Source organism: Vibrio sp. 779(2023) (genome assembly GCF_033344285.1).
GTDB lineage: Bacteria > Pseudomonadota > Gammaproteobacteria > Enterobacterales > Vibrionaceae > Vibrio > Vibrio alginolyticus.
Genome location: NZ_JAWPOM010000001.1, coordinates 541,091 through 598,761 on the forward strand (window position 1 = coordinate 541,091; position 57,671 = coordinate 598,761).

Genomic DNA, 57,671 nt, shown 5'->3' on the forward strand with positions numbered 1-57,671 from the left:
AACGAGCCGGTATCTTACTTTGAGCTAGGTACGATTCAAGGTAACGGTACTTACGTGGTTCAAAACATGACGGTTTCCCAAACTTGTCATGATGAAGCGGTGTTCACATCTATTGGCGTGGACGGCACGGAAATCACTGAAACGGTAGAACTGAATATCCGTGAAGGTGACAGTGAAATCGAACTGACCGCTGATCTACCAAATGTGACCATCGATACCGAAGGTTCTACGCAGTTTGCCTCTGTGGTAATCACAGAAGAGCAGCTTCTTGCACAAGCGAGTGATATCGATAGTGACGTTCTTGATATTCAAAACCTAGAGCTGGTGGGGGATAACGCGGAGCACGCTACGTTAACCGACAACGGCGATGGTACATGGACAGTCACACCAGATGAGAACTTCTACGGTGAGATTGAGCTTGGCTACCAAGTTACAGATGGTGAACTCACTGACGACAACATCATCAACATCAACTTCGAAGCAGTAAACGATGCGCCAATCGTTTCTGGTCCGATTGTGTTGTCGACAGATGAGGATGTGGGCATTACGTTTAGCGCGGATGATTTGCTTGCCAATGCAAGTGACGTGGAAGGCGATGCGCTGTCTATCTCTGATATCTCTTACAGCGGTGATAACGGTGAGCTTGTCGACAATGGCGACGGCACTTACACCTTTATGCCGAATGAAAACTTCAATGGTGAAGTCGACATCGATTACAAAGTCTTCGATGGCACCGATGAAGTCGATACCCACTTAGATCTGACCGTTATTCCAGTCAACGATGTGCCAGTTCCTGGTGCGCCGCTGCATACTCAAATGCTAGAAAACGGCACCATCATCATCGAAGCAAAAGACCTGTTATCAGGTGCGACCGATGTGGATGGCGACATTCTGCATATCGAGAATCTGCTGCTTGTTGACCAGTCACAAGGTACGTTGACAGACAACGGCGACAACACCTTTACCTTCGAGCCAACTTCGAACTTCTACGGTGAAGTGAACCTGACCTTCGACATCAGCGATGGTCAAGCAAGTGCCCCAAGCACTGCGAAGATCGATGTTGAGATCGTCAACGAAGGTCCAGAGGTCAGCGGTCCGGTTGATGCGGTCGTCGATGAAGATGGCTCAATTACCATCACTCAAGAAGACTTGTTAGCGAACGCGACGGACGTGGATGGTGACAACCTTGAAGCGGTGAACCTGTCGACCAACGATCCTAATGCAACCATCGTTGAGAACGCTGATGGTAGCTTCACGATTACGCCGAGTGAAAACTTCTTTGGTGAAATCGAATTTACTTATGACGTAACTGACGCGATCGAAACCGTCGCCGCGGATCTAAACCTCACCGTTAACCCAGTGAACGACCTGCCAGATGTGCCTGATTTGTCCTTCACCACAGAAGATGGCGAAGCGATCACGATTACTGAAGCAGAGCTGCTGGCTCAAGCGACGGACATCGAAGGCGATGACTTATCTGTTGTGAACGTGACGAGCTTAAGCGATATGGTTCAAGTGACAGACAATGGCGATGGCACCTACACGTTAACGCCAGAGCAGGGCTTCTTTGGTAATGTTGACCTCACGTTTGATGTGAGTGATGGCACCGATGTGGTGGCGGCAAACATCGACTTGAAAGTTGAGTTCGTCAACGACGCACCAGAAGCAGCGCCAATCGTGGCAGACGTGGACGAGGATGGCTCTATTCTCGTGACACAAGAAATGCTGCTTGAAAATGCCAGCGATCAAGATGGTGATGACCTATACGCAACGGCACTAGAAACCAATGATCCGAATGCCTCTATCGTGGATAACGGCGACGGCACCTTTACCGTTACGCCTTCACAGAACTTCAACGGAGACATCGAGTTTACTTATGAAGTGAGCGACGGTGAATTGAGTGTTGCCAATGAAATGACATTGACGGTGAACCCAGTCAATGACATTCCAATTGTTGCGCCTGGCATGTACCACATTGAAGAGGATGGCAGCATCCTGTTCACGCAAGAAGATCTTCTAAGTGGCGCGATTGATATTGATGGTGATGACCTCACCGTTACCAGCATTAACTACTCGGGTGATGAAGGTACTGTAACGGACAACGGTGACGGTACATTTAGCTTCGTACCAGAAGAGCACTTCAGTGGTGACTTGCAGTTCAGCTTTACGGTTTCTGACGGTACTGATGAAGTTGAGCAAGACATTAATGTCCATATCGAAGCCGTGGCAGATGCGCCAGACCTAGTCATCACTGATGGCGACGGTCGAAACGTGGATGACCAAGCGATCTTGGTTGAGCCAGGCGGTATTGTTGAAGTGAACATCGCCGCAGCATTGGTTGACCAAGACTTGTCAGAAACGCTGACTGTGACCGTTGATGGCGTTCCAGAAGGTTCGGTGATCAGCTTCGACAACGAAGGGGTACTTAACGATCAAGACAACGGTATCACCAGTTTTAACGATACTGAAATCACGGTTACCTTTGAAGGTGAAACCGCGGGTTACCAAAACGCAGCTGGCTATTACAAAGTTGATGAAGACGGCAATATCACGGGCGTTGAAGTGGTGTACGAAAACGCCTCTCAAGTTGGCGGAGGCGGTGACCTCGTTCCGGGACAAGATCAGTTCAGCTTCCAAATCTCGGAAGGGGAAAGCTTCAACCTATTCTTGATTCCTAACGGTCATAACTTCAATGACTTTGCGTCCATGCAAGATGGCCAGTATGAGTTCCGTGCGGCAGATGGCTCTCCTGCGAACATGGATACGGTCGACCCACAACTCGTGTTTGTGGGTGCTGATGGTTCTGAAACCGTGATTCAAAGCCAATTTGGTGATGCAGTCTTCCATGGCGGCACAAGCTCAGAGCTCAACCAAGATGGCATTGAACATACTCGAACTACTGTGAACGAAGACGGTGAACTGGTTTACGGCTTTGAAGATCTCTACGGTGGCGGCGATGCCGATTATAGTGACTTCAACTTCACCATTGATGTAGGTGAAGTGAACAGCCAGATCTACAGCGGTGAAGTAACAGTCGGTCCAGATGGTTCTGTAACGCTTCCAACCACAGCAATTGAACAAGAGCTACAGATTCAATTGCCAGAAGACTTTAACCAACAGCTAGAAATCAATGTAACGGCAACGGCGACAGAGCTATCAAATAATGATTCTGAAACCGTTTCTCAAACCATCTACGTCAATGCAACGGGTGCTCACATTGAACATACGCCTGAAGCATTGCCTGTTTCAGCGATGGTTGAAGAAGATGGTTCAATCCTAATTACGCAAGAAGATTTGCTTGCTAATGCGCGTGACTTGGATGGAGACCAACTGACAGCACTGAACTTGGCAACGGATGATGAAAACATCACCATCACAGACAATGGCGATGGTACTTACACCTTAACGCCAGATGCGGACTTTAATGGTGATATCACCTTTACGTTCGATGTGTCGGACGGCGATGATGTTGTCTCTACCAACCTTGAGTTATTGGTGTCACCAGTTAACGATGCGCCTGAACCACAAGATCAAGCGTTCACTGTTGGTGAAGATGGTGTGCTGACCTTTACTGATGCGGATCTGCTAACAGGCGCTACCGATATTGAAGGGGATGACTTATCTGTTGAGGGCGTCACTTACACAGGCGCAGACGGTGTTCTTACTGACAATGGCGATGGCACATACAGCTTCGCACCAAACGAGAACTTCAATGGCGACGTGAATTTCACTTTCGATGTTTCCGATGGCACGGATACCGTGACGGCAAATATCGATGTAACAGTGACGCCAGAGAACGATCCTCCGGTTGCAGGCAGCACGGCTTACACCGTTCATGAAGACAATTCGATTACCATCAGTGACGAACAGCTATTAGCGAACTCATCGGATATTGAAGGCGATGTGTTGATTGATAGCGTGAGCTACAGCGGTAACGATGGTGTGTTAGAAATCAACGGTGATGGTACTTACACCTTCTCACCAAACGAGAACTTCAGCGGCGAGGTGAGCCTAGATGTTGTCGTTGTCGATGAAGAGGGTGCAACGGACTCTACCACTGCTGGTATTACTGTGATTGAGGTAAATGACCCACCAATCGCAGGTCCTACCGCATACACTATCGATGAAGACCAAGTTCTGACCTTTAGTGAGTCGCAAGTGCTACTGAATGCTTCGGATGTTGAAGGGGATGTCGAGCTAGTAGGCATCAGCTACGACGGTCCAGATGGCATCTTCTCAGTAAATGGCGATGGTACTTGTAGCTTTGCACCGAATGAAAACTTCAACGGTCAAGTGCAGTTGGATGTGACCATTCGCGATGAAGATGGCGCAGAGGTCGATACTTACATCACAGTCGATGTCTTACCAATCAATGATGCACCAGTATCGGGTAACTTGGCGTACAGCGTTGACGAAGACAACTCAATCACACTGAGCCAAGAGCAGCTTCTTGCTCAAGCATCGGATGTAGAAGGTGACGCATTAACCGCATCTAATCTAGTGGTTGATGGCGATGCAACGGTTACGGCAAACGACGATGGTAGCTTCACTATCACGCCAGATGCGAACTTCAATGGCGACATTGATATCACGTTCGATATCAACGATGGCAGCGACACTATTGTTGCAACGGCGGACCTTACTGTTAACCCAGTTAATGACTTGCCGCAGCCGGAAGATCAAGCGTTCACCATTAGTGAAGATGGCGTGTTGACCTTCACTGATCAAGACCTGCTGGATGGCGCAACGGACATCGATGGCGATGACCTATCGGTAGAGGGCGTCACTTACACTGGCGCGGACGGTGTCCTAACTGACAATGGCGATGGCACTTACAGCTTCGCGCCAAACGAGAACTTCAATGGCGACGTGAACTTTACCTTCGATGTTTCTGACGGCACGGATACCGTGACCGCGAATATCGATGTGACAGTCACACCAGAGAACGACCCACCGGTGGCAGGCAGCACGTCTTACACAGTGCATGAAGACAACTCGATCACCATCAGTGACGAGCAGTTATTGGCAAATTCATCAGACGTCGAAGGAGATGTCGCGGTTGATAGCGTCAGCTACAGCGGCACAGATGGTGTGTTCCAAGACAATGGTGACGGTACTTACACCTTCTCGCCAAACGAGAACTTCAATGGCGAAGTGAGCCTAGACGTTGTCGTGGTCGATGAAGACGGTGCGACGGATTCAACTACCGCAGGTATTACAATACTTGAGGTGAACGATCCACCAATTGCAGGCGCGACCAGCTATTCAGTGAACGAAGATGAAGTCATCACCATTAGCTCTGAGCAGTTATTGGCGAACGCTTCTGACATTGAAGGTGAAGTTGCGATTGATAGCGTCAGCTACAGCGGCTCCGACGGTATCTTTACCGATAACGGTGACGGTACATTCAGCTTCGCACCAAACGCCAACTTTGATGGCGATGTGAGCCTAGATGTTGTGGTTGTTGATGAAGACGGTGCAACTGCGGCAACTAACGCAAACATCGATGTATTGCCAATCAACGATGCGCCAGTATCGGGCAGCTTGGCTTACAGTGTCGATGAAGACAATTCAATTACGCTTAGCCAAGAGCAGCTTCTTGCTCAAGCATCGGACGTAGAAGGGGACGCGCTAACTGCGACTAACCTAATGGTTGACGGTGATGCAACGGTTACGGCAAACGATGATGGCAGCTTTACCATTACGCCTGATGCGAACTTCAATGGTGACATTGATATCACGTTCGACATCAACGACGGCAGCGACACTATTGTTGCAACAGCTGACCTGACGGTTAATCCAGTTAACGACCTACCACAGCCAGAAGATCAAGCGTTCACCATTGGTGAAGATGGCGTCTTGCTGTTCACTGATGAAGATCTGCTTGATGGCGCAACGGATATCGATGGCGATGACCTATCGGTAGAAAGTGTGTCTTACACTGGCGCAGATGGTGTCCTAACCGACAACGGTGACGGCACTTACAGCTTCGCGCCAAACGAGAACTTCAATGGCGACGTGAACTTTACCTTCGATGTTTCTGACGGCACGGATACCGTGACCGCAAATATCGACGTAAGCGTGACGCCAGAGAACGATCCACCGGTGGCAGGCAGCACGTCTTACACGGTGCATGAAGATAATTCGATCACCATCAGTAACGAACAACTATTGGCTAACTCATCTGACGTCGAAGGCGAAGTAGCAATCGACAGCGTCAGCTACAGCGGCGCAGATGGCGTGTTCCAAGACAATGGTGATGGTACTTACACATTCTCGCCAAACGAGAACTTCAATGGTGAAGTGAGCCTAGATGTTGTCGTGGTCGATGAAGACGGTGCGACGGATTCAACTACCGCAGGTATCACGGTACTTGAGGTGAACGATCCACCAATTGCCGGCGCGACCAGCTACTCAGTGAACGAAGACGAAGTCATCACCATTAGCTCTGAGCAGCTATTGGCGAATGCTTCTGATGTTGAAGGCGAAGTCGCGATTGATAGCGTCAGCTACAGCGGCTCTGACGGTATCTTTACTGACAACGGCGATGGCACATTCAGCTTCGCGCCAAACGAAAACTTCAACGGTGATGTCAGCCTTGATGTGGTTGTGACTGATGAAGATGGTGCAACGGTAGCAATCAATGCAAGCATCGATGTATTGCCAATCAATGATGCACCGGTATCAGGTGATTTGGCTTACAGCGTGGATGAAGATGGTTCTATCACTCTCAGTCAAGAGCAGCTTCTTGCACAAGCGGGCGATGTGGATGGTGATGATCTAACCGCATCCAACCTGACTGTTGACGGTAATGCGACCGTTGTTGCGAATGACGATGGTAGCTTCACTATCACACCAGATGCAGACTTCAATGGCGACATTGATCTGAGCTTCGACATTACCGACGGTGATGCAACCATTCAAGCGACTGCCGATCTGACTGTAAACCCAGTGAACGACCTACCAACGGTTGGTCAGCCACAGTTCGTCACGCAAGAAGACACCAGTTTCACCTTCACCGAAGAGCAACTGCTGCAAAATGCAGGTGATATCGATGGTGATAACCTAACGGTTGAAAATGTTGCTTCTGACAGCGGTACCTTGGTTGATAACGGTGACGGTACGTACACCTTTGCACCGAATGAAAACTTCGATGGCAACGTGAACGTAACGTTTGATGTCAACGATGGCACTGCAACGGTTCCTGCTGAAGCGAACATTGACGTTCAATCTGTGGTTGATATGCCAGAGCTTTCGATTGCTTCGGACTTGGTGATTGCGTCTGATAACTTCGAGTCTGGCTCGAACGGTTGGAACGCGAACACTGAGAGCTCACAAGGCTTCGAAACGGGCGATATGCTGGGTCGTATTGGTGGCACTGGCGGTGATGAAGCGGTAAGCAAAACTTACGATATTCCAAGTGATGTCAACGAAGTGAATATCTCGTTTAGTTTCTACGAAATCGATTCTTGGGATGGCGAGTCGTTCCAAATCTTTGTGGGTGGCGAACAGCTAACCACCTTGGAGAACTCCGCGTTCCGTACTCAAGATGGTACGACAACGCTTTACGATTCTGACGGTAACGAAGTGGGTGAAGTGATCCACGGAGCCTCTCAACGTGAAGGCTTCAGTGGTTGGAACGACCAAGCACACCAAGTGAACTTAACCGTTCCGGTGGAAGACGGTCAGCTTCAGTTAGGCTTTGGTTCTACGCTAAACCAAAGTATTCCTGACGAGTCATTCGGCATCGACAACATCGAAATCACGGTAGCGGACGCGGATTACCAAATCATTGGTACCGAAGATACACCAGTGCCGCTTGATATCGATGCAGCATTGACCGATACCGATGGCTCAGAAAACCTCTCTATCTTGATTGAAGATGTGCCAGAAGGCAGCTCACTATCAGCAGGTGTTGATAATGGCGACGGCACTTGGTCACTACAACCAGGCGAGCTAGAAGGGCTAGAGTTTATTCCTTCTGCAGACTTCAATGGCGATGTGACGTTAACTGTGAACGCTACGTCTACGGATGTGGATACAGGTACAACGGCGACAGCGACGCAAGATGTGACGATTCATATCTCGCCAACCAATGACGCACCAGAAGTGACGGGTGATATCACGGCGGTAACTGCCGAAGACAACAGCATTACGCTGACTCAAGAGCAGTTACTTGAGCATGCCGTTGATATTGATGGTGACGACCTAAGCGCAATCAACCTGAGCACCAATGATGAAAATGCAACGGTTGAAATGAACGAGGATGGCAGCTTCACCATTACTCCAAGCGAGAACTTCTACGGTGACATCGAGTTCACCTACGATGTGACTGACGGGGAAGAAGTGGTCGCGGCTGGTCTCGACTTAACAGTAACACCAGTCAATGACGCTCCAGAGCCACAAGATCAAGCGTTCACAGTGGGTGAGGACGGTATTCTTACCTTTACAGATGCAGACCTATTAACAGGCGCGACGGACGTAGAAGGTGACAACCTAACAGTTGAAGGCGTGACTTACACTGGTGCGGACGGTGTCCTAACCGATAACGGTGACGGTACCTACAGCTTTGCTCCAAACGAGAACTTCAATGGTGATGTGAACTTTACATTCGATGTTTCTGATGGCATGGACACCGTGACCGCGAATATCGATGTGAGTGTTACGCCAGAGAACGATCCACCGGTTGCAGGCAGCACGTCTTACACGGTGCATGAAGACAACTCAATCACCATCAGTGACGAGCAACTACTGGCTAATTCGTCTGATATCGAGGGTGATGTTGCGATCAGCAGCGTGAGCTACAGCGGTAACGACGGTGTGCTAGAAATTAATGGCGATGGTACTTACACCTTCTCACCAAACGAAAACTTTACAGGCGATGTTAGCCTAGATGTTGTCGTGGTTGACGAGGACGGCGCGGTTGATACAACAACAGCGGGAATTACCGTTCTTGAAGTGAACGACCCACCAATCGCAGGCACAACCAGTTACACCATTGATGAAGATGAAGTTATCACCATCAGTGCAGAACAGTTGTTGGCAAACTCTTCCGATATTGAAGGTGAGGTAGCACTAGATAGCGTAAGCTACAGTGGCAGCGAAGGTATCTTTACCGACAATGGTGATGGTACGTTCAGCTTTGCACCAAATCAAAACTTCAATGGTGAAGTGAATCTTGATGTTGTAGTCGTGGACGAAGATGGTGCGACCGCTTCGACGACGGCAAACATTGATGTTCTGCCAATCAATGATGCTCCAGTATCGGGTGGCTTGGCTTACAGCGTCGATGAAGACAACTCAATCACGCTAAGCCAAGAACAATTGTTGGTACAAGCAACGGATGTAGAAGGTGATGCACTAACTGCATCTAACCTAGTGGTTGACGGTGATGCGACGGTTACGGCTAATGACGATGGCAGCTTTACCATTACGCCTGACGCGAACTTCAATGGCGACATTGATATCACGTTCGATATCAACGATGGCACCGATACTATCGTTGCAACGGCTGACCTAACGGTTAACCCAGTCAATGACTTGCCGCAGCCGGAAGATCAAGCGTTCACCATTGGTGAAGATGGTGTGTTGACCTTCACTGACCAAGATCTGCTTGATGGCGCAACGGATATCGATGGTGATGACCTATCGGTAGAAGGTGTCACTTACACTGGCGCTGATGGTGTCCTAACCGATAACGGTGATGGGACCTACAGCTTTGCTCCAAACGAGAACTTCAATGGTGATGTGAACTTCACTTTCGATGTGTCAGACGGTACGGATACGACCTCTGCCAACATTGATGTGAGTGTGACGCCGGAGAACGATCCACCTGTGGCGGGCAGCACGTCTTACACCGTACATGAAGACAACTCGATCACCATCAGTGACGAGCAACTACTGGCTAATTCGTCGGATATTGAAGGCGACGTAGACATCAGTAGTGTGACTTACAGTGGCAACGATGGCGTCTTCCAAGACAATGGTGATGGTACGTACACCTTCTCTCCAAACGAGAACTTCAATGGCGAGGTTAGCCTAGACGTTGTAGTTGTCGATGAAGAGGGTGCGACAGACTCAACCACTGCGGGTATTACCGTTCTTGAGGTGAACGATCCACCAATCGCAGGTGCGACAAGTTACTCTGTCAATGAAGACGAAGTCATTATCTTCACGGAAGAGCAACTGCTAGCGCAATCAAGCGATGTGGAAGGTGACGTGAGCCTAGAAAGCGTCTCTTACAGTGGTAGCGACGGCATTCTAACGGCGAATGACGATGGCACTTACAGCTTCGCACCAAATGAAAACTTCAACGGTGGCGTAAGTCTCGATGTGGTAGTCGCTGATGAAGACGGTGCAACTGCGACAACCAATGCGAACATTGATGTATTGCCAGTCAACGATGCTCCGGTATCTGGCGATTTGGCTTACAGCGTCGATGAAGACGGTTCAATCACATTGAGTCAAGAGCAGTTACTGGCTCAAGCGGGTGACGTCGACAGCGATAATCTAGAAGCGGTGAACTTAACCGCGGTAGCCAATGCAACCGTTGTTGAGAACCAAGATGGTAGCTTCACGATTACGCCTGATGCGAACTTCAATGGCGATATCGACCTAAGCTTCGACTTGATTGATAACGATGGTGCGAGCGTGGAAGTGGGCGTCGACCTAACGGTGAACCCAATTAACGATGCGCCGCAATCAACGCCAGTGAATATTGCTGGCACCGAAGATACCACCATTCTTATCACGCAGGACATGTTGCTTGCTAACGCGACAGACATCGACAACACCTACGACGAACTGTCTGCTGTCGACTTAGTGATTGATGAGCAATACGGTGACTTGCTAGACAACGGTGATGGCACTTGGGCATTCACTCCGGCAGAGAACTTCAATGGCGATGTGCCAATGTCGTTCGGCGTCAGCGATGGTGATTTAGTTACGCCGGTTGAAGGCAATCTAAACATCGAAGCGGTTAACGATGCACCAGAAGCGCCAACCATCCAGATGCAAGGCGAAGAAGATGTGGTCATGGTGATTGACCCAGCTTACATCGCTGATCAAGTTACGGATCTTGATGGTGACGAAATCAGCGTAGAAAGCATCACGGTTCGTGCGCCTGCAAACGCGACATTAACCCAGCAACCAGATGGTATGTACCACTTGGTAACTACTCAAGACTTCAATGGTTTGGTGGAACTGGGCTACACCGCGACGGATGGTGAAGAAGTGGTTGAAGGCTCGTTGAATGTGGATGTCATTCCAGTCAACGATGCTCCATTCAATGTGGGTAATGCCTTTATGGCAACTGACGAGGATGGCGCATTCACCTTCGACGCTGGCGACCTGATGAACTTGTTCGGCGATATCGACACTGAAAACCTAGTCGTATCACGCATTATCACCGCAGAAGGTGAAGATGGTGGTGAGGTAACAGACAACGGTGACGGTACATGGACATTCACACCAACTGGCGATTTTGCAGGGGTTTCTGACTTGCAAGTCGTGGTAAGTGACGGTGAGTTTGAAACAGTACTTGATGTGCCAGTGTTTGTTCGCCCTGTTGCGGATGGCGCGGTCATCACAACCGACCATGATGGTCCATTAGTCTTCGGTGAAGACGAAACAGGTCACCTAGGCTTGAATGTCGGTCTAATCGACGATTCAGAAACGCTAAGTAACCTAGTGATGACTGGTTTCCCTGTTGGCTTCGAAGTTACGGATGGTGTGAATACCATTACCATTACGGAGCCGGGTCAATACATCGACTTGAACGAGTGGGATATTTCAGACCTGCAAATGACGCCTCCGGCTGACTTTAATGGCGAGTTCTTCGTAACCGTGACCGCAACAACGGTGGATTATGGTGACGAGCCAGAAGAGTTCGAAGATGGCATCGATTCAGGTGACTTCGAAACCCTAGCGGGTGAACCTGTTATCCTAACCGCAGATGACCTAATCGGATTGGCAGAGAACGTAGACGCTGACGCGGGTGATGAAGTGAAATTCGTGCACCTAGCTGATCGCAGCCAAGGTGAAATTGTCGATAACGGTGATGGCACATGGACATTCAATCCAGCACCAGGCTTTACGGGTGAAGCGGATATCGCTTACGTGATTGATAAAGACGGTGTGCTTCATGATGAGCAAACGGGTGTGGTCGTGAAAGAAGACGCACCACAAGATAATGTTTCTCCAGAAATCGACAGCATTTCTACCACAGAAATGGCTGCGGATGGCACCTTGTCGTTCACCAATGATGACATGCTATCTACCTTGAGCGATGCAGAAGGCGATAGCTTGAGCATTGAGTCAGTGAGCCTAATGGAAGGTCAAGGTGTGATAGAGGCCGATAACCAAGGTAACTACCAATTCACACCAGCAGAAGGGTACACCGGAGATGTTCAAGTTGGCTTTATTGCAACTGACGGTGAAAACCGCATTGAGAGCTTCTTTAATGTCGACATCCAAGGTGAAGGTGAAACCACAACCAGCGAAGGCTACGCACTGGCTGATGATGGTTCACTAACACTAACGGAAGCACAGTTGATTGATGAGCTTGGCATTAGCCCTTCTGCAGAAGTGTTGGATGTCGCCGATGCAAACGATGCTGGTTTCTTTGCGAAATCAGGTGATGAAGAGTGGACATACTGGCCGAACGATGACTTCGATGGCAATTTGGCTATGGATGTTCAGGTCAACGACAACGGTGAAGTATCGACTCAGAATCTGAGCATCCAAGTTGCGGACGATTCAGCGCAAAGCGACGAGCCACAAATCCAAACTGCTCAAGCATCATCAGAGCAGCAAGTCGGTGAAGCGCAACAGCCTGAAGAGCAAGCAGCAAACGGTGCAGACAGTGAAGAGGAGAGCGCAGCTGATGTGACTGCAGCACCAGGCGATACCATTTCTATCTCGGTTCCAGATGAGGTCAGTGGTAACGAATCGGTGGATTATGCAGAAATGTCCGGTCTACCTGATGGTGCATCAGTAAGTAACGCGCTGGATAATGGCGATGGCAGCTTCACATTAAGTGGCAACCTGAACCAACCAGTATCGGTTGACTTACCAGAAGGTTACGAAGGTACGAGCGAAATCCAATTCCAAGGTTACGACGAATTGGGCAGCGCAGTAGAAGGTGCGAGTGGCACAGTTGAAGTTGAAGTCGATGATCAATACACCATGCAAGGTTCTGCTCAAGATCAGCAACCAGATATGGCGGGTATGGAATCTGGTGGCAGCGACTGGACAAGTGCGGGAGGTCAAGATCAAGGTGTTGACTTCACGGATGACTCTGGCAGCTTCGACTCGGATACTCAAACGGGTACTGACCAAGGCAACGATTTCGATCAAAGCTCAATGTAACCAGTCCTAGACGAGGGCAGTGTCATTGCTGCCCAAACCAAAGCCATGCAGAGCCTACTTTGCATGGCTTTTTTGTTGGGCTTCTTTCTATGAGCTTTAGAAAAAACTTGGAAATTGAAAAAAGTATTCTTAGCTAGTTTATACCCAAGTAACCTCGAGATGTTAGGTTCAGCGAGAATGGCTTGGTTTGTAGACGCGGCGGCGATTTAAAGGTCTAGTGGGTCTAAATCAAGAATCGACAACAAAGTATACAAACCAAGACAGCTCGCCCTTCGGGAGCGTGTCATTGACTCGGTTTCTGTGTCAAACAACTTGGAAAGAGCTGACTATTACGCTGCGTTGTTTTCCTTGACCCCGAATCAATGACAACGCTCTGAATCCTGCATCTTGAAGTCACTTGGGTATAAGAGTCATTTACAAGGAGGAGCGACATGTACCGTTATGTCAGTTCACCAAAAGCGTCAAAGTACATAGTACCGCCACCACAGCATCGCGAGTTGTCGAGTATCGATGTACCGGAGTCAGAACTTGAGATGCGTGAAATTCTGAACAATTGGTTTGCCGATGGATTGGCGCCCATCATTGAAAATGAGGACAATGACATCTCTGCTAATGAGCAACAGCGCTTTGAGCAGCTCAGTCGCACGGTGGGCGTGTTACTGCGTAATAAAGATTACTACTTCGCCACTAAGCGGATTCTTTCGTTGTGGGAGCAAGACTGCTTAGAAACGACTTACGTTAATTATCTGATTTTACGTAGTGAGCGCATACCATACTTCGAATAAGCCCTATTTATAGGCTTAAAATAGTGGTTTACATGGTTTTCTTAGTAACTTTTGACACCTGTATTTAACATTTTTGTAAACATCGTTATATTTAAGGCTCATCGTTGTCAGGAGTTTATGGATGAACCTTACGATATCAGGGAAGTTGCAGCTCAGTTTTGTGCTGCTAGCCGTACTTTTTATGGCATCAGCGGTATTCACGTATCGCAACGTCACTACCGTAGAGCAATACGCCTCTTCGTTACTTAAATCCGATTTACCGACCGTCGACACCAGTCGCGGTATCCAACAGTCCGTTCAAGCGTCGCTGTCCTCGATTCGAGCCTACATGTTGCTAGGTGGCGATGAAGAGGCGAGCGCACGTCTGAGTGAGGACGTGCGTAATATCATGGCATCTACAGACGAGTCGCTTCCAACGTTGCAGGCGTTGATCTCTGAACAGGATTTTCAAGCGATCCAAAGCCAGTGGGACGCGGTAAAAGTTTCTCTAAACAAGCTGATTGAACTTAGCCACAGTGATGAGAACTTACCCGCACACAACCTCTTTATTAACGAAGCGGCACCCATTGCAGAAGTGGCACTTGACCAGCTTCAAAGCTTAATCAACGAAGAGTCAGGAAACCCATTCGGTGGAGACAGAAAACGTCTGTTCAAAGTTTATGCCGACAGCTATACCTCGCTCGCCAATGCACTGTCTGCACTGCGAGATTTCCTGTTATACGGGCAGCAAGATCACCTAGACAAATACCACGACTTGATTAAATACCACAATCAATCTGTGGCGGAAATCGATAGCAAACTCGACAGACTTACTGATAACGACCAATCTTTGTGGTCACTGTTTAAAGAAATGCAGCAACTGTACTTTCCTTTAGCAGAGCAGGTAATTGCATTGCGTCAATCGCCAGAGTGGAACGAATCAAACTTGTTAATGGCGAATGAACTGTTGCCAGCAGCGGATGCACTAGACCAAAGCTTAGAAACGATCGTATTGGCTCAGCAAAGTCGTGCAGATCAAAGTGGACAGGGCATTAATCAGTCGATCAAAAACGTACTCACCACCATGCTGATTGCCGCGGCATTGGTTTTGTTTGCCGCAGTAGCGATTTCAAAATACATGGGCAACACCATTGGTCGCCGAGTGAAAAACTTATCGGAGCGTGCAAAGACGATCGCTTCAGGGGACGTTTCTCAGCCTCCGTTAACTGTTGTTGGGAAAGATGAATTGGCAGACCTTACCGATTCGATTAACCGCATGAACCAATCGTTAGCGAGCATCGTGGCAGGGGTGAGTGAGAAAGCGCACCAAGTGGATACCAGTATGGGGGCTTTGTTGGAATCGGCGCAAGTCACTTCATCGAATGTAGAACAGCAACAGACCAGCATTGTTGAAATGGGAAGCCAATTGGATGAAATCGCTTTAGCCGCGCGTAACACCCTAGATCAAGCCAACCAATCAGTGCAGAAGCTTTCTGATTCAAAAGGCGAGATTGAACAAGGTCGTGATGCTTTAGAGCAAAACAAAGTCACTATGGAAAGTTTGCACGGCAGCATTGAAACCGCGAGTACGCAGGTGACGCAGTTAAGCAAAGAGAGCGAAGCCATTGGCCGAGTTACAGAGGTGATTGAAGGCTTAGCAGAACAAACTAACTTACTGGCATTGAATGCCGCGATAGAAGCAGCGCGTGCGGGTGACCAAGGACGAGGCTTTGCGGTTGTGGCGGATGAAGTACGTATGTTAGCGACTCGCACTACTCAATCGACGACAGAAATCAACGGTATCATCAATGCGATTCAACGCTCGACCAATTCGGTGGTTGAGGAGATTGAACACAGTCAATCACTTGCGGAGCAGGGCGCTGAGCACATTGAAAAAGCGGTAACTCGTTTGCTTGTTACTACGGAGCAAATAGGTTCCTTGAATGAACAAATGGCAGAGCTTGCGGCAGCGGCAGAGCAGCAATCTCATGCGACCAATTCGATCACTGGATTGATGTCCGGCATTACTCAATCAGTGGATGAGGTTTCGAATAACAGCCAACGTGCATCAGAAACATCATTGCAAGTAAAAGAGCAAGTTACTGAGCTGAATCAACAGATGGCAACTTTCAAAACGGCATAGATAAGGTTTACGTCTGTTCATCTACTTTTGAACGTTAACCAAATAGTAAAAAAGCCCCAATTCTTTTTACACAAAAAGGATTGGGGCTTTTTGTTGGATGATACGCCGATATTCGTCTACTTGCTCATTGGATTTGGCTATTTAAATCATAGTTAAAACCAAATTCTCTTCACCGAGCCGGAGTCGTAATATGACTCCATCGGCAGCAAATACTGCAAAAGAATTTTTAAACTTTATACCAATCCCAGTAAGAGAATCGTTCGTTACTACGATTGGTATCATCCTTCTAGGAGCAAGATTATGAACAAACAAGTAAGCCTAATTGGTCTAGACAGCGAACAATCAGCACAACTAGCTCAACAACTAAATCAACTGCTAGCGCATTACCAAGTGTTGTACATGAACTCTCGCGGTTACCACTGGAATATTAAAGGTGCGCAATTCTTCGAACTGCACGTAAAATTTGAAGAGATTTACACTGATCTACAAACAAAAATCGATGAGCTTGCAGAGCGTATTCTAACTTTGGGTCATACGCCAGCGCACGCATTCAGCAACTACTTGGAAGCAAGTGAAATTAAAGAACATCAAAACGCGACTTCTGGTGAGGAGTGTGTACAAGGTCTGGTTCAAGGCTTTAGCGTTCTACTTCTAAAACAGCGTGAGATTCTACAAAACGCGGGTGAAGCAGATGACGAAGGTACAGCGGCATTGATGGGTGACTACATCCGTGAGCAAGAAAAATTAATGTGGATGCTTAACGCTTACCTACAAGGTTAAGCAGCGCATCACCCAAGCAATCCTTGGGAACGCATGAAACAATCGGGAATAAGTCATAAGGGGCACGTTGGTGCCCCTTTTTTTGTTTGCGTATTTTATATGTGTGCTTTATTTGCGTGGTAAGGATTGGAAATGGCTCAATAAATCGCTGAGTTCATTAAGCGCCAACGAGGCTGAATCATTGAAAGTTTCTTGATTACCGTGATGAACAAGGCAAGAGGGCATCTGTGCGTTATACGCTGCCTGTAAGTCGTAAAGGTAATCGCCGACATAAAGCACTTCATCAGGCATCAAACGCCACTCTTTCGCCAATACCTGAAGAGACAAAGGGTCTGGCTTGGGCGGGAAGCATTCACGAGTGATGACTCGTTCCACTGAGATTTGGTTGTGTTCTAGTTTGCGCTGCGTGGCGATTTGACAGTTGCGCGTCACGATAGCGGTTTTGATTTCATTTTGATGCAAGTGGGCGAGTAATTCATGGCAGCCAATCATTGGAGCAGACTGCTCAGCATCAGAAATCTCGTAATCAAATATCACGTTATGAGCGTGCTCTCTATGGTGAGGATGCTCAAGTGCGTCGACAAAATCCAATAGATCTTCACTCTGCGGACAACCTAGCTGTTGTCGCAATTCGCCGAAGTTCATATCAGAACTCACCAAGGTGTTGTCTAAATCAAACACCACGGCTTTAATTTTATCGAGCTGTAAAGGGAATGGAATCATAATGACCTCGTACAACTTAACCGAACTATCGTTTTAAAAAACAAAAGGTTATTGTTAAGTTTAGATTCTTCTGCTTAGATTGTACGAAAATAAATCACTAGTACGTCACAAATTAAATAGTCTTAACGATTTTAGTGTTTGATTACCTTTCCTCAAGACGAAAGATTTTGCCGCTGTCGGTAGAAAAGTAGATATAGCCATCGGGGCTGATGGTTATATCTCTTACTCGCTCTCCAAGACTCTCCATCAATCTTTTTGATTCGGTGAGCTTGCCATTATCAATAGAAACCACGTTGATGTGCGCCAGTTTCAATGCGCCTGCGAGGATTTTCCCGTCCAATTCTGGGTATTTATCACCACGGTACAAAATCATATTACTGGGCGCGATAGAAGGGACGTATACCAGCTTGGGATCTTCCATTCCCGGTAACGACTTAGCTTCCCCAACGTCCAACGGTCCCCAATATTCTTTACCATGAGAGACTTTTGCCCAGCCGTAGTTCGCGCCTTTCTTGATTAGATTAATTTCATCGCCACCGCGTGGTCCATGTTCAATCGACCACAGCTGTTTTGTTGCTTCGTCGTAAAACATACCTTGTGGGTTGCGGTGCCCGTAACTCCATATCTCAGGACGAGCTTGGGAAGGTTTGAATGGGTTGTCTTGCGGAACCGAACCATCAAGGTTAAGGCGCACAATACTGCCAGCATGGGTTTGAGTGTCTTGGCCATTATCGCGTTCGCCACGGTCACCGATTGAGAAGTAAACTTTATCGTCTACAAATGAAATTCGACTGCCGTAGTGGCGACCCGTGTCGGTGATGGCATCAGCAACAAAGAGATCGTTCCAACCCACAAGTTGATTGTTTTGCAATTGCGCCGTCGCTAACGCCACCGTATTGCCTTTACTCGTGCGCTTGCTGTAGGTAAAGAAGAGTTGCGGGTTTTGCTTATCGGCATTCGGTGCGAGTGCAACATCCAATAAACCAGCTTGTCCACTGGTGTTCACATTGGGGACGTTAAACAGCTTTTGAGGTTTGCCTGTGGTGATATCCAGCAACGAAACCGTACCGTTCTTTTGATTGACGATAACGCGTTGATTATCTAAGAACTCGATCCCCCAAGGGATCTGAAATCCACTCGCCACTTCGTTGGCGCGGTATTCGGCAGTGTTGGCAGAACAGGATAAACAAGCGAGTAGGGTAGCAGCAATCGTTCTCATGGTTCCTTCCAATATGAATCGTGTTAATACTTAAAAGCTAACACTAAAAGACTATGTTTGGCAGAGATTCACTTGTATATGAATGTAAAAAATCCCCGATACGAGATCGGGGATTGAATTAAGGCTAGAGAATTGTTTAGTTAGCGAGATTACATCGCTTCTTCGAAGATCTTAGAAATTTCTTCGTGAGTTGCTTGTTTAGGGTTAGTGAAACCACAAGCGTCTTTCAGTGCGTTGTCTGCTAGTGTTGGGATGTCTTCTAGTTTCGCACCAAGCTCTTTAATACCTGCTGGGATACCCACATCTTTCGCTAGAGTAACGATAGCGTCGATTGCTGCCGCTGCACCTTCTTCAGCAGACATGCCTTCTACGTTTACGCCCATTGCTTTTGCTACGTCACGTAGACGCTCAGGACATACTTGCGCGTTGTAACGCTGTACGTGAGGTAGAAGAATCGCGTTACAAACACCGTGTGGAAGGTCGTAGAAACCACCTAGCTGGTGTGCCATTGCGTGTACGTAACCTAGAGAAGCGTTGTTGAACGCCATACCCGCCATGAACTGTGCGTATGCCATTTGTTCACGAGCTTCTAGATCTTCACCGTTTTTCACTGCTGTGCGTAGGTAAGCTTGGATAAGCTCAATCGCTTTGATTGCTACTGCATCAGTGATTGGTGTTGCCGCGATAGATACGTAAGCTTCAATCGCGTGAGTTAGGGCATCCATACCTGTTGCCGCAGTTAGCGAAGCAGGTTTAGCGAGCATTAGCTCTGGATCGTTTACCGAGATAAGCGGTGTTGTGTGCTTATCAACGATAGCCATCTTAATGTGACGCTCTTCGTCAGTGATGATGCAGAAACGCGTCATTTCAGATGCAGTACCCGCCGTCGTGTTGATCGCGATAAGTGGCATCATTGGTTTTGCAGATTGGTCTACGCCTTCGTAATCTGCGATTTTGCCGCCGTTAGAAGCAACAAGCGCGATACCTTTCGCACAGTCGTGTGGTGAACCGCCGCCTAGAGAGATAACGAAGTCACATTCGTTATCAGTAAGAAGTGCTAAGCCGTCGTTAACGTTGCTGATAGTTGGATTTGGTTGAGTGCCATCAAACACAACGGTTGCTACATCGCGCTCAGTGAGAAGGTCTTGAACTTGTTTGACTACACCGATTTGGTTAAGGATCTTATCCGTAACGATCAAACCTTTTTTAAAGCCTTGAGATTGGATGTTGTCTGCTGCGTCTTTCAAACAACCAGCGCCCATTAGGTTTACCGTAGGGATAAAAAATGCACTTGTCATATTGGATAGCTCCGTCGTTATTTTTAATAATCTTTCTTAATTTGCCATTTACTGTCGCACATTCGTTTCCAGATTGAAGTTGATCTAAAGCAAGTTTACCCACTTAGAGGTACTTGCAAGAGAAAAACTGTGACAGTGATCTTGTTGCACTGCGTATAAGTGCAACACTGATATAAAGTAGAACAAATATAAAACTATGGACGCAAACGATTGGCAGAAATTGACTTCTGACGCGGATATATCTCTAAATTCGACTAAAGTATAAAAAATCCCCATTAATAACTTAATTATCAATGGGGATAGGGAAGTGTTTTATAAGCTAACTACTAATAATTAAGCTATTTTAATCAGTTTTGATGCTAACTTTTCGATACCTGAAGCCGCTTGAGAGATATTCTCTGCCAACATGTAAGCAGGGGTTGAAAGTACGAGGTGTTTTTCATCAAAAACGATGTCTTCGACAGGGCACGTGGTGTGTTCACCGCCCATTTGATTAAATGCTATTGAGACTGCCTCATCGTTGCCTACCGTTCCTTTCACGCCTTGCTCATAAATCATCGGAATAATGACAGGAGAAATACACAGATAGCCAGCTGGTTTTTTCGCATTAGCAAACGCGCGACAAGCTTGAGCTACGTGTGTGTTAATGGAGCACTCCGCACCCGAAACAGCGAAGTCGGTTAAGTTTTTCGCGGCACCAAACCCACCTGGAAGCAGTAGGGCATCGTATTCATCGACGTTAAGTTTGGCGACATCGTCAATATTTCCGCGTGCAATACGAGCTGATTCGATCAATACGTTACGTGTTTCATCCATTTCGTCACCAGTTAGGTGATTGATGACGTGGAGTTGGTCAATGTTAGGTGCAAAGCAGTGCCAAGTTGCACCTGCCTTCTCGATGGCGTAGAGCGCCAACACTGCTTCGTGGATCTCAGAACCGTCGTAAACGCCTGAACCACTTAAAATGACTGCGACTTTTTTCATGTTTGGATTCCTTTACTCTGAACGTTCCTTAGATTGCTCTTCGCTATCTAGACCATGCGTTTCCGAATGTGTTTTAACGTTTTCACTCTCGTTGTCATCTTCATCATAGTAGCGCACAACAAAGGGTGTAAGCATAACACTAGAGGGCAGAAAATGTTTCATATCGACTCCAACGGCTTAATAGAATGATTTTTATACTGATTTTTATAAAACAGTACGTTGAACCTGATCATTTTTGAGTTAAGCTGACGTTTCCTTTGGCATTCGTGAGTGGTAGGTCACATGAAATCAGTGCAATTTCGTTTCACACTTTATGGTTGTATCGCGATTCTCTCTTGGAGTTGTCTGCTTGGCATCGCGAGGTTGGTTACGGAGAGTTTAGGTCCTGTAGGCGGGGCAGCCATGTTGTACTCTCTTAGCTCTGTTTTCCTTCTTATCGTGGTCGGTATTCCAAAGTTGTCTTACTTTTCTCCCAAGTATCTTGCGCTTGGTGGTGCGATGTTCGTCTGTTATGAAATATTTCTCGCTCTATCTTTGGGATATTCCAACTCGCGCGCGCAGGCAATTGAGGTGTCGATTGTCAATTACCTTTGGCCCGCACTGACGGTTTTATTTGCGGTCCTTGGCAGCAATAAAAAAACAAACTGGTTGCTTTATCCCGCAGTTACGCTGGCGTTTGTTGGGGTTGCTTGGACTGTGAGCGGTGAGAATGGCTTATCCATAACTCAGATCATGTCCAATGTTAGTAGTAACCCTCTGGTGTATTTTATGGCTTTCGCTGGCGCGGTTATATGGGCTTTTTATTGCAACTTAACCCAAAGGCAGCAATCTAAACATAATGCGATTACCCTGTTTTTTATTGCAACAGCTGTTTCGCTTTGGGTCAAATACGCGTTTACGGATGAGCCACCAATGACATTCAGTTGGGAAGCGATGGGGTACTTAGTGGCCTCTGCGGCTTTAATGGCTGGTGGTTATGGTTTATGGAATATCGCGATCGTTGGCGGCAATATGGTTTTTCTCGCCACCTTGTCTTACTTCACACCCATTTTTTCCGCTTTATTTTCTTCCATTATTCTTGGCGTAACTCTGAGCCATAGCTTTTGGCAGGGCGTTGTGATGGTAACGGTGGGCTCGCTGATGTGTTGGTTAGTCACCAAAGAGAAGCGCGAAGCGGCTGGGTAAGTTACCAACGAGATCAGAGAATTTAAGTGAGCAACGAACAGATCTCCCTTGCGAGCTGTATTCGAATACGAAGAAACTAAATCGAAAAAATTAAAAAAGCTCCCGAGATTGGGAGCTTTTTATTGAGTTTTAACGGCTCTTTGGTGGCACTCTAATAAGCGACGTTCAAGTGTAGTTGAAGCTTGAATCTGTGCTTCGACAGTCGCTTGATAAGCTGCTTACGAGTGTGCTCTAGTGTATCAAGCTCCAATGTGTCGTCATCAATATGTACGTCCACATTTACTCGTAGCTCTTGGCCCACCTTCGTTACGCCAGCCAGTTTCAATTGATGCTCAGTTACTTTTTCAATCTCAAGAACATCTTTGCCAACGCTCTGACACAGCTCTTTGCTTGGTGCCATCATTAGTAGTTCACGTAAGGCACCTACTAGCATATCGAACGGTACTTTGAGGAAGTAAAAGCCCATTAAAACCATCATCATGGGGTCGGCATATACCGCATACTCAGAGAATGGCGTTAGTGAAACAGCCGAAGCCGAGATAAATCCTACGGTCACCGCCACACTCAACAAAGTATCCATTTGCCACTGTTTTTTCTCCGCTTCAATCAAGCCTGATGAGAAGCGGCGGCTGCGTTTCGCCATAAACCACCAAGCGTAACCACAACCGATAACATTCACGATGCCGAATAAGGTCGCAATAGAAGCATCGACCTCGCGACCTCCAGACATCAATGCTGATATCGCAGAGTAGAGAGAGAAGCTTACAACCACTAAAATGACGGCTGCTTTTATCGCAATAACGATTGGTTCTAAGACCGCTTTTCCAAATGGGAATACAGATTTTGAAGGCTTGTTAATATAGTAAGAAGCGGCCAGTGACAATAAAGTTAACAGTAAGCTGACCAAAGAGTAAACACCGTCAAACACGATGACAATTGATCCTACAAGCAAGCCAAGTACCATACCACCAGCAGCGAACCCAGATGCCAAAAGGGCTGAAATGGTTAGAATACGGTTTTCGTTTTTGCTTGTCCTGTCACACATAAAAGATGCCTTTGAATTTTAATACCTTACTATTCTTCGCTCATAAGGTAATTTAGGCAACCACAAAGTGACCAGTAACTAATCTAAAAAATTGCGTTTTTATTTATATTCCTATAAAACAATGGCTTACTGTGATTTTTTGGTGTCAGTAAAATTGACGCTCACTGATAAAATGTTTAGAAGTCAAATAAATACTCGCTCAATTTATCTGCTAACCACGTCATTGCTGGATGCTCAGTATGGCCGTTAGGTGAAAACATACAGTAGTCTTCTTGCGTCAATCCGTATGTGTGTTTGATAACGGCGAGCTTCTGCTGACGAAGGTAATGGCGGATTAATGGTTCTGGAAGCACGCCCCAAGCGTCTTCTTCTAAGATGGTGTTCAGCATGTAGTCAAAACTCGAAAAACCAATATATCGAGTCGAGAAAGGTTGCAGTTCAGGGTTGTCTTTCTCATTTAGGTACACCATTAGTGCTTGCATCTGACTACGTAGATCTTCGTCTGAGACACGGCGCATCTTACTTAGGCGGTGTTCTACACTGCATACTGACATCATACGTATCTTGCCTAATGGGTTATATACGATACGAGGATCGTCTACTCGCTCATAATCAACGCCGAAAGCAAAATCTACTTGGTGGGTACTGACCAAGTTGGCTAAGTCGCCACTGGATGCCAAGATTAAGTTGAAGGTTGTTGAAGGAAAGCGGTTATTCAATGTATGAGATAATTCTTGCCAGAGATCATCAGGTAAGGAGTCGTCACGTGCTACCCAAACTTCCGCGTTAAACCCTTCCGAGATTTGAGCGCAGGTCTTTCTGACCCGTTGTGCGATGATAAGTAGGTGTTCGCAATCTTTGTAAATGGCTTTCCCAGCTTCAGAGAGGGTGAGCTGGTTGCCAGTTCGGTTAAACAATTCAACGTCGAGATCTTTCTCTAATGCCTTAATCGACATACTGAGTTTGGTGCGATTGCAGTCGAGTTGCCTTGCCGCTTCAGAAACAGAACCACACTCAGCGATGGTGCAGAAGGCTTCTACTTGAGTTAAGTTCATGATTTGACACAACCAATAAATGAATTCAAATAATTTGGGTATTATGCAGATGCGCTCCCAAAGCCATGAAAGATTATCGAAAAAAACGCGAATCCGCCAGATAAGTCTATGGTCTTTTAACGGTTTTGCGGTAATCTATGTGGGTTACAAAAAGTGAACATGGAGGCCACGATGGCACAAGATTGGGACGGCTTAGCAAAAAACTGGGAATCAAATCCAGCAACAGAGCAATTTGCGCAGTCGGTGTTTGAGCAGTTACAACAGCTAACTCAGCTTGATGGCATTAAAGTACTAGATTTTGGATGCGGAACAGGGCAGTTAAGTCAACGATTGTCACCGATGGTTAAAGACATCGTAGCATTAGACGCATCGGAAGCCATGATTGAGGAACTCGATAAAAAAGAGCTCGTCAACGTAGAACCTGTGGTAGATGCACTATCTCGCGGCTTGGTTGCTCAGCACCCTGCGTTTCGTGGACAGTTCGACTTGGTGGTTGCATCATCAGTTTTAGCGTTCGTGGAAGACTTAGACGCGTCATTAACGATCTCGCATTCTCTACTTAACCACGGCGGCTATTTTGTTCATTTTGATTGGATTGCAGAATGTGAACAAGACGGTTTTACCCTTGCGAAGTCTGAGCGTGCACTGAAAGAAGCGGGTTTTACTGAAGTTGAATCGCAACACGTTTTTGACATTACATCTGATGGTAAAACAATGTCGGTATTAATGGGGCTTGGTCGTCGCTAATACCGCTGAATAAAGAACAAAAAATGACAAAAGCGAGCTAACAAGCTCGCTTTTTTCTTATCTGCTGAGGGTACATGTAACTTCACTTGCTCTAAACAAGTCGTCGTGGTGCAGGCAAGGACATGCTCGAACAACTAAGTCTTCGGAGGTTATTTTGAGACGACTATCCTGCGTATCTCCTCCAGCACTTCAGGGTTGGCTATTGCGCCTAAATTTTCGACGCTTCGGTTGTTAACGATTTGCTTAACGGCTAACTCGACCAGCTTTCCTGAGCGTGTCTTAGGTATATCGCTTATTGCGTAAATTGCACTAGGTACATGCCTTGGAGAACATGCAGACTTTAGCTGTGCTTTGATGGAAGCGATCATCTCGTCATTGAGCTCTTCCCCTTTGACTAATTGGACAAACAGCCATATTTGTTCGTTGCGATCGACTTCTTTTCCTACTGCGATCGAATCTAGAATACCGTCTATACAGTTCACTTGCTGATAGATTTCGGCCGTGCCGATTCTTACGCCACCAGGATTCAACGTGGTATCACTTCGACCATAAAATACGTATCCCCCAACGCGGGTCTGTTCAACATCATCGCCGTGGTGCCAAATATTGTCGAATTTATCCCAATAAGCACGATGATATCTCTCACCGGTGTCGTTCCAAAAGCCAGCAGGGAAGTTGGGTAATGAATTGGCGCAAACCAACTCACCGCGCGCTCCCATTACGCTATTACCTTGTGGGTTAAAGACTCGGACATCGACCCCTAACCCTGCTGATTGGCACTCTCCCCGATAAACGGGAGAAATAGGGTTGCCCAATACAAAGCAGCCACAAATGTCTGTTCCGCCAGAAATCGAGGCGAGGTGTACATCTTCTTTAATGCGCTGATAGACATAATCAAACTGTTCTGGATACAGAACAGAGCCCGTTGAGCAAATGGTTTTCAGACTTGGAAATGCATCACTTTTCTGCGGAGAAAAAGGTGCTTTTTCCAGCGCCTCTAGGTATTTTGCTGAGGTTCCAAACAGCGTCACTTCGGCTCGTTCTGCGAGGTCCCAGAGCACATTATGAGTGGGGTAAACAGGGCTACCATCAAAAATCACCAAACATGCACCGCTCGCGAGTGAAGAAACGTGCCAGTTCCACATCATCCAACCGCAGGTCGTGTAATAAAACACTCGGTCGTTCGGTTGGATATCGCAATGCAGTTGATGCTCTTTCAAGTGATTAAGCACCGTTCCGCCGACGGAATGAACGATGCATTTCGGTTTGCCTGTTGTGCCTGAAGAATAGAGCACAAATAGCGGATCGTTAAAATTCACACGAGTAAAAGTCAGCGCTTCGGGGGTGTATTGATTCAGGACATTTTGCCAATCTTGGGTGCAGACATCGCATTCAAAAATGTGTGGTTTAAGGTAGCTAATTTGGCAAACTTGTTTAAGACCATCAAGATGATCCGCAATATGCTGGTTTTTCTTAGACATATCGAAAGTTTTGCCATTGAATGTATAGCCATCACAAGTAAACAGGATTTTGGGTTTCACTTGACCAAAGCGCTCCAAAACGCTTTCGACGCCAAAATCAGGTGAGGTGGAAGTCCAGGTCGCCCCTAAACTGGTGGTTGCTAGCATAGCTATTACCGTTTGAGGTAGGTGAGGTAAATAACCAGCGACGACATCACCTTGCTTAATTCCACATTCTTTCAACCATTGCTGCACACTCGAAACTTCTTCGCACAATTGTTTCCAGGTGTAGGTCTGTTTTTCTTCACGTTCATTTTCAAACCAAATCGCGAGATCATCGGGTTGGTGACACGCGTAGGTTAGCAAATTTTCGGCGTAGTTAATTTGCGCGTTTGGGAACCATTTTATATCCCTATTTTCAACAGGTTGCTGCCAGCGACTTTCTGCTCGCTCTTTTATGGTCTCTCCCTGAGTGCCAATGACGTCGCAGAATAGCCAAACTTCCTGCCAAAATTTTTCTACATGATCGAGTGACCATTGATGCAGATCAGCGAAGCTTTCAAGGGTATTTCCTTGTCGATTAATGTGTTCAATAAACTGTGTAATGTTGGCTTCTTCGATACGACTTTCGCTCGGTTGCCATACTTTGCTGCTCTCGCGCATAGGTCCCTCTATAACAAAGTGATAACAGGTTTTAGTTTGAGAGGAATACACGATAAAGTCAAACAAGCCAGATATTATATCGTGTCATAAAAATCATGCAGTTACGATGAGTTGTAAACAATATGTTACATCGGGATGATGCTGAGAAAATCGCGCAGGGATTGGAAGCTCTTAAGACTACAGATAGGCTTAATGTAAAGGATTTGTTAATGGAGATGAGCCATGACCCAGTATCGTTCTAAACCCGTAAACCAGGAAGGCAGGGTTGAATGGAGCCGTGAAGAAGACGCCATTTGGCGAGATTTGGTAACACGACAAATGGGTGTGATCCAAAACAGAGCTTGTGAGGCTTATTTACACGGTTTGACGCTGCTTGATTTACCTCAAGACCGCGTTCCTCAGTTACCAGAAATTAATCGTGTCTTGATGGAGACAACAGGTTGGCAAGTGGAGCCCGTTCCCGCGCTTATTGATTTCGACCGATTTTTTAATCTACTCGGTAATAAGCGCTTTCCAGTCGCCACATTCTTGCGTACAAGAGATGAGTTCGATTACTTACAGGAGCCAGATTTCTTCCACGAAATATTTGGTCATTGCGCGATGTTAACCAACCCAGACTTTGCTGCATTTACCGAGCATTATGGTCAACTAGGGCAAGCCGCTACCCCAAAACAAAGAGCCTATCTCGCTCGCCTCTACTGGTTTACCGTAGAGTTTGGCTTGGTGAAAGAAGGGGACAAAACCAAAATTTACGGTGGTGGTATTCTTTCATCTCCTGGCGAAACCCTCTACGCATTAGAGAGTGATGTAGCAATTCGCGACCCATTTGAATTACAAACAGTGCTGAGAACGCCTTATCGTATCGACATCATGCAACCGAAGTACTACGTGATTGATGACTTTTCTCAGCTTTTTAAAATCAGTCAGTTAAATTTATTGAAACAAGCCGATCTAGCGATTGAAGCTGGACTGCTTCCTCCACTTTTTGAACCAAAGGAACCTGCTCATGTTGAATGAACAAAAATGCGAAGCTTGTAGTATCGATGCCATTGCACTAAGCAAAGAAGAACAACAATCTCTGCTGCTGCAATTGTCTGATTGGCAGATCATTGAAAGAGAAGACATACCTCAACTAGAAAAGGTGTATAAATTTAAGAACTTCAAACAAGCATGGGCTTTCAGTAACAAAATCGCGGAACTGGCAGAAGATGAGTTCCACCATCCCTCTATTTTGTTGGAATGGGGTAAGGTTACCGTAACGTGGTGGAGTCACTCTATCAAAGGTCTGCATAAAAACGATTTTATCTGCGCATCAAAGTGTGACTCGCTAGCATCGGCAGAGTAGGACATTACCTCATACAAAAAACGCCCGGCTTATGTCGGGCGTTTTGGTTCTAAATGACTTTTACATTACTTTATAGATTGATTCGGAAGACGGATGTCGTGCCCGATACCTCATTGCCAACGACGATAAAATGACCACCGTTACGGGTAAAGTAATTAATGGACTCTGGACCTAAATCGCCTGCTTTTGGATTGTATGTGTCATTCATGCATTCGCCATCTTCGACTTCTGTACATACTGGCTGATTGTAATCACGGCGGCTTACGTAATGCATAAACTGCGCTTGTTTCGGGTCTGTGATGTCATAAATCATGGTACCGCCTTGACGCTCCAAGCCGATAAACGCGTAATGACGACCGTTAATTTGTGCTACTTCAATCGCCTCTGGCTCAATACCTTTATCATCACTTCGGTCATCGCCACTATTATTGTTATCGTTGGTGCTGTTGAAGTTCTTGCCTTCATTCAGCAGCGCGATAGTCGCGAAATCGTCACCACTATCGAAGACCAACTTGCCGTTTTCATCCCAAATCGAAAATGAACGCGCGCCAAATGATTGAACATTCTCTTGTGCAGAAAGCGTTTGTTCCGGCTTAATCACTTTTAAACGCGCGAGTTGTTTGTTGTCTTTTAGTGCCTCTGCCAATGGGTGTTCTGCTGCCACTTTCAGCTTCTTACCGCGCACTTCATCAATATGGCTTAAACAGGTTCCTTGCTCAGATGTATATTCATCTGTACCGAGGTAATCGTCTTCATCCCACATAAAGCCAGCTTTGTCGCACAGTTCTTGAGTGGTTTTGAATCCGTACTCACGCCCGTCGCCTTCATTTGCCGATACGATGTAAGTACTCCCATTCACTGAGTAGCTGTCGATAGTGTCAGGCATAAATAAGCCAACCAGTTGTGGGTAGCTTTTCAAGTTCCCAATGATTTTGTCTTTGTTGGATGCATCGAGTTTAGCGCCCGACCAAGACTTCTCACCCAAGCCAACAATTCGCTCTACTGATTTGCTCTCTGGATTGACGATTGCCATGGCGTTATTTTCTTGTAGCGCGACATAGATTTTGCCGTTATCTGCAAAAGTGAGGTATTCCGGCTCTAGATCTTGTGCGATGGTGGCGTTTGCCCCCGAAATACGCACATTCTTTGGAAGCTCTGCTTTTCGTGAATCATCAAATTCGTTAAAGCCAATTTGTGACACTTCTGCTTGAGTAACACCAAGGCTCAGATCGATCAAAGTGATACTACCTTCAGGGTCAATGCTGTAATCGCTGTTTGGTTCTCCTTCATTAGCGGTTGCGATGTATCGGCCATCTTTCGAGAAGCCAACCATGTCAGGCAATGCGCCTGTTGGAAACGTCATGACTAATGACAAATCGTCGGAGCGGTACAAGCCAACAATACCATTCGCTTGTTTATTACTGTTTTCAATCGCAACAGCTACCAAACCATTGAATACAGCGACACTGTTTGCTGCGCCAATTTCAATGCCCGCTGCTTCGCCAGCGCTGTTGAGATCAATGAATGCGCTTTGCGTTGGTACGCCGTTGTCATCCATAGAAAGTACATCGATACGTTTTGCTTGAGCATTCACCACATAGAGCTTATCTGTACAGGCGTCATAACTCACGATTTCAGCTGCCGATGTATCGAATGGAGCATCAGCAACGGATGTTCCGATAAACGTTAACCCTTGAATTGACGTTTCCCCAGTAACGGGTGCAGTGGTAGGTTTGCATTGTGTAGCGAATGAAGCCACGGTATCTTCGGGTTGTGATGAACACGCGATGGCAAGTGATGACAATGCGAGTACACCGATTGCCTTTAAAGGGGTGATCATGATATCTCCTTATCAATCCGATAGGTTGTCAATCAGCATGGGTTTTATGCTGCTGTCCATTTCCGCACTGGAATGATGGAACGCTGAATGACGTGTGATTTGGTAAGGCTCTGAATATATGTATGATTGATGACTCTTATATTGGCTTTTTATGAAACTAATGTGTCATCAAAATGATGAAGTAGGGATAGAGGAATAATGGAATTAAAATCGTTTTTAGATTTATTGGCAGCGTCACCAGAGCAGGTCGAATTTGAAGCAACGATGGCGGTGATCGAAGATAACTATACGTTTGAGCCAACCGCTTTTGTAAATGGTGAGACACAAAACAATGCAGGCGAGAACAACGGTTCGTGTAAGATCTTCGCTTTCGGTTTGCTAAACAACCTAGACAAAGAAGCGACGCTAGCCTGCTTTGGCCGTTTTTATCGTGAAGATGTATTGCAGCATCCAGAGAACAGCGATCACCAGAATATTCGTAATTTTATGGTGACAGGGTGGGAAGGCATTAAGTTTGAAGCGTCCGCTTTAACCGCTAAATAAACACCAGTCAGAAAACGATGATCAGTAAGCCAGTCGTATTACGCGACTGGCTTTTTTTCTAGACATTTTCGGCACAAACACAGCTGGTTGGCGCTTGGCTTGGGTAAATCACGGGTTTCAATAGTAAAGCACCAGCATGTCTCTTTGCCTGCGGCGATATCACAATGGGCTTGAGTCCCGCACTCAGGACAACTGTGCGTTGAATCTTCTCCTGCGATTTGTTCGATAATCGCATCTCGTTGGAGATCGGTTTTGTCTTTCCATTGGATGATTTCATCCATCGTTCGGTGACAACCAGAGCATATTCCGGCGTTATTTTTACATGCAGCTCGACAAGGTGACTTCATTGCTTTCTCGTTCTCATTTTTTATGCCGCGTACTCTAGCATAAAGCGAGTCAAGGCCGCCAAAAATAAACGTGACTGCGATTTGCTGGTGAGGAGGGAGAACCAGTGTTACCCTTGGACGAGTTACCTTAACTCTCTGTCACTTATGTTAGAAAAAGAAAACCTCATTAAACTCGCTAGAATGCAAATGCCATTTGGGAAATATGCAGGGCGAGTGTTAATCGACCTGCCTGAAGAATACTTACTGTGGTTTGATAAAAAGGGCTGGCCAAGCGGCGAGCTAGGGGATTTGCTCAAGCTATGTTTAGCGCTCAAAATTGAAGGCTTAGATAGTGTCGTGAAGCCTTTGAAGCGCATGTAATTAGCTACAGAAACGCCCACTCTTGATGAAAAGACTTATTATGAATTTTGATATCGATGCACTGAAACACCACCAATTGGTCGAAGATGGTAAATTAGAGGGATGTTACATTCATCAGCCAGCTCAAGTTAGCCAACACAATGACAAAGCTGTTTTGGCAGAGCGCCAAGCATTGGAAAAGCTGGGATATAAGGTAATACAGGTTAAAGCTAAAGGCGGGACAACAACGTTTGCCGAGGCGATGCAAAAGCTTGCGAAGGAAACTGGTCACCTGCCTAAGGAGTAAGTGAGTGTAACCTGCCACAGCCTTACAAGTTCTCCCACCAGACTATTTTTTCATTCAAAAGAGCCAGACCGTTAGGCTGACTCTTTTTTGCCCCAAAACAAACTGGAATAAATACTCTACAAAATTTGGTTCGTACGTTTTACCCTACGAAAAGTTATCCGATTGAATGTAACTCAACACTATTGAGCCTTCATTGTGCTTGTTTGATTAGTCAAACTGCCTATTTGATTGGTTAAATCATCATGCAATCTTGTTGGGGATGATAAATCACTGAAAATATTGTTATTATCCTTTTTATTTATCAGTAAAACCGACTCCCATGAGATATGAATCCTCTCCTGTAGCCCCAGAAGAAAGACAAGAAACCACTAGAGAACGAGCAGCACGTCAACGCCGAGAACGTCAGGAAGAGCTGAGATCTACCGCGAGCGATGAGAAACGATGGACTGAAAATAGAGAGCGCGTTCTTGCTGAACGCAAAGCGGACCAACAAGCTTACGACCTAACAGAAAAAGAATGGAACGATGATTTACAAAAGCAAGCTAAAGAATATCAGTGGGACACCTCTCAACAAGAGAACGTGAGTATTGCGGTACTGACTGTTGAAGAAGGTAACGAGTATTTAGACTTGCTCATCAAAGACTCGCATGGACAACTTTCGAACGGCAAGGACTACACTGGCGTAGGCATGGGGCTTAAAGGCGCTTATGAGGTCGCTAAAGAGCTTGGCGCTTGGGGGCCAACCGCTAAAGCTGTCAATATCAATGGTGTAATGAATATTGTGGTTGAGAACTACAAGCCTAAATATTTAGACCTAGGTATCCGTTGGCAAGAAGCAACACCACAAATGCTTAAAATTGGTCATGCTCTAAATACTGTTCAAGGCAATGTCAGTTTCTTGAAAGGCAACATCTATGTTGAACTTGTGTTTAGTGGTGCGGTTAATGCGGTTGACTACATTCTACATGATGAAAAAACGCTAGGTGAAGTGGTCGGCCAATTTACAGCGGATATATCTAAGGGCATTGCCGCAGGAGTTATCGCTCAAGGAATAACTATTCTGGGAGTCGCAACATTAAGTACGGTACTTGTTGTGCCAACCGCTCTAACACTTGGTATTTTCGCTGTTACTGCGTTTATTGTAGGAAAGGAAATATCTAAACTAGATGACCAATTTAAATTCACGGAACCGATGAAGAATCAAGTAGAGAAAACTATTAATGATTTCTAATGAAAAATTTAACCGAAGACTAAAGATAAAGCGTTGGCTTAAAGTGATGGCTAGTTGGCCTCTTATGGTTTTTATGGTGTGGTTGAGCTACAGCTCAATTAATGAGTTAATTAGCATTAACAACTCAATCGGTATCATTCCTAAAGTAAAACTAGCAGGTTTAGTGAACAATGTTGCTTCTTTTGTAGGCCTTCTAATATTTGGTTTTATAGCGATCATTCCCATAGCTATGCTACACAGGTCAACAGAACTATTACTAAAAGTACCATTTTCGACAAAAACAGGGCTATATTCTATAGCGATAATAGTATTAAGTTCTATTGCCTCTGCCATATGGTTAGATAACAACACGAGAGAAAAAATAAAGCAATATGACTATATTGAATGTACTTCTGAACAAGAACTTACATTAAAATCCTCAAGTCGGACGTATGTTTTAGACCCTAGTTCGTGCGATTAAATCACCTTTCAAGCTCTTGGCACAAGCACCCTGCTAGCGTATGTACATGTCATGCGCTAGCTCTCAATACTTGAAGTTATCCATTAGTTGCTAATATTCTATTTGTCGTAACGCATTTTTGTCCAATTATAAGCTATAGGGTTTTCTCAAGCTGTATTTTGCTTTACAGGAGTCAGAATGCCTGACTCCTTTTCACTTTGCTTGTCGTGAGCTTTACCATCTTGGTCGTAGAGTATTGGTTACCGAAACCATTAACTCATGTTAGTGAAAGGAAATTCCTGAACCCTATAGTGCTTCTTTCACCAATCCTCTGTTTGGGCCATTATTTCTAACATCCAGACGTGAAATAGCATAAGATACACGGCCTTTACTAGCACTGAGCCACTCATCGTAATGACAGATAAAACACAGCAAGCGACATTTGCCGATCTTGGCCTGATTCCAACATTAGTCGAGCGACTAGAAGCGTTGGAATACAGCCAACCGACGCCCATTCAATCCCGTTCTATTCCTGATATCCTTGAAGGGAAAGATATTATTGGTGGTGCCAATACGGGGTCTGGTAAAACCGCTGCTTTTTCGCTGCCAATCTTGCAAAAAATTGTTCAGCAAGACGAATCAAACAATCGCCGTGGCAACTTCGTTTCCCACCTGATTTTAGTACCAACTCGTGAGTTGGCATCACAGGTGGCATATAACGTCAAATCTTACTCATACCATCTCAGAGATAAGATCAAAACGGTTGCCGTATTTGGTGGTGTATCGGTGAACCCACAAATGCTGGCGCTTCGTGGTGGCTGTGACATCATTGTTGCAACGCCGGGTCGATTACTTGATCTGGTATCCAGTAACGCGATTAAGTTGGACCAAGTAAAAACGCTTGTTCTTGACGAAGCCGACCGAATGTTGAGCCTCGGATTTACCGAAGAACTGAATAAGATTCTTGCGTTACTACCAGAGAAGAAACAGACGCTGTTATTTTCTGCTACTTTCCCTGATAAAGTCACGACGCTGGCCCAGCAGTTGCTCCGCGACCCTGTTGAAGTTCAGTTGCAGAGCGCAGAAGCCAGCACTTTGGTGCAGCGCGTGTTTATTGTAAATAAAGGTGAGAAGACGGCGGTACTCGCGCATTTAATCAAACAGCATCAGTGGCGACAGACTTTGATTTTTGTGAATGCTAAGAATGCCTGTAACCATTTAGCTCAAAAGCTGTCAAAACGCGGTATTACCGCTGAAGTTTTCCATGGTGATAAAGGGCAGGGCGCTCGTACTCGTGTCCTTGACGGTTTTAAGTCTGGCGAGATTCAAGTTCTTATTGCCACCGATATCGCAGCACGCGGCCTTGATATTGAAAAACTTCCAGTGGTGATTAACTTCGATCTTCCGCGTAGCCCTGCTGATTATATGCATCGAATCGGTCGTAGTGGTCGTGCTGGTGAAGTAGGTTTAGGATTATCTCTTATCGATTACGACGACTACCACCATTTCAAAGTGATAGAAAAGAAAAATAAGTTCCAACTTGAACGCGAGCACGTAGTCGGTTTTGAAGTGGAAGACGATCAGAGTGAAGCCTACTTTTTACCAATGAAGCCGCGAGCGAAGCCAGCAGGTACGGGTAAAAAGAAGAAAAAGCGTAATCAATAGAAAACGTAAACTACATGTGAGTTTACTTACGGGAGTTGCTGGAGAAAGGGAATGCTCACTAGCTTGAGTCTTCGCTTCTAGCCATTCCTTTAAAGAACAATAGAGCCCTGCTGGAGCTACCAGTAGGGCTCTATTGCTTTTCAAGATAGTGTTATTGGCGACGAGCAGGGCGTCCGCGAGGTGAACGCTTTTTAAATGCAGACGCTGCTTTAGCTTGTGACTTAAGAATAGAGTCAACGGTTAGCGGCATTGGCTCTTTAGGTTCAAGGCCATGAGGGAAGGTACGAGCTCTTGGTGGTAAGTTGTATTCTTCTTCGCTCGCGCGTGGCATACGCTTAAAGCGATAAAGGTAAAAGTTTTCTAATTTTTCTCTCGCCCATTCGGTTTTCTTTAAATACTTCACGCTACTTGCAATCGAAGGCTTAGTGTTAAAGCAATTAAAGCGCATTGCTGTATCTAGAATGTCCCAGCCGTAAAAATCCACTAACTCTTGCAACATAGTCTCTAGCTTCAACCCGTGCAGTGGATTGTTCTGTTGCAGCTCGATTCTCTCTTCGTCAGTCATCATTTTTAAGGGCCTTACTCATTAAAGGGCGGAGTTTAACAAAGTATACAATGCAGAGATATCGATAGTTACTTTGCGATGGATGCGAGCACAGTGCTCTCTACCTTGAAAGTATAAATAGGAATTAGCCGTTCTACTTGGATCTCTGCTCAAAAATGACTCTTAAAAGTTCAAGCGTCCCAGCTCGATGTTAAATTATTGTGTAATAAGTGAGATTTTTGTTGTTCTTTTACTAATGTCTAATATTCCTACCCATAGCAACACATGCTTAATAAGCTCAAAATCAAAATTGGTTCATGCCGCTTTCTTAGTATGGCCTAGAAGTTTGATGTGGGTGTTGTCTCGTATTGGTCGAAGGCCTGTCTACCAAGCGAAACTCTAGTTGACGTAGTTCAACGTTGAAACATAAAAGGATGACTCAATGTCTGACAAAAGTAAGACTTTTTACAGGGATGTGCGCAAAAAACCGCATGAATTTGAAAACCGAGAAGACTTTCTAAATCATGATTTAACTGTCATGAGCTTCCGTCGCTGGGGAATTCATTTGCCCTCACGTGATTACAGTATTGAAATCGAAGACTGGGTACCGGCATTAGCAGCAACCATTGGTAAAGTGGTTATGGTCACTGCCATGGTTTCCGCTTTTTCTGCTCAGTTTGGTTTATCTCCGGAATTCATTGCAGAAAACGTGCGTTACGAATTACTTATCGCTGGAGCCCTGTTCGTCATCCTGTTTTCTGCCATCCTAAACCCGAATGCAAACTTAGCGGGAACCCATGGCCCAATGATACCGCTGATTCCTATGATTGCAGCTGCAGGAGGGCACCCTCTCGCGCTAGGTTTGATGGTATGTGTTTTTGGGTTAATTCTCGCCTTAACCAAAGGTGGCTCTAAACTCATGACTCTGACTGGTATCGGGGTTCGAGGAGGGTTGTTGATCTACCTTGGTGCTGTTGGGTTGCTCGGGCAAATTAATAAGACGGAAGCGTGGGCTGCAAGTACGGACCAAGGTTACATTTCGTTTGTGGTCATAGGCCTAACCGTTATGGTTTACGCTTACTTAGCCAAGATCAATAAACGTTGGCTCGCTATCCCATTGTGCTCTGCACTCGCGGGTATTGTTGCTTATTTGATGGGCGCTGAGTTTGCTTTTACCACAGAGCCGGGCCTGCCTAATTTCAGTCCATTCTACTGGTGGGGGGAAGATACAGGCTGGCAGCTAGGCTGGCCAACCCTAGAGCACTTTATTGCCGTGACTCCATTTGCTCTACTGGCAGTCGCTATGTGGTCCCCTGATTATCTCGGCCATCGTGTGTTTCAAGAACTTAACTACCCAAAAGAAGCGAAAGGTGTACTCATGGATGTCGATGACACGATGGTCGGAGCATCTGTTCGTCAGGGGGTTGGTTCACTCTTAGGGGGCGGAAACCTAGCTTCTTCTTGGGGAACGTACATGATTCCTGCCGCAATTGCCAAGCGTCCTATTCCAGGTGGCGCTCTGTTGACGGGTTTCATGTGTATTGCGGCGGCGGTAATTGGCTACCCAATGGATCTAGCAATGTGGGAACCTGTTCTGCGCGTTGCTTTGATTGTCGGTGTATTCTTACCACTTCTTGAAGCGGGTATGCAGATGATCCATAAGCATAAAGATTCACTCAGTGCAGGTATCTGTATTTTTGCCTGTGCATTCGTTAATCCAGTCTTCGGTTGGGCAATCACGATGCTGTTGGATAACCTCGGGCTTATCGGCGACCATGAGCGTGCTAACGAACTATCGCGCAAAGATAAATATCTGATTCCTGGCACTGCGTTTATCGTTTGTGCAGGCTCCCTTGCTATTGTTGGTCAGCTTCCAGGCATTCCAGCTCTTATCGGTTAATCGAATTATGCTCTAAAGGTATAGTGAGAACAGTGAGTAAAGGGACTTGCTTCTTAAAATAGTAGACAAAAACAAAAAGCTACCTAGTACCAGGTAGCTTTTTGCATGTAGGGTTAGGCTACGGAGTTAGGCTATATGAGTGATTCAATGCCGTATTTTGCGCCGTAGTGTTCAACGACAAAATCAATGTCTTTGTCACCACGGCCTGATAAGTTGATCAAAATCGAGCCGGTTTCTCCTTGCTGCGCGAGTTTAATTGCGTAAGCGACAGCGTGTGAGGATTCAATAGCAGGAATTATTCCCTCTTCACGAGACAGCTCAAAGAAGGCATCAATCGCTTCGTCATCACTGATTGAGCCGTAATTGACACGGCCAATGTCTTTTAAGTAACTATGCTGAGGCCCAACCGATGGGTAATCCAAGCCACTTGCTACAGAGTACACTTCCTGAGGTTCGCCTTGCGCATCTTTAAGCATGTAAGACTTAAATCCGTGCATGATACCTGGCTCACCGAGTGTGAGTGTTGCAGCATGCTCGCCAACCTTTTGCAAAGAGCGGCCCGCAGGTTCAACGCCGTGAATGGCGACTTGTTCATCCTCTAAGAAAGCAGTAAATAGCCCCATCGCGTTAGAACCACCTCCAACGCATGCGACGAGATTATTGGGTAACTTGCCGGTCATTTCTTTGAATTGAACTCGTGCTTCGTTACCGATAATTGATTGGAAATCTCGTACCATTTTAGGGAATGGGTGAGGGCCAACGACAGAGCCTATCGCATAAAGCTGTGTATCAGGATCTTTCAGATAAGCTTCGAATGCAGAATCTACCGCTTCTTTGAGGGTTTTGCGCCCATGAGTGGCAGGAATGACATTAGCACCAAGGATTCTCATGCGGACGACATTCGGATGTTCTTTGGCGATATCAACTTCACCCATGTAAATATCGCATTTCAAACCAACCAATGCCGCGGCTGTAGCAAGCGCAACACCGTGTTGCCCTGCGCCAGTTTCTGCAATTAGTTTCTTCTTACCCATCTTTTTAGCGAGAATGGCTTCTCCTAAGCAGTGGTTAATTTTATGTGCGCCTGTATGGTTTAAGTCTTCGCGCTTTAGGTAGATGTCTGCTCCGTATTTTTTAGACAAGTTTTCCGCATGGAAGATTGGGCTAGGTCGTCCAACAAAGTGCTTATACAGGCGAGCGAGTTCCGCTTTAAATTCAGGATCTTTGCTGCATTCCTCATAAGCTGCGTTGATGTCATGCATGATTTGTTCAAGCTCAGGTGGAACAAAGCTACCACCGTATTCACCAAAGTATCCTTCTTCGTTGGGCATAGTGAGATCAAACGAGTTTTTCATTATTTACATCCTAGTTAACGAAAGTATTGATACTTTATACCCAAAATTTAGAAGTGGTTGTGTGATCAGTTGCTTAAATCAGAGTTCGCGATCTAGTGCACTAGTTAAAAAGTACAGCTTGTGTAGGGGATAATAGTTGTGATGTAGAATCAGGTGGTTTGAATAGGTGCAAAAAAGCCTCGAGAGATCCTAGGCTGTCATAAGAACCTCTCGAGGCAAACAGAGTGCTGGAAATACACTCTGCGATGGTGTCTGGAAACAAAAATTAGATTCGTTTCCTTTGTCAGATATTAGGGTTTTAGAATGAGTCGATGTCAGCGAAATGTCACAAGTTAATTGCGGTATTAAAAGCTTATTTTTTATTTTTGATTAATGGATTAGAAAGTAACCTAAAACAGGCTAACCTACCGCGTGTTCCGCGTCTTTTAAGTTGGACATGATCTTTCTTTGTCTCTAATCGGCGTCTTTAACCAACACGTGCACTTTGGTCCCTAAAGTAAACGTGGCGCTCTGGCTGGAAATTTTTTGTTTGACTGCATCAAATTCGAACTCACCATTTTGGAAACTTGATAAAGGAATGAGACCTTCGGTTCGGTTCCTCTAACTCAACAAATACCCCGAAGTGTGTGACTCCACACGCTGTCCCTATGAAGTGTTGTCCGATAAATGGCTTCATGTAATGACATTTCAGTGCTGACTCAACCTCTCAGCTAGGGATTATGTGCTCGTAGTTATTAGAATTTATTGATTGAGCAGATATATTTAATTTCATTTTTTCTCTTATATTCGCCAATCGCTTTTATTTTATAAACTTTATTTTTATGAGCAAAGCATGAGGCGAAGTGATTCAGATATGAATGAGATTAATTTAATTCCAAACTGGAATTGCAAGGTAGGTTGTGTGATTACCTAAAGATGTATACCAAAGTGACTTTATTGAAAGTGATTAATGATGGTGTGGGAGAGGTAAGTGATTTGGCTATATAAACTTAGATAGAGAATAGTAAGGGCAGTAACAAGTGGAAGGGGATTGTGGCACCAACAACATTGATGCCACACAAAGAATTACAGTGCAGTTACTTCAGCTGCTTGTAAACCTTTGTTACCTTGTTCAACAACGAACGATACTTTTTGGCCTTCAGTAAGAGTTTTGAAGCCTTCAGAAACAATAGAACGGAAGTGAACGAATACGTCATCACCGCCATTGTCTTGAGAAATAAAACCAAAACCTTTAGTTTCGTTGAACCATTTTACTGAACCAGTTAATTTATTAGACATAGATACCTCTATATTTGATTGTTTTAAATATTGAATTTTTAGCTAATATCAAGTGCTACTATATGATTTTAGAGATAACTATTTTGTCGCAGGAACGTAAACGAGGAATTCGATGTGGAACTGAGAGAAACTTTGATCTTTAATTACATTAATAGCTCTTTCCGTAAGAGCTGATGTGCAGTATACCGACAAAATTAATAAAGGCTAGCCTTTTCTTTTTTATTTTTTGAGTACACCAAGCGCATTGCTTTCAAAGCATACGCTTGGTGTATAAGACGGCGTGATGTTATAGGTGGCGTCGAGCGCTTAGTGTTTTCTGGTTGGGCCGTTACGAACGATGTCTTTACCATTGTCATATACGTGCTGCGAAACCCAGCGGCCAAGGAGCAATTGGTGCTTTTCTCCTAATACGGCAACAAATGGACGACCATCGGTATTAGAGGTGGCTAGCGCAACGCCAGTGACACCTTCAAGGCCAAGAGCGCCGCTTTCTACTAAATGCAGAAATGCCTCTAACTCTTCAATCGTTTCGATTACATGGTTATCAATATTCATTGTATTCAATCTCTTCGAATTGCATTGCGGTCGCGTACTCTACCTAAGTTAAGCGTGGAAACCAAGCTTCTACGTGCGTCATGTAATGAGAGAACCTTGCCCTGCCACTAATCATCAATAAGTTAGTCTCGATAGTCCGGAACTTGCCTAGATTCAATGAGGCAGAAAACACTCTCTGGTTAGACATGAGTCACATAATGTTGTCTGGTTTATCTCATCAATACTTTTGCTATTGGATGGGGTGAAGGGGAGTGCAATAATTTGTGAAACTCTTTTCCTAAAGGCTGTTATGAAGAAAGTCCTGATTACCGGTTTTGAACCTTTTGGTGGTGACGCCATTAACCCCGCCTTAGAAGCGGTCAAGCAATTAGAGGCCGCGGCCATAAAAGGAGGTGTGATAGTTACTTGCCCAGTCCCCGTAGTTCGATATGACTCGGTGAAAGTCGTTATTGAAGCAATAGAAGCGCACCAGCCAGACTGTGTGATTACTGTAGGGCAAGCGGCCGGGCGTAGCGCGATAACCCCAGAGCGTGTCGCAATCAATGTCGATGATTTTCGTATTCCAGATAACGCTGGTCATCAACCGATTGATGAACCCGTGGTGGCTGATGGTCCTGATGCTTACTTCTCGACACTACCGATAAAGCGTGTTGTGCAAACATTGCAAACGCAGGGTATACCTAGCCAGATTTCCAACAGTGCTGGAACATTTGTATGTAACCACCTTTTTTATGGCATCCAACATTACTTGAAAGACAATCCGATTCGTCACGGGTTTGTTCATATTCCATTATTGCCAGAACAAGCAGCAGATGGCAGTCAGCCTTCTATGTCTCTGGAGATGATAGTCGAAGGGCTAAGGCTGGTGGCGCAAGTTTGTATTGCCAATGAAAACGACATATTGGTCAGCGGCGGGTCGATTTGCTAGTAAGTGTTTTAAAATCCAGTAAGTATATGAAAGATAATAATAAGCTCGTCGTTTGATGTTGTAGTAAATGTTAGCTTTGTCAAATTTCACAAGTAGCGAAAGGAGTAGCATTGAATAGTCAGGTTGGATGTTGTTCAAACTGACATTCCTCTAGTACAGGAGGTGTTAGGGGGCTAACTTTACGAAAGGCGAGTTATTATGAAAAGCAACAAAAGTAAGTCAATCGCACTTATCTCTGTCGTTGTTTTCGCGTTGGCTATTGCTGCGCTTAAATTCGAAAACACGCTCGGAGTTCTTCCCATCGTAGTCGCTATTATCGCGTTTTTTACCTGCGTTATTTATACCGGTAGGTACTTGTCCGATATGAAGCGTTCAGAGTTGATAAGTCAACCCAAACAAGCTCGAAAAATGTGTGCCAACGCATCACGCAATGAGCTTGATGAGTGCGATAAAAAGCGTTGAAGCGAGTCACATTCTCCGTATACTTTGCTGGAGCATTAATGCACTAACGTGTCGGAGATAAGCATGTCAAATCGAGTACCAACCAACATACTGACCGGATTTTTGGGTGTCGGTAAAACGACCACGATTTTAAATCTACTGAAGAACAAACCGGAAAAAGAAAACTGGGCGGTTTTGGTCAATGAATTTGGTGAGATTGGCATCGACGGTGCATTGATGACCGACCAAGGCGCGCTGATTAAAGAAGTGCCAGGTGGTTGTATGTGCTGCACTGCGGGTGTGCCGATGTCGGTAGGTATCACCGCATTATTGCGTCAAAAACCGGACCGTTTATTGATTGAGCCAACAGGCCTTGGTCATCCAAAACAGGTTATCGCGACGCTTACCTCACAGCAGTATGAACCTTACGTTGATCTTAAAGCGACGATTGCCTTGGTTGATCCGCGTAACTTAAGTGATGAAAAGTATCTTTCTAACCAAAACTTCGTGGACCAGTTAGACAGTGCAGATGTGGTTATTGGTAGTAAGGTTGACCTATGTTCCAGCCACGATCTTGATGTGTTTAATGACTGGGTGACGGACAAATCCCCTTCAAAAGTATTCAGTAAGCTTATTCATGACGGTGAGTTACCGATAGAAGTCTTGGATATCGAGCGGGTTTACGGCAGCGCTTCTTCCCATATCGAGTCACATCATCATGACCACGCTCATCAAGAGCCTCAATTCCAGTTGGCGCCTGGTGAAGCCTTTGTGCGCAAAGAGAACAAAGGGCAGGGTTATTTTAGTTGTGGGTGGTTGTTTGGGGCAGAGTATAAGTTTGATTTTGAAAAGCTTTTCTCTATGCTTTCGGACTTGACCGCAGAGCGTGTTAAAGCAGTGGTCAATACGGATCAAGGTTGTTACGCGTTTAATGTTGCCAACCGAGTCGTGTCGGTGAATGAAATCAGCTTAGAAGGGTTTGAATCACGATTAGAAGTGATAGATTCTCAGCTGTTGCCATGGGATGAGCTTGAGCGAATTCTCCTTCAGTTATCTGGCATCAAACATTAAATTGCGCAAAGGTTAAACGAAAACGGTGAACCACTAATATATCTGTGCTCACCGTTTTTTCTTTTGTAGGATTTCAATGAGAAAAGTGAGATAAATCACTCAAATTCGGGTATAGTGCACGGCTAAATTTTTAAAGCTATTTTTAGTGGTTTGTTTAAGGAATACGCTCAATGTCATTTTCATCTCAAGGTTTTGCGCCAGAAGTGGTTAAAGCACTGGCAGAATGCGGTTATGAAAAGTTAACGCCAATTCAACAGAAGGCGATTCCAATGGCTCGCAAAGGCCATGATATTTTCGCTACAGCACAAACAGGTACTGGTAAAACGGCTGCGTTTTCTCTGCCTATGATTCAGCAGCTGCTAGACAGTAACCGTAGCGCTTCTCGTAAGACTGCTCGCGCACTTATCTTGGCTCCAACTCGTGAGCTTGCTGAACAAATTGCTGACAACATCAAAGCTTACACGAAGTACACGAACCTGTCGGTGGCTGCGATTTTCGGTGGCCGTAAAATGTCTTCTCAAGTAACGGCATTAGAAAACGGTGTAGATATCCTAGTGGCTACACCAGGTCGATTGGAAGAGCACATTGAACAAGGTAATGTCTCGGTCGCACACTTAGAGTTTTTAGTGTTTGATGAAGCAGACCGTATCTTGGACATGGGCTTTATTCACGCAGTACGTAAGATCATGCTAGATGTGGATACTGATCCGCAAATTATGATGTTTTCCGCAACGACTTCGAGCCAACTAAATCTGTTAGCAAAAGATATCCTGCGTAAGCCTAAGCGTATTGAAGTTGAGCGAGCGAATACGACAGCACAGACAGTTGCTCACGTGTTATATCCAGTTGATCAAGAGCGAAAAACGGAACTGCTTTCGGAGCTGATTGGTCGTAAGAACTGGAAACAAGTGTTGGTATTTGTGAACTACAAAGAGACCGCAAACGAAGTGGTAAAAGAGCTGAAACTTGATGGTATCAAAGCGGTGGTTTGTCATGGTGACCGTGCTCAAAGTGCTCGTCGTCGTGCGTTAGAAGAGTTCAAGTCCGGTAAAGCACGTGTCATGGTGGCTACCGATGTCGCTGCTCGAGGTCTAGATATTGAAGATTTACCTCACGTTGTGAACTATGACATGCCTTTTCTAGCGGAAGATTACGTTCACCGAATTGGTCGTACAGGCCGTGCAGGTAAACAAGGTCATGCCGTTTCATTTGTAAACCGAGATGAAGAGCTCACGGTTGTTCAGGTTGAAAATCTAATCCAGCAGCGAATTCGCCGTATTGAGCTTGCAGGCTATGAACCAAAACAGCGTGAATCTTACATTGAAAAGCTGCACTCAAAACCAGCGTTTAAGAATCGTCAAGGTCGTCGTAATAACCCGAACCAGTCGGCAACAGACCAAGGGTCGGCAGAGCGTCGTCTTGCTATGGTGAAGCGCCTGAAAGCGCGTCGTGGCGCAAAGTAAATTACACAGTCTGTGTGAAAAGAGCCCCTCAATTGAGGGGCTCTTTTTGTTTTGTCGTTTCGCGTTAATTTAGGCCAAGCATATTCGGTTCACCACGATAAATAATGCGATCGTTTCCTCGGTGAATACCAAACGTAACAATGACGGGTGGGTTTTCCTCTTCACTTGTAGAGCTATCCCAATCGTATTTCAGCCAAGGGATGCGATTGCCTGAGCTGTCTAAATCTAGGTGGAATTGTATTTGCTCGCGCGCTGAGTCAATTTGGCTTGCAACGATATCGGTTATCCTGCCGATACTCATCGTTCCAAGGCCAGAAAGCAGGGCGTTGTTTGCAGGCGCATGCGACCAAATTGGCGTGCTGAAGTAATATTCACCATTCGCCGTTGTTGAGCTGTCATCGAAGTTAGTCGTAAATCGACCGTTTTGCCAAATTTCCACATCAAGTGGCACTTTGATCACCATGCCTTGGTTGCCACCTACATCTTGAAAGTTCAAACGACCGAATCGAATGTCTGGTTGTTTTGTGAGCACTTCGCTATCGTCGAAGAAGTTTACCTCATCAACGGCTTTTACTGAGACTAAACCTATTTGGCTGCTGTCACTATTAGTCTCGGTATTGAATGGACCATCAGGATATTGCTTATCTGTCGTGTTCTTTTTCCAGCATGGGCTATTGTTACAAGTCGCATTGGTCGAGGGCTTCTCTATAACAAACGTTCCAACACTCGCGCTACCCAGTAGTTTCCAGTCTACCTTCTTAGGCTTAGGCGGCAAAAACCGATCGGAGTATGAGCTTAGCTCGCCTAAATCGAAATGTTGTTGAAGGTTAGACGAAAAGTGGACGTAATTCTTCACGTTTTCCTTATTCGCATTGAGTGCGACAACATCGTAAGTGACTTTCTCAAAAGGTTGATTCATGTAAGCAAAAGTTTGGCCATGTGGGTAGTGCCATTCTTGGTCTTGCACTTGAAAATATTTTGGGTAAAAACGACCAACGTAACGATAGCCTTCGTTCACAGTCATACCTAGATATTTACTTTCTAGGTTTGCTTTTACTCTCAAGCTCCCGACTTCTTCCCAATATAATCCATTAAAGAAGAATTGATCATTCTTGGCTGAATTATGCGCCTGAGCCAGTGAGTCACTACTTTTTAGCAATTTTGAGGTTTGGTTCGCTGTCTCTGATGGCGTATGTTGCTCACTCGACAAGACAACCGATGCTGCTGGAGCGTCATCAAGCGTAAAATTACGGGTGATAGAAGCATCACAATAGCGTGCTGATTCAACAGACCCACTTACAGAGCCGTCAGGTTGCCAAATGATTGGTTTCACCGTTAGAGAGAAAAGCTCTCCGGCAGCAAGAAACCCTTCTCCTTGTTCAGAGGTGCCAGAAGGCAAAGCACGTTGGTTGTCACAAATAGCGAGTGTCCATGGTCGCGAGTGCACATTAAATGTTCCTCTCACTTCCACTTTGCCTTTTTCTGGGCACTCTTCAAATCCCTCACATTCAAAATGATCGGACAGTGTCACTTCAAATATGCCGGATTCGTTCGTGATAAGGCCATGTTCAGACAAGCCATCTTCAAACTCTGCTGAATAGCTAAAGTTTCCTTCACTTCCTCCTAATGGTTGAACCAATGGATGAAAAACTTTAGGCGTACCATTGTAGTTGCTTGCTACTACAGGTTCGCCTGTGGAGGCACAAGCCAGCAATCGCGTATGCACGTTTTCTGGTTTACCTGCAATAACGCGTATTTCATTTAAAGTGGCGCTTTTCGTCTTTGAGTAGGCCTCAAACATAAATGGCGTAAACATAAAGCTAACCGTTTGATGCTTGCTGGTGTCTTCTGCCATAGTGAAAGTCAGCGTGTAGTTAGTACCTAACGCGATGGTATCAATATCGTTCGGGACCACTCGAACAACGAGCTCACCATTGTCGTCAGACATAAATTGGTTTGCTTTTAATGTCTGCTGACCTTTGATCACCTCTAAAGTGAATAAGTCAGGGTGTGATAGGACGGCACTGACTTTTGCGCTTACAACTACTCGATTATTGGTTGTTGTTACTGTAAATTGCGGAAGATCGTCGCCGCACATCAGTGCCATGTCGTCCGATGGTGTGACGCTGAGGTTTAAGTCGTTCTCCGATGGAGGCTGCATGCTGCAATTCGGAACATCTTGAGGGGTGATTGGACAGACTTGGGAAGAGTAGTGACAATCAGCCTCGCCCAATCCACAGTATTGCGTGTATTTGTTGTCTTGTGCTTTCGTTTGTGCACTTCCTGGCGTTTGTTGGATTTCACCACAAACTTGACTAGGCTGATTTGGAGCGTTGTTGAAGTTCAATGTTTGGAAGTATTTAATTGCTGCGGTGGAACTATAGAATGAGCCACTTAATGTAGCTGACGATCCTACAGATTCAGCCGTACCATAGATCGACATATCTTTTATAATCAGAGATTTGTGCGCAGAAACATCACCGACGACAAAATGGTCTTGTAAAGGATGGTTTGTTTTTAGGTGTAGTGTTTCGCCTTGTGATTCGACCTTACCACAGATGTTTGTATTAAATATATTGGTCGTGCTGTGAGTCAAAATGTCACCAATAATGGTGTTGTACTCACCATTAATATGAAGGGCCTCACCTGTTAGCTCTATATCCCCATCGATGAGAACGTTATGCAGCTTTGTTGGATAAGCCGATAGAAGATCACCATAGATAACAGTGTGCTTGTTTTGGTAATCGTCAATGCTTGATGCTTTCTCATTGTTAACTGTTAATCCGGTAGCGAGTGCGTGGAGAGAGATACGCTTATTGGGTTCACCAATCGTATTGTTCCCCTCTAACACAATTCCATAATCTGCTTTTAACGTTATCTCTTTGTCCGGTAATGAGGAGACAATTTTATCACCAGCGGGTAGGACTAGTTTCCCTGTACAGCGATAAGTCGTGCCATCGCTTTCGATACTAAAACTCTTGTGTGAGCAAAGTTGACCTAACTCAGATAGATCTTTTACGTCATAAGTGGTGGCGTGTGAGGTTAGCGGTAAAAAAAGAACCGCAGTGAAAATACTGCAAAGACGCATCATCAAATGTCCTAATGAGTGGAACAAGATGGCATCAAGCGAGCGTGAGCAAATGCTCACTGAAATTGGAATAGCTGCGGTACTTTTTGTTTTGAAGCCGCTTAGTTATTGAACTTTGGTTGTTTTTTATTTCGTATGTCATACCAAAGTTTAGCGGCCTTATTACAACGTAAGTGTCAGGTTAGTTCAAGAGGCAAGTGTGATGTGTGTCGATTTATATGTGTAACTATTTGTTAGTTAAGGATAATAAGTAAGCATGTTGGTTCAGAATCAGGAAGGACGCGATCCTGATTCTGAATGTTTATAACGCTAGGCAGCGTGAACGATGAGTGGAGCCATCTGATATAACTCTTCTAGTATGGCTTTCGTTTGTCTCGAATAGACCAGGCAATCTCGATCGCCAACGAGCTGAATTGCTCTCACTTTACCTGCAACCAAACATTGCCTAATCGTGCGTAGAACCATTTGGATATCAATTTCTGACGCGCCATCAAGGCTGTTTTTGGTTTTTAGAGATCCAAGGTCGATACTAATGATTATTTGGTCGCAGTGGTCTAGGTAATTGCCGATCTGTTGCTTGACGTTATTGCGATGACGAAAAGAAAACTCTTTCTCGGTCACCCAATCACAACCTTGATCTTCCGCGTATTCCCACGTTTCTTGCTTCGTCTCTTGCTCACTGACGCCAGCAAAAAACAATCGTACGTTTTGATAGCGAGAAAGAGCAAAATGGAATGCAGAGCCTAAGCGTGGCTCAAGTGTCGGCTTCAAGTTCATGTTATGCCCGATATTTACGACACCCACTTCGTCTCGATAGGATACGACCACAGGTAACATGGACAAGATTGCCTCGGTACAGTTAGTTACTAAAACAGGAATTGAGTGGCGAGAAAGCGAAAGGCTTAACGCTTCCTGAAACTCGCCATTCTCCAGTTTGTCGTGGTTGAAGTGACCAAAGTTTTCAGCGGTTTCATGATCATGTTGTTGGTAAAGCCAATCACTAGCATTTTCCAAACTTTGATCAGCTAATTCAAACGCGCCCTTAGACATGGGTGGCAAATACTCACACACTGTCATAAAAGAAAAAGGGTAATGTTGCGGCTGTTTCACTGTGTGATGGAGTTTATAGCGTTTGAAAAAGCTTAACATGATGAATTACCTTTCTGGTGGTAGTGCCCTTGCCGCTTGCAGTACATGTAAAATAATGCGCTGCTTATCCTTTTCGACTCGGTGGGCCGGAGCCATCACCGAGACTGCGCCAATCAGTTTGCTTCCTTTCATTACCGGTGCGCTAATACCTGAAACACCAGGGTCAATCTCAGAAGTACTGACGGCATATCCGTGTTTACGGATGGTTGTGAGCTCTTTTTCCCACTCGTCGCGTCGGTGATCTTGATTAAAGTATCTCAAGATTTTCTCGCATCGACTTTGAGGCATAAAAGCGAGCATCACTTTAGATGAGGCACCGCGCAGCAGAGGTTGACTTTGACCCTGGACGAAGCTGCAACGCAGCGCCTGCATACTTTCTTTCTGTCTGACACAAAGCGCACGATAACCCGCTGGTACCATATAAGCGGCCATTTCCCCGGTTTGTTGTACCAACCTAGCCAGTATGGTTTCGACCATGTCGAGCCCATGTTGCGCGGTCTCATAGCTGTGCATGAGTAATAATGCCGCCGGACCAACGACAAATGTCTTGTCGTGAACGCTTTCTTCGATCAAGTTCCACTCTTTAAGCAGTTTTAAGTGTCGGTAAAGGCTGCTTAAAGGAACGTTCAATTGCTCGCTTAGCGTTTTCGCAGAAACTGGGAACGGACTAACTGCAACTTGCATTAACAACTGCAGTGATTTTTCGTTTACCTGGTTAGCATTAGCTTTGTTTGTCGTCATGAGAGTGTTGTAACGTGTTGTAGGAGTTACGACAAATATAATTCTTAATCACTGAGAAAAGAAAAATAATTTTAATGGGTAATTCTTACATGATGAGAAACAGACAGGTAAAGACTTTCGCAAGTACCGATAGACATAACATGGTGTCGAATTAAAGTCTCAGGTTTGAGGCGCTTGATACTAAATTGGAACAGGAGTGAATAAGACATTGTTTAGTTTGCGGTATTACTCAGCGTTTCGCATACTGAGTTAATCCAAACAAATAATGTTAAAAAACGTGAGTTGCTAGCGGGTATCGGAATCGAGGTACCATCTCAGTAAATCGGTTTTATAAAAGGTTACTTTTATATGCTGAATAAGGCGATTTTTAAAAAAGCCATCATTTTTCTTCTGCCTATTCCCTTGGTTATTGGAGAGGTTTTGTATTTAGCTCGTGAAAGCGTGCAAAACAATCTCAATCATTTATTAGAAAAAAATGTGCAAATTGCAGATGAAATTTTATTCCAAATAGAGACAGAAAACCGCACGGCGTTGCTACACCCTGAACGATGTGAAGAGCTCCAGCAAAGCTTAATGTTTGAACGAGATATTGAAGAAATGCTCATTGTGAAAGAGGGAGTCATTACTTGTTCTTCGAAATTAGGAAGTATCTCTAAACCGTTAGCTGAGCACATCACCTTTCCTAAGGGACAAACGTTAGCGTTTGGTAGTGTTGATAGCTTGTACGATCAGTTCTTGCTTGTGGTAACGGAGGGAGAGCGGGGTTATCAAGCCGTAACGATTATCGATCATGACTACTTTAATGCGACAATAGGGTTTAACAACGATTTACGCCTAAAACGTTCTGCGCTGTTTATCCATGAGCAAGTTTCACCTGAAGGAGCATTAAGAGCGGGAAGTAATCCTATCGGTATCAAATCGTCGCAAATGTTTGAGTATGAAGCTTTGAGCGAAGCCAGCGATCTTTTCGTCAAACAGAGAACACTTTCCTATTTTTTGTACTCAATTCCAATTATTTTCGTGATCTACCTTTGCTTGTATGCGTTGAATAAGTTTATTGATCCTCATCGCAATTTGATACTGGATCTTAAAAGAGCGATAAAAAGAGGAGAGTTGACCCTGTATTACCAACCGCAAGTTAACGTTGATACCGGCCAGTTATTCGGGTTTGAAGCGCTAGTGCGATGGGAGCATCAAAGTAAGGGGTTCATTTCTCCGGATGAGTTTGTCCCTGCGGCAGAGCAAAGTGGATTGGTTTTTTTACTTACTGATTTCGTTCTGGATAAAGCGGCAGAGGACTTCAGTAAATTAGGCTTTGATCAGCCTGTCCACCTTGGTATTAACGTGCCGCCTGGTTATTTAGTCGGACCAAACGCGATCAGAAAAATTCAATTGCTCGACAGACAGTTGAGCCGAAACAAAGTCTCATTAGGGGTTGAGATAACAGAGCGTCAGCTCATTGATTCAGAGGCGAGAAAATGCATTGCAGCGCTGCGAGTGCATGGTATTGATGTGCTGATCGATGATTTTGGAACTGGCCAAACCTCGTTAGCATTTCTACAGCACATGCGCATAGATTACTTAAAAATCGATAAGTGCTTTGTCGAAACCATTGGTATTCCTAGCCTTAGTGCTTCTGTCTTAAAAGCGATGGTTCACTTCGCGGAAGAATTACAAGTACAATTGATCGCTGAAGGAGTGGAAACTATAGCGCAAGCTGAACACTTAAAGCAGATGGGAGTGAGATATCATCAGGGATACCTGTACTCCAAACCATTACCTTATGAGCAGCTTGCGCAGCGAAGTCATTATGATTGGTAGACGTTAGCTCTATAACACTGAGCATTTTCATCAAACACAAACTCTAACTCATTTTTGATGCTATCTAAGCGGTCTTCTTGGTAGTGAGACACATACAATAGTTGGCTTAAATTCTCTCTAGCGATGAGTTCAAGTGTGTTCTTAACTAACCGTCTACCCAAAAAATCTAACCCTTGATACGGCTCGTCCAAAATCAATAATGTGGGTTGTTTCACGATGGCTCTTGCAATCAGTAATAGTCGCTGCTGACCGTACTCTAATTGCTTGAATGAGGTTTTTTTGTACTGGCTCATATGTAAGATATCGAGCCACTCGTTTGCAATATTCATCTCTTTGCGAGTTGGCTGGTTATACAACCCAATCGAATCGTAAAATCCTGACAAAATGACTTCTAATGCGCTGCAATTGACTCGATATTGGAGGTGTAGCGCTGAAGACACCATGCCGATATGCTGCTTAATTTCCCAGATTGTCTCGCCAGTACCACGCTTTTTACCAAAAATATCAATGTCATTGCTGTAGCATTGCGGATGATCGCCAAAGATCAATCCAAGTAAGGTACTCTTTCCACAACCATTTGGGCCTTTGACCTGCCAATGTTGGCCCTTGTCTATGCGCCAGTTCAAGTCAGTAAAAATCTTCTTATCGGTGTATTCGACAGCCCCATTCTTTAGTTCAAATATTGGGTTGTTGAATGGCGTCGAGTGCTGATGCTGACGTATCAAGCTTATCATTTCTTCACTCTGTTGCTCTGACTGAGATTTTATTTGTCCAATGATTGGATGATTATCCCAACTGGACTTATCCATTGTACTATCAAGCTTTCCTGCACTGAAAAGCGCGATGCTATTGATCCACTCAGGCATGTCAGATTCGCGAGAGAAGGTTATGAGTAGTTGCACATTTTGAGAAAGCGAGTGTAAATAGCGAGCGAGAGCAGCTCGGTGCGCAATATCTAAGCCAGTAAATGGATTATCGAGTAATACTAAGTCAGGTTGTGTGGCTAAAGCTCGGGCGAGCATTACTCTTCTGGTTTCTCCGGTAGAGAGAACACGGAAGCCACTATCTCTAAGATGACTTAGGTCGAGATCATTAACTAGCTGTTCAGTTAAGTTAGTGTCTTGGCTCTGTTCTAGGATTAATGAATAAACAGTGCTTCCTTGGTCGATACGATCAAGAAAATCCGTATCATCTTTTTCTAATTCTCTTTCCAGTAATCGCTGTTGCTCTGATAACGACACTTGCGCAACGGACAGCCCATTTAGCTCAATTTCCCCACTATTTGGTGATATTTCATCACAAATAAGGTCTCCAAGCAGAGAGCCAATATCTCCATCCGCGCTGAATATCCCCCAAGACTGCTGAGTGTTAATTTTCCAATCGTCAATAAACAAGTGTGTCGTGTTTCTCTTAGCTGCAAGCTGACGAAAGTGAATAGTCATTGTGTTTGTCTTCCTTGTTTTCGCTTTAGTGGATTACTTATAACAATTTACGAACTCAGTACGGAAGCGCTTTTGTGTATTAATTTTGAACAGTGCTCAGTCTTGTACATATTAACGAAGCCTTGTATTAGAGGATAAAAATGCGACTAGAGTAATTAAGTAACAAGTAAGCTTGTCAATAATTTTGTTTTATTTTTGAATCAATCTATCATTATGCATGTGAATGTTATGCCGATAAGTTCATATTTGCCGTTTGTTAATTAATTCAATGTAAGGACACATGTTTATGAGTGAAACGGAATACGATTACCCCTCGAGTTACAGCCTAGTTTCCATTACCGATACCTCCAGTTACATCAAATATGCCAGTGAAAACTTTAATGAAGTAGCGGGGTTTGATGAAGGGGAGCTTATTGGTAAACCCCACAATGTTGTGCGTCATCCTGATATGCCAAAACAGGCTTTTAAAGATTTATGGACTCACCTGAAAACTGGCAAACACTGGATGGGAATGGTCAAAAATCGACGTAAAAACGGCGGCTATTATTGGGTTGACGCGTTTGCTTCTCCTATAAAATCTAATGGTGAAGTTGTGGAATACCAATCAGTGAGATTTAAACCTGAGCGTATACACATCCAGCGAGCGGAAAAAGCGTATTCGAAGCTTCGAAATAATCGTAAGCCGTGGAAAATGTATCTTCCTCGTACACGTTTGTGGATGAGATCGGCCTTCTTCCTTTTAATTTCAAACCTTCTTGGCTTACTCATTCTACAAATGAATCAATCACCAGTGATAGCGTTTGGCGTTGTTGCGTTACTTTCCGTTTTCTCTATTTATGTATTAACCAGACCAGTTGAGAAGCTCGCTAAACAGGCTAGGCAAGACTTCAATAATCCACTCATGGAATATATTTATTGCGGAAGAATCAACGATCTGGCTGAGATTGAGCTGGGTATGAAGATGCGTAAGCAATTTGCCAATGCGCTATTGGGGCGCGTTGGCGTGTCTGTAAAAGACTCTTGCGAAAAAACGCGCGCAAGTGCTAACAGTGCTGCGACAAATAGCCAGCAAGTGACGGAGAACTTAAGCGCACAGAAAGTGGAGATTGACTCGGTCGCAACAGCGGTCAACGAGATGCAAGCCTCTTCATCTGAGATATCAAATAATGCTCAAGCGACCGCCGAGGCTACGTTAGAAGCGCAAAATACGATGATAGACAGCCGTAGCGTTATCGATAATGTTAACCAATCGGTACTAGAGCTGGTGGGTGAGCTCGGCGAAATATCTAAAGTGGTCATACGTTTGAACCAACAAACCGAGCAAATTGGAACCGTTGTTGAAGTCATCAATGGTATTGCCGAACAAACTAATTTATTAGCGTTGAACGCTGCAATTGAAGCCGCGAGGGCAGGCGAACAAGGCAGAGGGTTTGCCGTTGTAGCAGATGAAGTGAGAACCTTAGCTAAAAGAACTCAGGAATCGACAACAGAGATTAAATCGGCCATTGAAGGGATTCAAAATGGGAGCAAATCAGCGGTTTCTGCGTTAGAGAAAGGTAATGAAATGTCGACCGGAACGGTAACATTGCTAGGTACTGCTTTGGATAGCATTCAACAACTGGAGTCCCTTGTTCAGGACGTCGTCGAACGAAACCAACAAATTGCGGTCGCGATAGAAGAGCAGGTTTATGTAACGGATGAAATAAATGAAAACATCCAGTCGCTTAATTTAAAGTACAGTGAATCGTATGAACTGATGACTGAAACGAATCATATGAACACCAAAGTGCAAAATTGCACCAATGACCTGTCTGAAATGATTAAGAAGTTTGCTTAAACTTTAGAAAATCGAAGTTAAAAGCCCGCTAAACATTAGCGGGCTTTTAACTGGAATATAGTGAAGTGCTGGATTCGCTTACGAGCGAGGATTTCTAAATCTCGTTTTTGTAAGAGCTAAAACGACGAGAGCTCGCAATAAATGCGAGCTCTCTAAATAAGTGGCGGAGAGATAGGGATTTGAACCCTAGATACGCTATTAACGTATGCCGGTTTTCAAGACCGGTGCTTTCAACCACTCAGCCATCTCTCCGTTGTGGGCGGTATAATAAGGAGCATAGTCCGACTTGTAAAGTGCTGAATTATAATAGAAGTACTGTTTGCTTGTTTTATGATCACTGATGTGATGTTGGACAGTTTGAAAACGGAGTGAAAAAGGGACAAAAAGTACCAATTTATAGAGTTTTTACTTTATATTGGCGCGCGTCAATAAAATGGTGTTTTATTTTTATCTTGCTGATATATAAGACATAACATGCTTTTAGGGTACATGTGTTCGCCCGAAAGTATTTGCAAGACTTTGTGAACTAATTCAAAATTAACTGGTATAGCCAGTTGTGCTTAGAATTCTTAAGGGTGTTTATGAAGGTCACAAATCTATTTAAAGACAAAGTTGATGCGATTTCTGCTCATCAATCCGAGTTTATGAATTGGATGTCTCCAACGTTACGCGATTATTGGAGTGACTTTTTGGGGAAAGCTCAAAATAGCTTTCTTTTCTCAAAAGTTCGTGATCACCAGCAGCCAGCCGTCAACGAAGAAGTTGCACCTCAACCTGCACCGATCGTAATGGCACCTGAGGCTCAAAAGCTTTATGACGAGTTAAGTGAAAAAATTGGCGAAGTTATTCACACTGGTGATTGGGTTCATGTGTCTCAAGAACGTATTAACCAATTTGGTGCGGTAACGGAAGACATGCAATGGATTCATACTGATCCAGAGCGTGCTTCAACTGAATCTCCATTTAAGACAACTATCGCTCATGGCTTTTTAACATTAGCATTGCTGCCTAAACTGACGGATTCAGTCGATCCAGACAAGCCAATGTTCCCAACAGCTAAGATGGTAGTTAACTTGGGTTTAAACCAAGTCCGTTTCCCTTACCCTGTCAAAGCAGGCAATAATGTTCGTGCAGTCAGCACGTTAACAAAAGTAACGCCAATCAAAAAAGGTTTGGAGATTGAGCGCGAAATTAAAGTGGAAATTGAAGGTATTCGTCGACCTGGTGCGGTTGTGGTCTCTGTAATTCAACTGCATTTCTAATTCCGAAACCGGATAGAACACGACATAGTAAAAGAGAGCATCAAGGTGCTCTCTTTTTCATTTTTACTGATTAAAGTTTTTTACTGGCGTATAACCGTAACCTGCAATCGCTTTTTGTCCCTGCTCTGAACGAAGGAAAGCGATAAAACCTTTACCTGCATCGCTAATCTTATCTACTTTGTATAGCACTAGGAATGGTCGCGCCAACTTGTACTTATGATTGCTAATGTTTGTCGAGGTTGGGTCAATACCATCTAACTGAATCGCCTTGATCGAGCGATCTACTGACCCTACAGAGATAAAACCAATGGCGCGAGTGTTATGGTTAACAATGGTTTTTACCATGCTGTTGCTGTTTACAACCAAGTTGTTTGGGCTGATATCCGAGACAAGGCGATCATTAACGATTTTGGTCAGTCCCAGCAAGCTTTCGAAGCTGTAACGTGAACCTGAAGACGCTTCTCTAGTAACCACCGCGATAGGCTGATCTGCGCCCCCGACCTCTTTCCAATTCTTAATTTTACCTTTGTAAATATCAAATAGTTGTTGCTGAGAAAGGTTTTCTACAGAGTTGGTACGGTTTACAACAACAGCGAGGCCATCATAAGCGATAGGGTATACATTGAGATCTTCACCTTTTTCGCTTTCAGTCAGATAGCGAGAGCTCATGCCTATTTCGGCTACTCCTTTATTGACCATGGTGATACCAGCACTCGAACCAATGCCCTGAACAGCAACGTAATCGTCTGGGTGTGTTTTGTTGTATTCCTCAGCAAGTACATCCATCACACGAGCAACCGACGTTGAACCTGAGATGTTGATTTCTTTTGCAATGGTAGGGAGGGAGACTGCTATGGCCAATAACGTCGCCACAGTAAAACGTAACATATTAAACTCCATATACGGGATAAAGCAGAGTTTATGATATTGCGTTCAGGTTACACTTTTGTGAACTGTTAGCGCTAAACAGGGGAATTGTTTCTAGTCAAGAGGTGATGGAGCTAGCGTTTCCAAGTGGATTGAGATGATAATCTGGGCAAATGATAATATAGCTATCTTATACTTGAGTTAGGTAGATAACTACCATCGGTGATGATGTAAAGGTTATATACTAGGATCGACAGCTCTAACTATCATCCATCGGGAGAACGTTGATGTCAGTGTCCCAAATGGCGACAAGTCGTTTATACAAATCAGTTCAATCGCTCTGCTCTGCGCGTAATGCTAACTTGCCTGTCGAACAGGGCAAGTGCCTCTATGAGCTAGTAGAAAATGGCGTTGAGCTTCATCGGGCGCATTTTCTCCT

At 45.0% G+C, this 57,671-nt stretch carries 42 protein-coding genes, 1 tRNA gene and 1 pseudogene (2 of these 44 running past the window's edge); 23 read left to right on the forward strand and 21 right to left on the reverse strand.

The genetic code is table 11. The features are described from left to right. The 4 genes from R8O70_RS02395 to R8O70_RS02410 form a co-directional block, all read left to right on the forward strand. A protein-coding gene (locus R8O70_RS02395; protein ID WP_318184038.1) for a tandem-95 repeat protein crosses the window boundary here: on the forward strand, nt 1-13,368 show its 3' portion. 5,310 nt of this gene lie to the left of the window's left edge; the window shows 13,368 of its 18,678 coding nt (coding positions 5,311-18,678); its start codon lies off the left edge, out of view; its stop codon occupies nt 13,366-13,368. A gap of 431 nt (nt 13,369-13,799) precedes the next feature. Then, nucleotides 13,800-14,153: a hypothetical protein gene (locus tag R8O70_RS02400; protein ID WP_033906832.1), complete on the forward strand. Its 354-nt coding sequence runs from the start codon at nt 13,800-13,802 to the stop codon at nt 14,151-14,153. A 121-nt stretch (nt 14,154-14,274) separates the two neighbouring features. Then, the gene (locus R8O70_RS02405; protein WP_053303759.1) at nt 14,275-16,275 is read left to right on the forward strand and encodes a methyl-accepting chemotaxis protein; all 2,001 of its coding nucleotides are present in this window, start codon (nt 14,275-14,277) and stop codon (nt 16,273-16,275) included. Nucleotides 16,276-16,575: 300 nt separating this feature from the next. Further along, entirely contained in the window at nt 16,576-17,055 is a 480-nt protein-coding gene (locus R8O70_RS02410) for a Dps family protein (RefSeq protein WP_005388254.1), read from the forward strand. A gap of 108 nt (nt 17,056-17,163) precedes the next feature. Here the strand turns inward: R8O70_RS02410 and R8O70_RS02415 are convergent, their stop codons facing one another. From R8O70_RS02415 to R8O70_RS02435, 5 genes are all read right to left on the reverse strand, one after another. After that, complete coding sequence (locus tag R8O70_RS02415; RefSeq protein ID WP_005375585.1) at nt 17,164-17,778, reverse strand: HAD family hydrolase; 615 nt, start codon at nt 17,776-17,778, stop codon at nt 17,164-17,166. A 142-nt stretch (nt 17,779-17,920) separates the two neighbouring features. Next, nucleotides 17,921-18,997, reverse strand: a complete 1,077-nt coding sequence (locus tag R8O70_RS02420) for a PQQ-dependent sugar dehydrogenase (protein ID WP_258624854.1) — start codon at nt 18,995-18,997, stop codon at nt 17,921-17,923. Nucleotides 18,998-19,146: 149 nt separating this feature from the next. After that, nucleotides 19,147-20,295 (reverse strand): L-threonine dehydrogenase, encoded by a 1,149-nt coding sequence (gene yiaY, locus R8O70_RS02425; RefSeq protein WP_033906837.1) that lies wholly within the window; start codon nt 20,293-20,295, stop codon nt 19,147-19,149. A gap of 333 nt (nt 20,296-20,628) precedes the next feature. Beyond that, the gene (gene elbB, locus R8O70_RS02430) at nt 20,629-21,279 is read right to left on the reverse strand and encodes an isoprenoid biosynthesis glyoxalase ElbB (protein ID WP_258624856.1); all 651 of its coding nucleotides are present in this window, start codon (nt 21,277-21,279) and stop codon (nt 20,629-20,631) included. Nucleotides 21,280-21,291: 12 nt separating this feature from the next. Then, a complete protein-coding gene (locus R8O70_RS02435) occupies nt 21,292-21,441 on the reverse strand; it encodes a hypothetical protein (protein WP_017634379.1) in 150 nt (49 codons plus the stop codon). A gap of 120 nt (nt 21,442-21,561) precedes the next feature. On the opposite strand from R8O70_RS02435, the gene yddG reads away from it, so the two are divergent. Continuing rightward, nucleotides 21,562-22,464 (forward strand): aromatic amino acid DMT transporter YddG, encoded by a 903-nt coding sequence (gene yddG / locus R8O70_RS02440; protein WP_005389394.1) that lies wholly within the window; start codon nt 21,562-21,564, stop codon nt 22,462-22,464. A gap of 151 nt (nt 22,465-22,615) precedes the next feature. Here yddG and R8O70_RS02445 read toward each other — a convergent pair whose 3' ends face one another. Next, nucleotides 22,616-23,509, reverse strand: a complete 894-nt coding sequence (locus tag R8O70_RS02445; RefSeq protein ID WP_318184039.1) for a cation diffusion facilitator family transporter — start codon at nt 23,507-23,509, stop codon at nt 22,616-22,618. Nucleotides 23,510-23,685: 176 nt separating this feature from the next. Further along, complete coding sequence (locus R8O70_RS02450; RefSeq protein ID WP_005375568.1) at nt 23,686-24,564, reverse strand: LysR family transcriptional regulator; 879 nt, start codon at nt 24,562-24,564, stop codon at nt 23,686-23,688. A 171-nt stretch (nt 24,565-24,735) separates the two neighbouring features. Here R8O70_RS02450 and R8O70_RS02455 point away from each other — a divergent pair, with 171 nt between their 5' ends. Further along, nucleotides 24,736-25,311: a class I SAM-dependent DNA methyltransferase gene (locus tag R8O70_RS02455; protein WP_017821100.1), complete on the forward strand. Its 576-nt coding sequence runs from the start codon at nt 24,736-24,738 to the stop codon at nt 25,309-25,311. A 149-nt stretch (nt 25,312-25,460) separates the two neighbouring features. On the opposite strand, the gene R8O70_RS02460 is transcribed toward R8O70_RS02455, so the two are convergent. After that, nucleotides 25,461-27,434, reverse strand: a complete 1,974-nt coding sequence (locus R8O70_RS02460; protein WP_258624857.1) for an acetoacetate--CoA ligase — start codon at nt 27,432-27,434, stop codon at nt 25,461-25,463. Nucleotides 27,435-27,656: 222 nt separating this feature from the next. On the opposite strand from R8O70_RS02460, the gene phhA reads away from it, so the two are divergent. Together phhA and R8O70_RS02470 are read left to right on the forward strand one after the other, a co-directional pair. Then, on the forward strand, nt 27,657-28,451 hold the full coding sequence (phhA, locus tag R8O70_RS02465; protein WP_053350625.1) for a phenylalanine 4-monooxygenase: 795 nt from the start codon (nt 27,657-27,659) through the stop codon (nt 28,449-28,451). Next, nucleotides 28,441-28,779 (forward strand): 4a-hydroxytetrahydrobiopterin dehydratase, encoded by a 339-nt coding sequence (locus R8O70_RS02470; protein ID WP_053303750.1) that lies wholly within the window; start codon nt 28,441-28,443, stop codon nt 28,777-28,779. Before phhA ends, R8O70_RS02470 begins: the two co-directional genes overlap by 11 nt. 70 nt (nt 28,780-28,849) lie before the next feature. Here R8O70_RS02470 and R8O70_RS02475 read toward each other — a convergent pair whose 3' ends face one another. Next, nucleotides 28,850-30,619, reverse strand: a complete 1,770-nt coding sequence (locus tag R8O70_RS02475; RefSeq protein ID WP_258624858.1) for a choice-of-anchor I family protein — start codon at nt 30,617-30,619, stop codon at nt 28,850-28,852. Nucleotides 30,620-30,817: 198 nt separating this feature from the next. Between R8O70_RS02475 and R8O70_RS02480 the strand changes: the two genes are divergently transcribed. Beyond that, complete coding sequence (locus tag R8O70_RS02480; protein WP_005375560.1) at nt 30,818-31,162, forward strand: HopJ type III effector protein; 345 nt, start codon at nt 30,818-30,820, stop codon at nt 31,160-31,162. A gap of 38 nt (nt 31,163-31,200) precedes the next feature. Here R8O70_RS02480 and R8O70_RS02485 read toward each other — a convergent pair whose 3' ends face one another. Then, nucleotides 31,201-31,509, reverse strand: coding sequence for a cysteine-rich CWC family protein (locus tag R8O70_RS02485; protein ID WP_080276966.1), 309 nt, complete (start codon nt 31,507-31,509; stop codon nt 31,201-31,203). Between the two features lie 144 nt (nt 31,510-31,653). On the opposite strand from R8O70_RS02485, the gene R8O70_RS02490 reads away from it, so the two are divergent. The 5 genes from R8O70_RS02490 to R8O70_RS02510 all read left to right on the forward strand — a co-directional run bounded on the left by R8O70_RS02490 (nt 31,654) and on the right by R8O70_RS02510 (nt 35,490). Beyond that, nucleotides 31,654-31,869, forward strand: coding sequence for a DUF3820 family protein (locus R8O70_RS02490; protein ID WP_005375557.1), 216 nt, complete (start codon nt 31,654-31,656; stop codon nt 31,867-31,869). A 40-nt stretch (nt 31,870-31,909) separates the two neighbouring features. Next, complete coding sequence (locus R8O70_RS02495; RefSeq protein ID WP_136976461.1) at nt 31,910-32,155, forward strand: hypothetical protein; 246 nt, start codon at nt 31,910-31,912, stop codon at nt 32,153-32,155. A 319-nt stretch (nt 32,156-32,474) separates the two neighbouring features. Continuing rightward, nucleotides 32,475-33,386, forward strand: a complete 912-nt coding sequence (locus R8O70_RS02500; protein WP_318184040.1) for a hypothetical protein — start codon at nt 32,475-32,477, stop codon at nt 33,384-33,386. Beyond that, complete coding sequence (locus R8O70_RS02505) at nt 33,376-33,846, forward strand: hypothetical protein (RefSeq protein ID WP_017821094.1); 471 nt, start codon at nt 33,376-33,378, stop codon at nt 33,844-33,846. Before R8O70_RS02500 ends, R8O70_RS02505 begins: the two co-directional genes overlap by 11 nt. 393 nt (nt 33,847-34,239) lie before the next feature. After that, nucleotides 34,240-35,490 carry a DEAD/DEAH box helicase gene (locus R8O70_RS02510; RefSeq protein ID WP_017635763.1) on the forward strand — a complete coding sequence of 417 codons (1,251 nt, stop codon included), beginning with the start codon at nt 34,240-34,242 and terminating at the stop codon, nt 35,488-35,490. Between the two features lie 151 nt (nt 35,491-35,641). On the opposite strand, the gene R8O70_RS02515 is transcribed toward R8O70_RS02510, so the two are convergent. Beyond that, nucleotides 35,642-36,058: a VF530 family DNA-binding protein gene (locus R8O70_RS02515; RefSeq protein ID WP_005375544.1), complete on the reverse strand. Its 417-nt coding sequence runs from the start codon at nt 36,056-36,058 to the stop codon at nt 35,642-35,644. 418 nt (nt 36,059-36,476) lie between these two features. Here R8O70_RS02515 and R8O70_RS02520 point away from each other — a divergent pair, with 418 nt between their 5' ends. Further along, a complete protein-coding gene (locus R8O70_RS02520) occupies nt 36,477-37,934 on the forward strand; it encodes a DUF3360 domain-containing protein (protein ID WP_025768982.1) in 1,458 nt (485 codons plus the stop codon). A 131-nt stretch (nt 37,935-38,065) separates the two neighbouring features. Here the strand turns inward: R8O70_RS02520 and trpB are convergent, their stop codons facing one another. The 4 genes and pseudogenes from trpB to R8O70_RS02540 form a co-directional block, all read right to left on the reverse strand. Next, complete coding sequence (gene trpB / locus R8O70_RS02525) at nt 38,066-39,289, reverse strand: tryptophan synthase subunit beta (protein WP_005375643.1); 1,224 nt, start codon at nt 39,287-39,289, stop codon at nt 38,066-38,068. Nucleotides 39,290-39,742: 453 nt separating this feature from the next. Beyond that, a pseudogene (locus R8O70_RS02530) lies at nt 39,743-39,995 on the reverse strand (S1 RNA-binding domain-containing protein); the annotation flags it as partial. Nucleotides 39,996-40,354: 359 nt separating this feature from the next. Further along, complete coding sequence (locus R8O70_RS02535; RefSeq protein WP_005375644.1) at nt 40,355-40,567, reverse strand: cold-shock protein; 213 nt, start codon at nt 40,565-40,567, stop codon at nt 40,355-40,357. Nucleotides 40,568-40,873: 306 nt separating this feature from the next. Further along, nucleotides 40,874-41,122, reverse strand: coding sequence for a hypothetical protein (locus tag R8O70_RS02540; protein WP_005375646.1), 249 nt, complete (start codon nt 41,120-41,122; stop codon nt 40,874-40,876). 289 nt (nt 41,123-41,411) lie between these two features. On the opposite strand from R8O70_RS02540, the gene pcp reads away from it, so the two are divergent. The 4 genes from pcp to R8O70_RS02560 all read left to right on the forward strand — a co-directional run bounded on the left by pcp (nt 41,412) and on the right by R8O70_RS02560 (nt 45,025). Continuing rightward, the gene (pcp, locus tag R8O70_RS02545; RefSeq protein ID WP_017821091.1) at nt 41,412-42,050 is read left to right on the forward strand and encodes a pyroglutamyl-peptidase I; all 639 of its coding nucleotides are present in this window, start codon (nt 41,412-41,414) and stop codon (nt 42,048-42,050) included. A 198-nt stretch (nt 42,051-42,248) separates the two neighbouring features. Then, nucleotides 42,249-42,512 carry a hypothetical protein gene (locus R8O70_RS02550; protein WP_053303741.1) on the forward strand — a complete coding sequence of 88 codons (264 nt, stop codon included), beginning with the start codon at nt 42,249-42,251 and terminating at the stop codon, nt 42,510-42,512. Nucleotides 42,513-42,575: 63 nt separating this feature from the next. Then, nucleotides 42,576-43,562 (forward strand): CobW family GTP-binding protein, encoded by a 987-nt coding sequence (locus tag R8O70_RS02555; RefSeq protein ID WP_258624861.1) that lies wholly within the window; start codon nt 42,576-42,578, stop codon nt 43,560-43,562. Nucleotides 43,563-43,732: 170 nt separating this feature from the next. Next, nucleotides 43,733-45,025, forward strand: coding sequence for a DEAD/DEAH box helicase (locus tag R8O70_RS02560; protein ID WP_005375652.1), 1,293 nt, complete (start codon nt 43,733-43,735; stop codon nt 45,023-45,025). Nucleotides 45,026-45,089: 64 nt separating this feature from the next. Here R8O70_RS02560 and R8O70_RS02565 read toward each other — a convergent pair whose 3' ends face one another. From R8O70_RS02565 to R8O70_RS02575, 3 genes are all read right to left on the reverse strand, one after another. Then, nucleotides 45,090-48,116: a DUF6701 domain-containing protein gene (locus R8O70_RS02565; RefSeq protein WP_258624863.1), complete on the reverse strand. Its 3,027-nt coding sequence runs from the start codon at nt 48,114-48,116 to the stop codon at nt 45,090-45,092. A 306-nt stretch (nt 48,117-48,422) separates the two neighbouring features. Then, nucleotides 48,423-49,262, reverse strand: coding sequence for an arginase (locus R8O70_RS02570; protein WP_033907142.1), 840 nt, complete (start codon nt 49,260-49,262; stop codon nt 48,423-48,425). A gap of 6 nt (nt 49,263-49,268) precedes the next feature. Beyond that, complete coding sequence (locus R8O70_RS02575; RefSeq protein ID WP_005386192.1) at nt 49,269-50,003, reverse strand: IclR family transcriptional regulator; 735 nt, start codon at nt 50,001-50,003, stop codon at nt 49,269-49,271. A gap of 348 nt (nt 50,004-50,351) precedes the next feature. On the opposite strand from R8O70_RS02575, the gene R8O70_RS02580 reads away from it, so the two are divergent. Further along, on the forward strand, nt 50,352-51,824 hold the full coding sequence (locus R8O70_RS02580; RefSeq protein WP_213899598.1) for an EAL domain-containing protein: 1,473 nt from the start codon (nt 50,352-50,354) through the stop codon (nt 51,822-51,824). Here the strand turns inward: R8O70_RS02580 and modF are convergent. Then, nucleotides 51,812-53,266 carry a molybdate ABC transporter ATP-binding protein ModF gene (gene modF, locus R8O70_RS02585; RefSeq protein WP_047101539.1) on the reverse strand — a complete coding sequence of 485 codons (1,455 nt, stop codon included), beginning with the start codon at nt 53,264-53,266 and terminating at the stop codon, nt 51,812-51,814. The two genes, R8O70_RS02580 and modF, sit on opposite strands and share 13 nt — an antisense overlap. 286 nt (nt 53,267-53,552) lie before the next feature. Here modF and R8O70_RS02590 point away from each other — a divergent pair, with 286 nt between their 5' ends. Beyond that, nucleotides 53,553-55,103, forward strand: a complete 1,551-nt coding sequence (locus R8O70_RS02590; RefSeq protein WP_025768974.1) for a PAS domain-containing methyl-accepting chemotaxis protein — start codon at nt 53,553-53,555, stop codon at nt 55,101-55,103. A gap of 161 nt (nt 55,104-55,264) precedes the next feature. On the opposite strand, the gene R8O70_RS02595 is transcribed toward R8O70_RS02590, so the two are convergent. Then, a tRNA-Ser gene (locus tag R8O70_RS02595) sits at nt 55,265-55,355 on the reverse strand. Between the two features lie 329 nt (nt 55,356-55,684). Between R8O70_RS02595 and R8O70_RS02600 the strand changes: the two genes are divergently transcribed. Then, a complete protein-coding gene (locus R8O70_RS02600; protein WP_005375670.1) occupies nt 55,685-56,365 on the forward strand; it encodes a MaoC family dehydratase in 681 nt (226 codons plus the stop codon). 63 nt (nt 56,366-56,428) lie between these two features. On the opposite strand, the gene R8O70_RS02605 is transcribed toward R8O70_RS02600, so the two are convergent. Then, nucleotides 56,429-57,253 (reverse strand): phosphate ABC transporter substrate-binding protein, encoded by an 825-nt coding sequence (locus R8O70_RS02605; RefSeq protein WP_064354614.1) that lies wholly within the window; start codon nt 57,251-57,253, stop codon nt 56,429-56,431. Nucleotides 57,254-57,519: 266 nt separating this feature from the next. Here R8O70_RS02605 and R8O70_RS02610 point away from each other — a divergent pair, with 266 nt between their 5' ends. Then, nucleotides 57,520-57,671: the 5' portion of a DUF3024 domain-containing protein gene (locus R8O70_RS02610; protein ID WP_258624870.1), read on the forward strand. 202 nt of this gene lie beyond the right edge of the window; the window shows 152 of its 354 coding nt (coding positions 1-152); its start codon is at nt 57,520-57,522; the stop codon falls past the right edge of the window.

Excerpts from the sequence above, each read along its gene's own strand:
- R8O70_RS02400 (WP_033906832.1), top strand. The coding sequence starts at position 13,800 with ATGTACCGTTATGTCAGTTCACCAAAAGCGTCAAAGTACATAGTACCG.
- R8O70_RS02405 (WP_053303759.1), top strand. The coding sequence starts at position 14,275 with ATGAACCTTACGATATCAGGGAAGTTGCAGCTCAGTTTTGTGCTGCTA.
- R8O70_RS02410 (WP_005388254.1), top strand. The coding sequence starts at position 16,576 with ATGAACAAACAAGTAAGCCTAATTGGTCTAGACAGCGAACAATCAGCA.
- R8O70_RS02415 (WP_005375585.1), bottom strand. The coding sequence starts at position 17,778 with ATGATTCCATTCCCTTTACAGCTCGATAAAATTAAAGCCGTGGTGTTT.
- R8O70_RS02420 (WP_258624854.1), bottom strand. The coding sequence starts at position 18,997 with ATGAGAACGATTGCTGCTACCCTACTCGCTTGTTTATCCTGTTCTGCC.
- yiaY (WP_033906837.1), bottom strand. The coding sequence starts at position 20,295 with ATGACAAGTGCATTTTTTATCCCTACGGTAAACCTAATGGGCGCTGGT.
- elbB (WP_258624856.1), bottom strand. The coding sequence starts at position 21,279 with ATGAAAAAAGTCGCAGTCATTTTAAGTGGTTCAGGCGTTTACGACGGT.
- R8O70_RS02435 (WP_017634379.1), bottom strand. The coding sequence starts at position 21,441 with ATGAAACATTTTCTGCCCTCTAGTGTTATGCTTACACCCTTTGTTGTG.
- yddG (WP_005389394.1), top strand. The coding sequence starts at position 21,562 with ATGAAATCAGTGCAATTTCGTTTCACACTTTATGGTTGTATCGCGATT.
- R8O70_RS02445 (WP_318184039.1), bottom strand. The coding sequence starts at position 23,509 with ATGTGTGACAGGACAAGCAAAAACGAAAACCGTATTCTAACCATTTCA.
- R8O70_RS02450 (WP_005375568.1), bottom strand. The coding sequence starts at position 24,564 with ATGAACTTAACTCAAGTAGAAGCCTTCTGCACCATCGCTGAGTGTGGT.
- R8O70_RS02455 (WP_017821100.1), top strand. The coding sequence starts at position 24,736 with ATGGCACAAGATTGGGACGGCTTAGCAAAAAACTGGGAATCAAATCCA.
- R8O70_RS02460 (WP_258624857.1), bottom strand. The coding sequence starts at position 27,434 with ATGCGCGAGAGCAGCAAAGTATGGCAACCGAGCGAAAGTCGTATCGAA.
- phhA (WP_053350625.1), top strand. The coding sequence starts at position 27,657 with ATGACCCAGTATCGTTCTAAACCCGTAAACCAGGAAGGCAGGGTTGAA.
- R8O70_RS02470 (WP_053303750.1), top strand. The coding sequence starts at position 28,441 with ATGTTGAATGAACAAAAATGCGAAGCTTGTAGTATCGATGCCATTGCA.
- R8O70_RS02475 (WP_258624858.1), bottom strand. The coding sequence starts at position 30,619 with ATGATCACCCCTTTAAAGGCAATCGGTGTACTCGCATTGTCATCACTT.
- R8O70_RS02480 (WP_005375560.1), top strand. The coding sequence starts at position 30,818 with ATGGAATTAAAATCGTTTTTAGATTTATTGGCAGCGTCACCAGAGCAG.
- R8O70_RS02485 (WP_080276966.1), bottom strand. The coding sequence starts at position 31,509 with ATGAAGTCACCTTGTCGAGCTGCATGTAAAAATAACGCCGGAATATGC.
- R8O70_RS02490 (WP_005375557.1), top strand. The coding sequence starts at position 31,654 with ATGTTAGAAAAAGAAAACCTCATTAAACTCGCTAGAATGCAAATGCCA.
- R8O70_RS02495 (WP_136976461.1), top strand. The coding sequence starts at position 31,910 with ATGAATTTTGATATCGATGCACTGAAACACCACCAATTGGTCGAAGAT.
- R8O70_RS02500 (WP_318184040.1), top strand. The coding sequence starts at position 32,475 with ATGAGATATGAATCCTCTCCTGTAGCCCCAGAAGAAAGACAAGAAACC.
- R8O70_RS02505 (WP_017821094.1), top strand. The coding sequence starts at position 33,376 with ATGATTTCTAATGAAAAATTTAACCGAAGACTAAAGATAAAGCGTTGG.
- R8O70_RS02510 (WP_017635763.1), top strand. The coding sequence starts at position 34,240 with ATGACAGATAAAACACAGCAAGCGACATTTGCCGATCTTGGCCTGATT.
- R8O70_RS02515 (WP_005375544.1), bottom strand. The coding sequence starts at position 36,058 with ATGATGACTGACGAAGAGAGAATCGAGCTGCAACAGAACAATCCACTG.
- R8O70_RS02520 (WP_025768982.1), top strand. The coding sequence starts at position 36,477 with ATGTCTGACAAAAGTAAGACTTTTTACAGGGATGTGCGCAAAAAACCG.
- trpB (WP_005375643.1), bottom strand. The coding sequence starts at position 39,289 with ATGAAAAACTCGTTTGATCTCACTATGCCCAACGAAGAAGGATACTTT.
- R8O70_RS02535 (WP_005375644.1), bottom strand. The coding sequence starts at position 40,567 with ATGTCTAATAAATTAACTGGTTCAGTAAAATGGTTCAACGAAACTAAA.
- R8O70_RS02540 (WP_005375646.1), bottom strand. The coding sequence starts at position 41,122 with ATGAATATTGATAACCATGTAATCGAAACGATTGAAGAGTTAGAGGCA.
- pcp (WP_017821091.1), top strand. The coding sequence starts at position 41,412 with ATGAAGAAAGTCCTGATTACCGGTTTTGAACCTTTTGGTGGTGACGCC.
- R8O70_RS02550 (WP_053303741.1), top strand. The coding sequence starts at position 42,249 with ATGAAAAGCAACAAAAGTAAGTCAATCGCACTTATCTCTGTCGTTGTT.
- R8O70_RS02555 (WP_258624861.1), top strand. The coding sequence starts at position 42,576 with ATGTCAAATCGAGTACCAACCAACATACTGACCGGATTTTTGGGTGTC.
- R8O70_RS02560 (WP_005375652.1), top strand. The coding sequence starts at position 43,733 with ATGTCATTTTCATCTCAAGGTTTTGCGCCAGAAGTGGTTAAAGCACTG.
- R8O70_RS02565 (WP_258624863.1), bottom strand. The coding sequence starts at position 48,116 with ATGATGCGTCTTTGCAGTATTTTCACTGCGGTTCTTTTTTTACCGCTA.
- R8O70_RS02570 (WP_033907142.1), bottom strand. The coding sequence starts at position 49,262 with ATGTTAAGCTTTTTCAAACGCTATAAACTCCATCACACAGTGAAACAG.
- R8O70_RS02575 (WP_005386192.1), bottom strand. The coding sequence starts at position 50,003 with ATGACGACAAACAAAGCTAATGCTAACCAGGTAAACGAAAAATCACTG.
- R8O70_RS02580 (WP_213899598.1), top strand. The coding sequence starts at position 50,352 with ATGCTGAATAAGGCGATTTTTAAAAAAGCCATCATTTTTCTTCTGCCT.
- modF (WP_047101539.1), bottom strand. The coding sequence starts at position 53,266 with ATGACTATTCACTTTCGTCAGCTTGCAGCTAAGAGAAACACGACACAC.
- R8O70_RS02590 (WP_025768974.1), top strand. The coding sequence starts at position 53,553 with ATGAGTGAAACGGAATACGATTACCCCTCGAGTTACAGCCTAGTTTCC.
- R8O70_RS02600 (WP_005375670.1), top strand. The coding sequence starts at position 55,685 with ATGAAGGTCACAAATCTATTTAAAGACAAAGTTGATGCGATTTCTGCT.
- R8O70_RS02605 (WP_064354614.1), bottom strand. The coding sequence starts at position 57,253 with ATGTTACGTTTTACTGTGGCGACGTTATTGGCCATAGCAGTCTCCCTC.